This is a genomic window from Streptomyces sp. NPDC091292 (assembly GCF_044757265.1).
GTDB lineage: Bacteria > Actinomycetota > Actinomycetes > Streptomycetales > Streptomycetaceae > Streptomyces.
This window is the reverse complement of record NZ_JBIVUQ010000022.1, coordinates 1-57671: the sequence shown is the minus strand read 5'-3', so window position 1 is coordinate 57671 and position 57671 is coordinate 1. Positions and strand designations below refer to the sequence as shown.

Annotated in this window: 42 protein-coding genes, 1 tRNA gene and 1 pseudogene (1 of these 44 running past the window's edge); 17 read left to right on the top strand and 27 right to left on the bottom strand. The window is 68.8% G+C overall.

Going from position 1 to position 57671, the window contains the following annotated elements; translation table 11 throughout:
* The 3 genes from ACIQNU_RS36710 to ACIQNU_RS36700 form a co-directional block, all read left to right on the top strand.
* Nucleotides 1-570, top strand: partial view of an ABC transporter ATP-binding protein gene (locus ACIQNU_RS36710; protein WP_401374855.1) — the 3' portion only. 213 nt of this gene lie to the left of the window's left edge; only the last 570 of its 783 coding nucleotides appear in the window; the start codon falls outside the window, past its left edge; the stop codon is at nt 568-570.
* A gap of 69 nt (nt 571-639) precedes the next feature.
* Nucleotides 640-1395, top strand: a complete 756-nt coding sequence (locus tag ACIQNU_RS36705; protein ID WP_401375018.1) for an ABC transporter permease — start codon at nt 640-642, stop codon at nt 1393-1395.
* 47 nt (nt 1396-1442) lie between these two features.
* Nucleotides 1443-2015 (top strand): cob(I)yrinic acid a,c-diamide adenosyltransferase, encoded by a 573-nt coding sequence (locus tag ACIQNU_RS36700; protein ID WP_401374853.1) that lies wholly within the window; start codon nt 1443-1445, stop codon nt 2013-2015.
* Here ACIQNU_RS36700 and ACIQNU_RS36695 read toward each other — a convergent pair.
* The gene (locus ACIQNU_RS36695) at nt 2012-2602 is read right to left on the bottom strand and encodes a hypothetical protein (protein ID WP_401374851.1); all 591 of its coding nucleotides are present in this window, start codon (nt 2600-2602) and stop codon (nt 2012-2014) included. The genes ACIQNU_RS36700 and ACIQNU_RS36695 overlap by 4 nt on opposite strands.
* Before the next feature lie 152 nt (nt 2603-2754).
* Here ACIQNU_RS36695 and ACIQNU_RS36690 point away from each other — a divergent pair, with 152 nt between their 5' ends.
* From ACIQNU_RS36690 to ACIQNU_RS36680, 3 genes are all read left to right on the top strand, one after another.
* The gene (locus ACIQNU_RS36690) at nt 2755-3969 is read left to right on the top strand and encodes a sensor histidine kinase (protein WP_401374848.1); all 1215 of its coding nucleotides are present in this window, start codon (nt 2755-2757) and stop codon (nt 3967-3969) included.
* Nucleotides 3966-4631, top strand: a complete 666-nt coding sequence (locus ACIQNU_RS36685) for a response regulator (protein WP_401374845.1) — start codon at nt 3966-3968, stop codon at nt 4629-4631. Before ACIQNU_RS36690 ends, ACIQNU_RS36685 begins: the two co-directional genes overlap by 4 nt.
* Nucleotides 4632-4877: 246 nt before the next feature.
* Nucleotides 4878-6701: a glycosyl hydrolase family 18 protein gene (locus tag ACIQNU_RS36680; RefSeq protein ID WP_401374842.1), complete on the top strand. Its 1824-nt coding sequence runs from the start codon at nt 4878-4880 to the stop codon at nt 6699-6701.
* 146 nt (nt 6702-6847) lie between these two features.
* Here ACIQNU_RS36680 and ACIQNU_RS36675 read toward each other — a convergent pair whose 3' ends face one another.
* From ACIQNU_RS36675 to ACIQNU_RS36550, 26 genes are all read right to left on the bottom strand, one after another.
* On the bottom strand, nt 6848-7312 hold the full coding sequence (locus ACIQNU_RS36675; protein WP_401375016.1) for a DUF2550 domain-containing protein: 465 nt from the start codon (nt 7310-7312) through the stop codon (nt 6848-6850).
* A 129-nt stretch (nt 7313-7441) separates the two neighbouring features.
* On the bottom strand, nt 7442-7816 hold the full coding sequence (locus ACIQNU_RS36670; protein WP_401374840.1) for a F0F1 ATP synthase subunit epsilon: 375 nt from the start codon (nt 7814-7816) through the stop codon (nt 7442-7444).
* Between the two features lie 111 nt (nt 7817-7927).
* On the bottom strand, nt 7928-9370 hold the full coding sequence (atpD, locus tag ACIQNU_RS36665; protein WP_401374837.1) for a F0F1 ATP synthase subunit beta: 1443 nt from the start codon (nt 9368-9370) through the stop codon (nt 7928-7930).
* The gene (locus tag ACIQNU_RS36660) at nt 9370-10287 is read right to left on the bottom strand and encodes a F0F1 ATP synthase subunit gamma (RefSeq protein ID WP_401374834.1); all 918 of its coding nucleotides are present in this window, start codon (nt 10285-10287) and stop codon (nt 9370-9372) included. Before ACIQNU_RS36660 ends, atpD begins: the two co-directional genes overlap by 1 nt.
* 22 nt (nt 10288-10309) lie before the next feature.
* Nucleotides 10310-11902 carry a F0F1 ATP synthase subunit alpha gene (gene atpA, locus ACIQNU_RS36655; RefSeq protein ID WP_401374832.1) on the bottom strand — a complete coding sequence of 531 codons (1593 nt, stop codon included), beginning with the start codon at nt 11900-11902 and terminating at the stop codon, nt 10310-10312.
* A 138-nt stretch (nt 11903-12040) separates the two neighbouring features.
* Nucleotides 12041-12856 (bottom strand): F0F1 ATP synthase subunit delta, encoded by an 816-nt coding sequence (locus tag ACIQNU_RS36650; RefSeq protein WP_401375014.1) that lies wholly within the window; start codon nt 12854-12856, stop codon nt 12041-12043.
* A 14-nt stretch (nt 12857-12870) separates the two neighbouring features.
* Nucleotides 12871-13416 carry a F0F1 ATP synthase subunit B gene (locus ACIQNU_RS36645; protein WP_401374829.1) on the bottom strand — a complete coding sequence of 182 codons (546 nt, stop codon included), beginning with the start codon at nt 13414-13416 and terminating at the stop codon, nt 12871-12873.
* A gap of 41 nt (nt 13417-13457) precedes the next feature.
* On the bottom strand, nt 13458-13688 hold the full coding sequence (gene atpE / locus ACIQNU_RS36640) for an ATP synthase F0 subunit C (protein ID WP_028804225.1): 231 nt from the start codon (nt 13686-13688) through the stop codon (nt 13458-13460).
* Nucleotides 13689-13762: 74 nt separating this feature from the next.
* Entirely contained in the window at nt 13763-14599 is an 837-nt protein-coding gene (gene atpB, locus ACIQNU_RS36635; RefSeq protein WP_401375011.1) for a F0F1 ATP synthase subunit A, read from the bottom strand.
* A 210-nt stretch (nt 14600-14809) separates the two neighbouring features.
* Nucleotides 14810-15247 (bottom strand): hypothetical protein, encoded by a 438-nt coding sequence (locus ACIQNU_RS36630; protein WP_401374825.1) that lies wholly within the window; start codon nt 15245-15247, stop codon nt 14810-14812.
* 283 nt (nt 15248-15530) lie between these two features.
* Nucleotides 15531-16955, bottom strand: coding sequence for an MraY family glycosyltransferase (locus ACIQNU_RS36625; protein WP_401374822.1), 1425 nt, complete (start codon nt 16953-16955; stop codon nt 15531-15533).
* A 129-nt stretch (nt 16956-17084) separates the two neighbouring features.
* Nucleotides 17085-18314 carry a serine hydroxymethyltransferase gene (gene glyA, locus ACIQNU_RS36620; RefSeq protein ID WP_401374819.1) on the bottom strand — a complete coding sequence of 410 codons (1230 nt, stop codon included), beginning with the start codon at nt 18312-18314 and terminating at the stop codon, nt 17085-17087.
* Between the two features lie 65 nt (nt 18315-18379).
* Complete coding sequence (locus tag ACIQNU_RS36615; protein ID WP_401374817.1) at nt 18380-19051, bottom strand: protein-tyrosine-phosphatase; 672 nt, start codon at nt 19049-19051, stop codon at nt 18380-18382.
* The gene (locus ACIQNU_RS36610) at nt 19048-19695 is read right to left on the bottom strand and encodes an L-threonylcarbamoyladenylate synthase (protein WP_401374814.1); all 648 of its coding nucleotides are present in this window, start codon (nt 19693-19695) and stop codon (nt 19048-19050) included. The genes ACIQNU_RS36615 and ACIQNU_RS36610 overlap by 4 nt, the downstream gene beginning before the upstream one ends.
* 50 nt (nt 19696-19745) lie before the next feature.
* Entirely contained in the window at nt 19746-20627 is an 882-nt protein-coding gene (gene prmC, locus ACIQNU_RS36605) for a peptide chain release factor N(5)-glutamine methyltransferase (RefSeq protein WP_401374812.1), read from the bottom strand.
* 134 nt (nt 20628-20761) lie between these two features.
* Entirely contained in the window at nt 20762-21832 is a 1071-nt protein-coding gene (gene prfA, locus ACIQNU_RS36600) for a peptide chain release factor 1 (RefSeq protein WP_401374810.1), read from the bottom strand.
* Nucleotides 21833-21974: 142 nt separating this feature from the next.
* The gene (rpmE, locus tag ACIQNU_RS36595) at nt 21975-22199 is read right to left on the bottom strand and encodes a 50S ribosomal protein L31 (RefSeq protein ID WP_401374807.1); all 225 of its coding nucleotides are present in this window, start codon (nt 22197-22199) and stop codon (nt 21975-21977) included.
* Between the two features lie 181 nt (nt 22200-22380).
* The gene (locus ACIQNU_RS36590; protein WP_401374804.1) at nt 22381-23508 is read right to left on the bottom strand and encodes an LCP family protein; all 1128 of its coding nucleotides are present in this window, start codon (nt 23506-23508) and stop codon (nt 22381-22383) included.
* Nucleotides 23509-23714: 206 nt separating this feature from the next.
* The gene (locus ACIQNU_RS36585; protein WP_401374802.1) at nt 23715-25436 is read right to left on the bottom strand and encodes a trypsin-like serine protease; all 1722 of its coding nucleotides are present in this window, start codon (nt 25434-25436) and stop codon (nt 23715-23717) included.
* 203 nt (nt 25437-25639) lie between these two features.
* On the bottom strand, nt 25640-27736 hold the full coding sequence (gene rho, locus ACIQNU_RS36580; RefSeq protein ID WP_401374799.1) for a transcription termination factor Rho: 2097 nt from the start codon (nt 27734-27736) through the stop codon (nt 25640-25642).
* A gap of 386 nt (nt 27737-28122) precedes the next feature.
* Nucleotides 28123-29052: a homoserine kinase gene (gene thrB / locus ACIQNU_RS36575; protein ID WP_401374795.1), complete on the bottom strand. Its 930-nt coding sequence runs from the start codon at nt 29050-29052 to the stop codon at nt 28123-28125.
* A 279-nt stretch (nt 29053-29331) separates the two neighbouring features.
* The gene (gene thrC / locus ACIQNU_RS36570; RefSeq protein ID WP_401374793.1) at nt 29332-30390 is read right to left on the bottom strand and encodes a threonine synthase; all 1059 of its coding nucleotides are present in this window, start codon (nt 30388-30390) and stop codon (nt 29332-29334) included.
* A 6-nt stretch (nt 30391-30396) separates the two neighbouring features.
* Entirely contained in the window at nt 30397-31686 is a 1290-nt protein-coding gene (locus ACIQNU_RS36565) for a homoserine dehydrogenase (RefSeq protein ID WP_401375009.1), read from the bottom strand.
* A 98-nt stretch (nt 31687-31784) separates the two neighbouring features.
* On the bottom strand, nt 31785-33176 hold the full coding sequence (gene lysA, locus ACIQNU_RS36560; RefSeq protein WP_401374791.1) for a diaminopimelate decarboxylase: 1392 nt from the start codon (nt 33174-33176) through the stop codon (nt 31785-31787).
* A gap of 16 nt (nt 33177-33192) precedes the next feature.
* On the bottom strand, nt 33193-34164 hold the full coding sequence (nrtL, locus tag ACIQNU_RS36555) for an ArgS-related anticodon-binding protein NrtL (protein WP_401375006.1): 972 nt from the start codon (nt 34162-34164) through the stop codon (nt 33193-33195).
* A 76-nt stretch (nt 34165-34240) separates the two neighbouring features.
* The gene (locus ACIQNU_RS36550; protein WP_401374788.1) at nt 34241-34744 is read right to left on the bottom strand and encodes a response regulator; all 504 of its coding nucleotides are present in this window, start codon (nt 34742-34744) and stop codon (nt 34241-34243) included.
* Nucleotides 34745-35010: 266 nt separating this feature from the next.
* Here ACIQNU_RS36550 and ACIQNU_RS36545 point away from each other — a divergent pair.
* The 11 genes and pseudogenes from ACIQNU_RS36545 to ACIQNU_RS36495 all read left to right on the top strand — a co-directional run.
* Nucleotides 35011-35082 (top strand) — tRNA-Arg (locus ACIQNU_RS36545).
* Nucleotides 35083-35825: 743 nt separating this feature from the next.
* A complete protein-coding gene (locus ACIQNU_RS36540; RefSeq protein WP_401374786.1) occupies nt 35826-37952 on the top strand; it encodes an AIPR family protein in 2127 nt (708 codons plus the stop codon).
* A gap of 171 nt (nt 37953-38123) precedes the next feature.
* On the top strand, nt 38124-40274 hold the full coding sequence (locus tag ACIQNU_RS36535) for a restriction endonuclease subunit M (RefSeq protein ID WP_401374784.1): 2151 nt from the start codon (nt 38124-38126) through the stop codon (nt 40272-40274).
* Nucleotides 40271-41695, top strand: a complete 1425-nt coding sequence (locus tag ACIQNU_RS36530) for a restriction endonuclease subunit S (RefSeq protein ID WP_401374782.1) — start codon at nt 40271-40273, stop codon at nt 41693-41695. Before ACIQNU_RS36535 ends, ACIQNU_RS36530 begins: the two co-directional genes overlap by 4 nt.
* Entirely contained in the window at nt 41695-46029 is a 4335-nt protein-coding gene (locus ACIQNU_RS36525) for a protein kinase (protein WP_401374781.1), read from the top strand. Before ACIQNU_RS36530 ends, ACIQNU_RS36525 begins: the two co-directional genes overlap by 1 nt.
* On the top strand, nt 46020-47675 hold the full coding sequence (locus tag ACIQNU_RS36520; RefSeq protein ID WP_401374779.1) for a hypothetical protein: 1656 nt from the start codon (nt 46020-46022) through the stop codon (nt 47673-47675). Before ACIQNU_RS36525 ends, ACIQNU_RS36520 begins: the two co-directional genes overlap by 10 nt.
* Nucleotides 47672-53269, top strand: a complete 5598-nt coding sequence (locus tag ACIQNU_RS36515; RefSeq protein WP_401374778.1) for a hypothetical protein — start codon at nt 47672-47674, stop codon at nt 53267-53269. The genes ACIQNU_RS36520 and ACIQNU_RS36515 overlap by 4 nt, the downstream gene beginning before the upstream one ends.
* A 1489-nt stretch (nt 53270-54758) precedes the next feature.
* Nucleotides 54759-55022, top strand: a complete 264-nt coding sequence (locus ACIQNU_RS36510; RefSeq protein WP_401374775.1) for a CopG family transcriptional regulator — start codon at nt 54759-54761, stop codon at nt 55020-55022.
* Complete coding sequence (locus tag ACIQNU_RS36505; RefSeq protein WP_401374772.1) at nt 55019-55435, top strand: PIN domain-containing protein; 417 nt, start codon at nt 55019-55021, stop codon at nt 55433-55435. The genes ACIQNU_RS36510 and ACIQNU_RS36505 overlap by 4 nt, the downstream gene beginning before the upstream one ends.
* 116 nt (nt 55436-55551) lie before the next feature.
* A complete protein-coding gene (locus ACIQNU_RS36500) occupies nt 55552-56973 on the top strand; it encodes a hypothetical protein (protein WP_401374769.1) in 1422 nt (473 codons plus the stop codon).
* Nucleotides 56974-57465: 492 nt separating this feature from the next.
* Nucleotides 57466-57671 (top strand): annotated as a pseudogene (locus tag ACIQNU_RS36495) (DNA-directed RNA polymerase subunit alpha); the annotation flags it as partial.

Here is a 57671-nt window from a genome sequence, read left to right as displayed (position 1 = left end):
GCGACCGACCCGGCCGGGGTGCGCCGCAGAACGGGGTACGTGGCCCAGACCGGCGGGGTCGACCCGACGCTCACGGTGCGCGAGGAACTGATCACCCAGGGGCGGCTCTACCGCCTCGCCCGTACCGAAGCGGCCGACCGGGCACGTGAGTTGGCGGACGAGTTGGGGCTCACCGAGCTGATGGACCGGAAGACGGCCGCGCTGTCCGGCGGTCAACGGCGGCGCCTCGACCTCGCGATGGGGCTCCTGCACCGGCCCGATGTGCTCTTCCTGGACGAGCCCACCACCGGTCTCGACCCGGGCAGCCGCGCCGACCTGTGGGACCTGGTCCGCCGGATCCGCGACGAGCAGGGCACCACGGTCCTGCTCACCACGCACTACCTGGACGAGGCGGACGCGCTCGCCGACCGGCTGGTGATCGTGGACGAGGGCGTGGTCGTGGCCGACGGCACGGCCGGCGCGCTGAAGCTGCGGCACGCGGGGGCGATCGACGCGCCGCTCCAGGACGCGTTCCTCGCCGTCACGGGCCGGGGCCCGGCCGCCCGCGCCACCTCACCCCTCGCCGTCTAGCCAGGCCCCCGGCCCATGAAGGAGTCCATAACCGTGCCCTCGTCCCCCACGCCCCTCTCCCCCACCCCCCTGTCCGCCGTCCTCTCGGACACCGCGCTGATCTTCGGGCGCTACGCCCGCCAGACCCTCCGCTCCCGCTTCCAAATGCTCTTCGGCATCCTGATGCCGCTGCTCTACCTCTTCTTCTTCGGCCCTCTGCTGACCGGCCTCCCCCTGGGTTCGCGCGGCAGTTCCTGGCAGGTACTGGTACCCGGGCTGCTGCTCCAACTCGCCCTCTTCGGCGCCTCGTTCACCGGTTTCTCGATCATCATCGAGAAGAACAGCGGTGTGGTGGAGCGGATGCGGGTCACCCCGGTCAGCCGGCTCGCGTTGCTGCTCGGACGCGTCCTGCGGGACGCCTCGCTCTTCGTCTTCCAGGCGGTCCTGCTGGTACTCACCGCCCTGCTGATGGGTCTGCGGGCACCGCTAGCGGGCATCCTCATCGGCTTCGTGTTCGTGGCGCTCCTGACGGCCACGCTGGGCTCCCTGTCGTACGCGCTGGCGCTCAAGGCCCGCACCCCGCAGGAGTTCGGCCCCGCCGTCAACGCCTTCACGATGCCGTCCATGCTGCTGTCCGGCCTGATGCTCCCGATGGCCCTGGCCCCCGGCTGGCTGGACGCCCTCTCCCACTTCATGCCACTGAGGTATCTGGTGGACGCGATGCGGGACGCGTACGTGGGTGAGTACGCGACGGCGCGGATGCTGTACGGGGTGATCGCCGCCGTCGCCCTGACCGTGGCGGCGCTCGCCCTCGGCACCCGGGTGTTCCGGCGGGCCGGGGCCTGACCCCGGGGCGGGGGCGCTCAGGGCGGGGCCGTGGTTAGGCTGGCCGCATGGTCAATCTGACGCGTATCTATACGAGGACCGGCGACCAGGGCACCACGAACCTGGGCGACATGAGCCGCGTGGCCAAGACGGATCTGCGGATCTCGGCGTACGCCGACGCCAACGAGGCCAACGCCGTCCTCGGCACCGCCCTCGCCCTCGGGCAGCTCCCGCAGGACATCGTCGCGGTCGTCACCCGCGTACAGAACGATCTCTTCGACGTGGGCGCCGATCTGTCGACGCCGGTCGTGGCGGATCCGAAGTTCCCGCCGCTGCGGGTCGAGCAGTTCTACATCGACCGGCTGGAGGAGGACTGCGACCGCTACCTCGGCGAGGTGGAGAAGCTGCGCAGCTTCATCCTCCCCGGCGGTACGCCCGGCGCCGCCCTCCTCCACCAGGCGTGCACGGTGGTCCGCCGCGCGGAACGCTCCACCTGGGCGGCGCTTGAGGTGCACGCCGACACGATGAACCCGCTGACGGCGACCTATCTGAACCGCCTCTCGGACCTCCTGTTCATCCTGGCCCGCACGGCGAACAAGGCGGAGGGCGATGTCCTCTGGGTGCCCGGAGGGGAACGCTAACCACGGGTCGCGGGGTCCCGGTCCTCCGGGACCGGGGCCGGGTCCGGGTCAGGGGCTGGGGCCTTCCTCGGCCACACCAGGTACGTCAGGGCGATCAAGCCGTGGATCCCCATGACGCGGAGCGCCGTGAACTGCCAGCCGCGCAGGGACGACGCGTCGCCGCCGTCCCCCACGTACCAGACGGCGAGCTGGAGCAGCAGGCACGCGACCGCCGCGGCCAGCAGCGTACGCAGCCACAGCCGGCCCTCGAACCGCGCCCGCGCCATCCCGTACTTCGGCGGCTTCACCGGCGGCGGTCCGCCCGCGAACCGGTGGCGTACATGGCCGTCGATCCACCGGATCGTGTAGTGGCCGTACGCGACGGTGTACCCGAGGTACAGCGCCGCGACGCCGTGCTTCCAGTCGGGTGCCGCACCGTTCTTCAGGTCGATCGCGGTGGCGACGAGGAGCACGAGTTCCAGTACGGGTTCGCACAGCAGCACGGCGACGCTCGTCCGCGGCATCTTCAGGGCGTACCGCAGCAGCAGCCCCGCCGCCAGCAGCACCCAGAAGCCGACCTCGCAGATGATGATCAGCGTGACGATCACAGCTCGCTCCTCTCGGTCACGCTTCAAGGTTCCCGGCGCCCGGAGCCCGGATCGTCGTCTCAGGTGACGAACCGCGACTGCATCCTTCGATGTACTGGCGCCTCCGCCCGCGCGGGGAGGTCACCGCGCCCGGGGCCGTGTTGGATGGGGGCATGCCCGTGCCGTTTCTCCGCTCCCCGCGCCGCCAGGACGTGCTGATCGGCGTCGCCGGGCTGGTCGGCGGCGTGCTGCTGTGGGCGGCGGGGCTGCACACCCAGGGCGGGCGGCCCTTCGGCGGCGCCTGGATCCTCGTACCGCTGTGCGTGATGGCGGCGATGGAGCCGCTGCGCCGCACCCGGCCGCAGCTCGCCCTCCTCGTCGGCACCGCGGCCCTCGTCGCGGATCAGTTCACGCTCGGGAACATCGCGACCGTCGTCATGTTCACGGACCTGATGTACGCGGCGGTCCTGTACGGCACCCCGGCCGCCGCCCGCCGTATCCCGATCGTGACGCTCCTGATCACCGTGGCGGCCACCATTGGATTCGCGGCGTGGCTGCGCGTCCCGGAAGCGCTCCTGATCGGTGTGGTCACGGCCGTGGTCGCGTTCGCACCCGCGACCACGGGCGCCCTGGTGCGCAACCACCGGGACGCGGCGGAGGCCGCCGGGCTACGGGCCGAACAGACGGCGCTGCTCGCCGAGATGGACCGCACGCAGGCCGTCACCGCCGAGCGCGCGCGGATGGCGAGGGAGCTGCACGACATGGTCGCGAACCATCTCTCGGCGATCGCGATCCACTCCACGGCCGCGCTCTCCCTCGACGACCCGCGCACCACGCGCGACGCGCTGGGCGTGATCCGCGAGAACAGTGTCGAGGGCCTGGCCGAGATGCGCCGCCTCATCGGCATCCTGCGCGCATCGGGCGACGACGGCGAACCGGCCGCCGCGCCGACCCTGGACGGCCTGGGCGCGCTGGTCACGGCCGCCCGCACCAACGGCCTGGACGTCACCCTGGAGGCAGTGCACGGCGCGGTGCCGGCGCCGGTGGAACTCGCCGCGTACCGCATCGTGCAGGAGTCCCTGACGAACGCGCTCAAGCACGCCTCGCCCGGCCTGGTCACGGTCGCCGTCGCGCAGCGGGACGGCGCGCTCACGGTCCGGGTGGTCAGCCCGTACGGCGACCGCGACGGCCCGCGCGCACCCGGCTCGGGCGCCGGTCTCATCGGCATGCGGGAGCGTGCGGCGCTGCTGCACGGCACCTTCGAGGCGGGCCCCGAGCCCGCGCCGGACGGCGGCAAGGTGTGGCGCGTCGCCGCCGCCCTGCCCGTCGACCCGGCCGACCCCACGAGGAACCGCACCCCCACCCCCGGTCAAGGAGGCCCCGCATGAGCCGCATGATCCGCGTGCTCGTCGCCGAGGACCAGTCCGCCGTCCGTGCGGGCCTGGTGCTCATCCTGCGCAGCGCGCCGGACATCGAGGTCGTCGGGGAGGCCGCCGACGGTGAGCAGGCCGTGGCGCTGGCCCGTGAACTCCGGCCGGATCTGGTCCTGATGGACGTCCAGATGCCCCGCCTTGACGGTGTCTCGGCGACCCGTCAGGTGGTCGCCGAGAACCTGGCGGACGTGCTGGTCCTGACGACCTTCGACCTCGACGCGTACGTGTTCGGGGCGCTGCGCGCGGGAGCCTCCGGGTTCCTGCTGAAGAACACCGAGGCGAAGGACCTCCTCACGGCGGTCCGCACGGTCGCGCGCGGCGAGGGCCTGATCGCCCCGGCGGTCACGCGCCGCCTGATCGCGGAGTTCGCCGCGAAGTCCGTACGCTCCCCCGGCGCACCCGACCCCTCGGTCCTGGACGCGCTGACCCGCCGGGAGCGCGAGGTGCTGTCCTGCCTCGGTGAGGGCCTGTCGAACGCGGAGATCGCGCGCCGTCTCGACATGGCGGAGGCGACGGTGAAGACGCATGTCAGCAGGCTGCTCGGCAAGCTGGAGCTGCGCAGCCGGGTTCAAGCGGCCGTCCTGGCACAGGAGTTGGGGCCCGACCTGAGAGCGTGATCCACCGGCCCGCACGGGGACGGGGCCGAGACCCCCTCTGGTCCAGACCTCTTGACCGATGGTCCAGACCTTTCTATTCTCACCGCACTGCGGTGAGTGTGTCATGACAAGTGGACGGCGGCGGGTCACCTGGTGTGCCCCGCCGCCGGATCACGGTCACGACGCGTGCTCACGGGCGGCGCAGGGCTGGTTCCACCCCCCCATTACGACCGGACCCCTCACCACCTCACCTCAAGGAGGCGCAGTATGCGCTTCAGACACAGAGCCGTCGCAGGGCTCGTCACCCTGCTGCTCCCGCTGGCGGCCATGGTCGGGCTCGCGAGCCCGGCAGCAGCAGCCGACGCCACCGCCACCTATGCCAAGACGCAGGACTGGGGCACAGGCTTCGAAGGCAAGTGGACCGTCAAGAACACCGGCACCACCTCGCTCAGCGCCTGGACCGTCGAGTGGGACTTCCCCGCAGGGACGGCCGTGACCTCCGCGTGGGACGCGGACGTCACCAGCTCCGGCACCCACTGGACCGCCAAGAACAAGTCCTACAACGGCACGCTCGCCCCCGGCGCGTCCATCTCCTTCGGCTTCAACGGCTCCGGCTCCGGCGCCCCCAGCAACTGCAAGCTCAACGGCGCCTCCTGCGACGGCGGCCCGAGCGTCCCCGGCGACAACCCGCCGTCGGCCCCCGGCACCCCCACCGCGTCCGACATCACCAACACCTCGGTGAAGCTGTCGTGGACCGCGGCCACCGACGACAAGGGCATCAAGAACTACGACGTGCTGCGCGACGGCGCCAAGGTCGCCACCGTCACCGGCACCACCTACACCGACTCCGGCCTCACCGCCGGCACCGACTACACGTACACCGTGCAGGCCCGCGACACCGCCGACCAGACCGGACCGGTCAGCGGCTCGGTCAAGGCCCGCACCACCGGCGGCGGCACCGACCCGGGCCCCGGCGGCAGCCAGATCAAGATGGGCTATTTCACAGAGTGGGGCGTCTACGGCCGCAACTACCACGTGAAGAACCTCGTGACCTCCGGCTCCGCGTCGAAGATCACCCACATCAACTACGCCTTCGGCAACGTCACCGGCGGCAAGTGCGCCATCGGCGACGCCTACGCCGACTACGACAAGGCGTACACCGCCGACCAGTCCGTGGACGGCGTCGCGGACAGCTGGGACCAGCCCCTGCGCGGCAACTTCAACCAGCTGCGCAAGCTGAAGGCCAAGTACCCGAACATCAAGATCCTGTGGTCGTTCGGCGGCTGGACCTGGTCCGGCGGCTTCACCCAGGCCGCGCAGAACCCGGCCGCGTTCGCACAGTCCTGCTACGACCTGGTCGAGGACCCGCGCTGGGCCGATGTGTTCGACGGCATCGACCTGGACTGGGAGTACCCGAACGCCTGTGGTCTGACGTGTGACACCAGTGGCCCCGCGGCCTTCAAGAACCTGATGTCCGCGGTCCGCGCCAAGTTCGGCACGAACAACCTCGTCACCGCGGCCGTCACCGCCGACGGCTCGTCCGGCGGCAAGATCGACGCGGCCGACTACGGCGGCGCCGCGCAGTACCTCGACTGGTACAACGTCATGACGTACGACTTCTTCGGCGCATGGGCGGCGCAGGGTCCCACGGCCCCGCACTCCCCGCTCACCTCCTACAGCGGCATCCCCACCCAGGGCTTCACCACGGCGGACGCCATCGCCAAGTTCAAGGCGAAGGGCGTCCCGGCGAAGAAACTGCTGGTCGGCATCGGCTTCTACGGCCGCGGCTGGACGGGCGTCACCCAGGACGCACCGGGCGGCACGGCCACCGGCCCGGCCGCCGGCACCTATGAACAGGGCATCGAGGACTACAAGGTCCTCAAGAACAGCTGCCCCGCGACCGGCACCGTCGCGGGCACCGCGTACGCCAAGTGCGGCAGCAACTGGTGGAGCTACGACACTCCGGCCACCATCGGCTCCAAGATGGCGTGGGCCAAGGGCCAGAGCCTGGGAGGCGCCTTCTTCTGGGAGTTCAGCGGCGATACCGCCAACGGCGAACTGGTCAGCGCGATCAATTCCGGCCTCGGATAACCCCCACCGGGCGGGCCCCTGAAACGAGGCCGGCCTGAAACGAAGCCGGGGAGACAGGAACGCCCCCTGTCTCCCCGGCTTCTCCGTGTGCTCCGGCGGCAGCCCCGGGCATCCCCAGGGAACTTGCTCGTGTCACATGACAAGCGTCAGGCGACGTTCACCCTTTGACCGGGCGGCGCCGCCTCCAGCCAGGCCAGGAAACCGGTCAGGGCGTCCTCGCTCATCGCCAGCTCAAGCCGCGTGCCTTGGTGCAGACAGGCCAGGACAGTCGCGTCGGAGAGCAGCGCCAGCTCCTCCTCGCCCTCGGGGGGCCGGCGCCCGGCGACCTCGATGGAGGAGCGCTCCAGGACGCGGCGCGGCCGTGGCGCGTACGAGAAGACGCGGAACCACTCGATCCGGTCACCGTTGTAGCGGGCGATGCCGTACCCCCAGCCCTTGCCCGCGGTGTCCCCGCCGTCCCGCCCGGGGTGCTCGGGCGCGTTCCAGCGCAGGGAGCAGTCGAAGGTGCCCCCGGACCGCTGGATCAGCCGCCGGCGCAGCCCGAAGACAAAGAGCCCGACCACAACCAGCGCGACTACCGCGATACCGCAGACAAGCAGGGCGAGGATCATCGGCACGACCTCCTCGCTCAATTCGGTAACGGAACAGCAAAACTGGATCCCGCATCACCTCAGCCGCGGCCCGGTCTGGAGGTTATCCAGTCCGGGCCGCGGCTGAGTCAGTACTTCACTGCGCCAGATTCAGCGCGCCGCCACCGAACGCAGCCGGACATCGGCGCGCCGCTCGGCGGAGGCGTCGGCCGCCGCCTGGGCACGCTCAAGGGCCCGCTCCGCACGCTGGACGTCGATCTCGTCCGACAGTTCGGCGATCTCGGCCAGCAACGACAGCTTGTTGTCGGCGAACGAGATGAAACCGCCGTGCGCCGCGACGACCACGGTCTCACCGTCACTCGTACGAATGGTCACCGGGCCCGACTCCAGCACACCGAGCAGCGGCTGGTGACCGGGCATGACGCCGATGTCGCCGGACGTGGTGCGCGCGACGACCAGGGTGGCCTCGCCGGACCAGACCTTACGGTCGGCGGCGACCAGCTCGACGTGCAGCTCAGCAGCCAAGGGTGGCTCCTCGGGTCACCACCCGGCACGGAAGCCGGGTGTTGGGTCAAATTCTAATGGGCGTACATGAGGGGGCGGGACACGCCCCACCCCCTCATGGTGAGCACGGGGTCAGGAGACGCCCAGCTCCTTGGCGTTGGCCTTCAGGTCCTCGATGCCACCGCACATGAAGAACGCCTGCTCGGGGAAGTGGTCGTACTCTCCGTCGCAGATGGCGTTGAACGCGGCGATGGACTCGTCCAGCGGTACGTCCGAACCGTCCACACCGGTGAACTGCTTCGCCGCGTGGGTGTTCTGGGACAGGAACCGCTCGACGCGCCGGGCACGCTGGACGACGAGCTTGTCCTCCTCGCCCAGTTCGTCGATACCGAGGATCGCGATGATGTCCTGGAGGTCCTTGTACTTCTGCAGGATCGTCTTGACGCGCATGGCGGCGTCGTAGTGGTCCTGCGCGATGTAGCGGGGGTCCAGGATGCGGGACGTGGAGTCCAGCGGGTCCACGGCCGGGTAGATGCCCTTCTCCGAGATCGGCCGGGAGAGCACCGTCGTCGCGTCGAGGTGGGCGAAGGTGGTGGCCGGGGCCGGGTCGGTCAGGTCGTCCGCGGGGACGTAGATCGCCTGCATCGAGGTGATCGAGTGACCACGGGTCGAGGTGATGCGCTCCTGGAGGAGACCCATCTCGTCGGCCAGGTTCGGCTGGTAACCCACCGCGGAGGGCATCCGGCCGAGCAGCGTCGAGACCTCGGAACCGGCCTGCGTGAAGCGGAAGATGTTGTCGATGAAGAACAGCACGTCCTGCTTCTGCACATCGCGGAAGTACTCCGCCATGGTCAGACCGGCGAGGGCGACGCGGAGACGGGTGCCCGGGGGCTCGTCCATCTGACCGAAGACCAGCGCCGTCTTGTCGAGGACGCCGGACTCCTCCATCTCGTCGATGAGGTCGTTGCCCTCACGCGTACGCTCGCCGACGCCCGCGAAGACGGAGACGCCCTCGTGGAGGTTGGCGACACGCATGATCATTTCCTGGATCAGCACGGTCTTGCCGACACCGGCACCACCGAACAGACCGATCTTGCCGCCCTTGACGTACGGGGTCAGCAGGTCGACGACCTTCAGACCCGTCTCGAACATCTCGGTCTTCGACTCAAGCTGGTCGAAGGCCGGGGCCTGGCGGTGGATCGGCCAGCGCTCACCGACGTTGGCGTTCTCCTCGGGGTGGTTCAGCACCTCACCGAGGGTGTTGAACACCTTGCCCTTGGTGAAGTCACCGACAGGCACCGAGATGCCCGCGCCGGTGTCCGTGACCGGGGCCTGGCGGACCAGACCGTCGGTGGGCTGCATCGAGATGGAGCGGACGATGCCGTCGCCGAGGTGCTGGGCGACCTCAAGCGTCAGCGTCTTCTTGGCACCCTCGTTCGCCGGGTCGGCGACCTCGACATGAAGGGCGTTGTAGATCTCCGGCATCGCGTCGACGGGGAACTCCACGTCGACGACCGGGCCGATGACCCGGGCGACGCGGCCCGTGGCAACGGCCGTCTCAACTGTCGTCGTCATTACCTGTCACTCCCCGCGGTCGCGTCGGCCAGGGCTGCGGTGCCGCCGACGATCTCGCTGATTTCCTGGGTGATTTCGGCCTGTCGGGCCGCGTTGGCAAGTCGGGAGAGCGTGTTGATCAGCTCACCCGCGTTGTCGGTGGCCGACTTCATCGCGCGGCGCGTGGCGGCGTGCTTGGAAGCGGCCGACTGGAGCATCGCGTTGTAGATACGGCTCTCGACGTACCGCGGCAGCAGGGCGTCGAGGACGTCCTCGGCCGACGGCTCGAAGTCGTAGAGCGGAAGGATCTCGCCCTTGGCGGGCGCCTCCTCCGCGACCTCGTCGATACGCAGGGGAAGCAGCCGGCTGCCGACCGCGTTCTGCGTCATCATCGACACGAACTCGGTGTAGACGATGTGGAGTTCGTCCACGCCGCCCTCCGCCGTCTCCTGCTCGATCGCCGCGATCAGGGGATCCGCGACCACCTTCGCGTCCGCGTAGGTGGGCTCGTCGGTGAAGCCCGTCCACTGCTCCGCGATCTTGCGCTCACGGAAGTTGTAGTGGGCGACACCACGGCGGCCGACGATGTAGACGACGACCTCCTTGCCCTCCGCCTCAAGGCGCGCGGTGAGCTGCTCCGCCGCCTTGATCGCGTTGGAGTTGAAGGCGCCGGCCAGTCCGCGGTCGCTCGTCAGGAGCAGCACCGCGGACCGGGTGGCCGTCTCGGCCTCCGTGGTCAGCGGGTGCTTGGTGTTCGAGCCGGTCCCCACCGCCGTGACCGCGCGTGTCAGCTCGGTCGCGTAGGGCGTGGAGGCCACCACCTTGCGCTGCGCCTTGACGACGCGCGAGGCGGCGATCATCTCCATCGCCTTGGTGATCTTCTTGGTCGCGGTGACGGATCGGATGCGACGCTTGTAGACCCGGAGCTGGGCTCCCATGAGTCAGGTCCCTTCCTCTACGTCACTTGGCCGCGGCGGCCGGAGTGTCCTCGCCCAGAAGCTTGCCGTCCGAGGTCTCGAACTGCTTCTTGAACTCCGCGATGGCGTCGGCGATGGCGGTGAGCGTGTCGTCCGACATCTTGGCGCCCTCCTTGATGGAGGTCATGAGGCCCTGCTCCTTGCGGTGCAGGTACTCAAGCAGCTCCCTCTCGAAGCGGCGGATGTCGTTGACCGGCACCTCGTCCATCTTGCCGGTGGTACCGGCCCAGACGGAGACGACCTGGTCCTCGGTCGGCATCGGCTGGTACTGGGGCTGCTTCAGCAGCTCCACCATCCGCTGACCGCGCTCAAGCTGCGCCTTGGACGCGGCGTCCAGGTCGGAACCGAAGGCGGCGAACGCCTCCAGCTCACGGAACTGGGCGAGGTCCACCCGCAGACGGCCGGAGACCTGGCGCATCGCCTTGTGCTGGGCGGAGCCACCGACGCGGGAGACCGAGATACCGACGTTCAGGGCCGGACGCTGGCCGGCGTTGAACAGGTCGGACTCCAGGAAGCACTGGCCGTCGGTGATGGAGATGACGTTGGTCGGGATGAACGCCGACACGTCGTTCGCCTTGGTCTCGACGATCGGGAGGCCCGTCATCGAGCCCTTGCCCATCTCGTCGGAGAGCTTGGCGCAGCGCTCCAGGAGCCGGGAGTGCAGGTAGAAGACGTCACCGGGGTACGCCTCGCGCCCCGGCGGGCGGCGCAGCAGCAGGGACACGGCGCGGTAGGCGTCGGCCTGCTTCGAGAGGTCGTCGAAGATGATGAGGACGTGCTTGCCGTCGTACATCCACTCCTGGCCGATGGCCGAACCGGTGTACGGCGCCAGGTACTTGAAGCCGGCCGGGTCGGACGCCGGGGCGGCGACGATGGTCGTGTACTCCAGCGCGCCGGCCTCTTCCAGGGCGCCGCGTACGGACGCGATGGTCGAGCCCTTCTGGCCGATGGCGACGTAGATGCAGCGGACCTGCTTGTTCACGTCGCCCGAGCGCCAGTTGTCGCGCTGGTTGATGATCGTGTCGACGGCCAGGGCGGTCTTGCCGGTCTGGCGGTCACCGATGATCAGCTGGCGCTGACCGCGGCCGATCGGGGTCATCGCGTCGACGGCCTTGTAGCCCGTCTCCATGGGCTCGTGCACGGACTTGCGCTGCATGACCGTGGGGGCCTGCAGTTCAAGGGCGCGGCGGCCGGTGGTCTCGATCTCGCCGAGGCCGTCGATCGGGGTGCCGAGCGGGTCGACGACGCGACCGAGGTAGCCGTCGCCCACCGCGACGGAGAGGACCTCTCCGGTACGGCTGACCGGCTGGCCCTCCTCGATGCCGCTGAACTCGCCGAGGACGATGGCACCGATCTCGCGCTCTTCGAGGTTGAGCGCGAGGCCGAGGGTGCCGTCCTCGAACTTCAGCAGTTCGTTGGCCATGGCCGAGGGAAGGCCCTCGACCTTCGCGATGCCGTCGCCGGCAAGGGTGACCGTACCGACCTCCTCGCGCGAGGCCGCGTCCGGCTTGTACGACTGGACAAAGTTCTCCAGCGCGTCCCGGATCTCCTCCGGCCGGATCGTGAGCTCCGCCATCTGGGTTCCCTGCTCTCCTTGTTGGGCCCGAAGTTTCTTTGGGGGTCTGGGGTCAGCCCCCAGAAATCTTCTTGTACGGCCCAACCAGGGCCGTCGGTCGTGCGTATTGAGTTGCTTGGGCAGCCGGCTTGAAGTTGTTCAGCCGGCCAGCCGGCGGCTCGCGTCCTCGATGCGGTCCGCGATGCTGCCGTTGATGATCTCGTCGCCGACCTGTACCCGGATCCCGCCGAGGACCTCGGGGTCCACGTCGAGGTTGAGGTGCATGGGCCGGCCGTAGAGCTTCGCCAGGGCGGCGCCCAGACGCTGCTTGTGCTGATCACTCAGCGGTACCGCCGAGGTGACGACAGCGACCATCCGGTCGCGGCGCTCCGCGGCGAGCTTGGACAGGGACTCCAGTCCCCCCTCCAGGCTACGTCCTCGGGGCTGGGTCACGAGGCGGACGACGAGCCGGGTGGTCACGTCCTGTGCGCGGCCACCGAGCAGCGTGCGCAGCAGCTCGGTCTTGGCGGCGGCGGTCGCGGCGCGATCGGTGAGCGCGGCGCGCAGCCCGGTGTCCGACGAGACGATCCGGCCGAAGCGGAACAGTTCGTCCTCGACGTCGTCGAGCTTGCCCGCCTGCTGTGCCGCGGTCAGGTCGGCGATGTCCGCCAGCTCTTCCAGGGTGTCCACGAGGTCACGCGAGCGCGACCAGCGGGCGCGGACCATGCCGGAGACCAGGTCGACGGCCGGGCCGCCCACCTGACCGCCGAACAGCCGGGCCGCGAGGTCCGCCTTGGCGTCGCCGGACTGCGCCGGGTCGGTCAGGACCCGACGCAGAGAGACCTCGCGGTTGAGCAGCGCGGTGACGGCGGCCAGTTCCCCGGCCAGCGTCGCGCTGTCCACGGACGTGCTGTCCGTGAGCGCGTCGAGACGTTCCTTCGCCGCTGCCTGGGCCTCACGGCTCGCGCCGTGCACCGTTGTGTCGGACGTCACCGGGCCGCCTCGGCCTTCACGTCAAGCTCGTCGAGGAACCGGTCGATGGTGCGGCTCTGCCGGGCGTGGTCCTCAAGGGACTCGCCGACGAGCTTGCCGGCCAGTTCGGTGGCCAGCTGGCCCACGTCCTGGCGCAGCGCCTGGGCCGCGGCCTTGCGGTCGGCCTCGATCTGGGTGTGACCGGCGGCGACGATCTCGTCACGCTGCCGCTGGCCTTCCGCGCGCATCTCGGCGATGAGCGCGGCGCCCTGCTCCTGCGCGTCCTGACGCAGGCGCGCGGCCTCGTGCCGGGCCTCGGCGAGCTGAGCCTTGTACTGCTCAAGCACGCTCTGCGCCTCGGTCTTGGCCGCCTCGGCCGTCTCCATCCCGCCCTCGATGGCCTCGCGACGCTCGTCCAGAACCTTGTTGATGTTCGGGAGGAGCTTCTTGGCGAGGAGGCCGAAGACGATGACGAAGGCGAGCAGGCCGATGACAAGCTCGGGAATCGGCGGAACGAGGGGGTTTTCCATCTCCCCGGCCGCGATCGTGAGCAGCTGGCTCATATCAGTGCCTTTCGTCTAGTGGGCTGTTCGTGAATCAGTGATCACGTGCCGTAGACGAACGGCATGACCAGGCCGATGAGGGCGAGCGCCTCACAGAAGGCGAAGCCGAGAATCTGGTTGGCGCGGATCAGACCGGCGGCCTCGGGCTGCCGGGCGAGGGCCTGGGTGCCGTTACCGAAGATGATGCCGACGCCGACGCCGGGGCCGATGGCAGCGAGGCCGTAACCGATGGAGCCGAGCGAGCCGGAGACAGCGGCAAGGGTCTGGGACATGCCAGTTCTTCCTTTTCTTTACGGACCGATGGGGGTTGGCCACCGGACGACTGCGGGGTCGTGATTCGGGGGGCTCAGTGCTGCTCGGCGAGGGCACCCTGGATGAAGGTGCAGGTCAGGAGCACGAACACATAAGCCTGAAGCGCCTGGATGAACAGCTCGAACGCGGTCATCACGAGCACCATGACGAAGGAGACACCGGCGTAGGCGATGCCGAGGCCGTTCAGCAGGTACCAGCTGGCGATCGTGAAGAGCAGCAGCAGGGTGTGACCGGCGAACATGTTCGCGAAGAGTCGGACGGCGTGGGTGAAGGGCCGCACGAGCAGGGTCGAGAAGAACTCGATCAGCATGGCGAGCGGCAGGACCGCGCCGAGTGACTTGTCGTAGCCGGTGAAGTTCTTGAACGCGCCCACGAAACCGTGCCGCTTGAAGGTGAGGGACACCCACAGCACGTAGACGATCAGGGCGAGGACGATCGGGTACGCGATGATCGACGTCACCGGGAACTGGGCCACCGGGATGATCGACCAAACGTTCATCATCCAGACGAAGAAGAAGAGGGAGACGACGAGCGGAACGTACTTCTCGCCTTCCTTCTTGCCGATGGTCTCGTAGACGATGCCGCGCCGGACGAAGTCGTAGCCCGCCTCGGCGACCATCTGGAGCTTGCCCGGGACGACCTTGGGCTTGCGGAACGCGGCCCAGAAGAACCCGACGATGATGATCGAGCCGAGCAGCGCGAGGAGCATCGGCTTGTTGAAGTACAGGTTGCTGTCCGGGTCGCCCCAGAGGGGTTCGAACAGGAACGAGTGCAGGCCGGGAGCCGGGAAGCCACAGCCGTCGAAGATGTGGCAGTCGGTCTCGAAGGCGAGCACCTGCGTCGGGTCAGCACTCACCGCGGGCTCCTTCAGCGTGGCGCATGGGTACGGCAACCTCGTTGTGTCGGCGCGGCGCGCAGCCGCGGTTCGGCACTGGACTGGTGTTACGGATGTGAGGGCGGCGGCTGGGCATCGAGCCTCGCGCTGGGGCAGGCGTCAGCTCGGATGCCCGCGCCCGCAGTGCCGCAGTTGGAACCGGACGATAGCAGGGTCCCGAACGTGCCTTTATCCCGGCCCTACCTCTCACGACGAGGACCCCGTCTTCTGGGGCTGCTCGCCCTTCGAGGACTCGGGTTCGACATAGAGGATCTTGGCCTTGAGATGGGCACGGGTCTGGGCCGCGATCCAGGCGAGGGTCGCGGCGACCAGGGTGAGCGCGAACGTCTTGCCGCTGAACAGCGTGGTGTCCTTGAACATGGCCACGAAGACGAAGAGCAGCAGGATCTGGGTGGCGTAGAGCATCAGACCCATGGCCTGGAAAAGGTGCGGGAGGGACTTGGCGGTACGTTCCAGCACGACAAGTCCGATGCCCATGAACAGCACCACGATCACCGTCGCGACGACGGCTCCGAGCGCTCCTTTGCCGCCGGCGGCCACGGCGCTGATGACGGCGGCGATGGCGCCGACAGCGGCTGTGGGCACAGCGGCCTGAAGAAGTGTCCGGGCGTCATTGGACGGCATGGCGGCAACTCCGCTTGCTGGATGGGGGCAGGGTGTCGTCATGGACGAGCGTAGACCCGGGGAGTGAGCGGCCCTGATGCCAATGGACCGTCGTACTAGGGTCCTTCGGCTCTCTCCTGGGATCTCGTGAACGGTATCACAAACTATTTGATGAGGTCTTTACCTGTGAAGTGTGCTGACTGTCACACGTGAGAGTTAATGCGCCCGTCTGTGCAGTACGGGGGCCAACTTGTCTGGTATTGGAGCCGTTTCTCCCCCGGCTCACGCCGTGACCGAACCGAGATCAACGTGAGCTGCCGGCCCTACGGCGATCGAGGAACCTCGAACGGGAACCGATCGCGGTAGCGCCGTTGACGCCGTTCGCCCGGACACCGTTCACGGGCGCGGAGCCGTTCGTACCCGATCCGTTCATCGAACCGTTCACCGCACCGGCGCCGTTGGCCGCCGTGGCGCCGACGCCCGCCGTGACCGGTGTCGGCCGCTCGGCGGCCTCTTCGCCCGACTCCCCGTCGGCGGGGGCGAGTTCGGGCTCCAGGGCGCCGCTGCGCCGGTAGCGCGGCGGCACCAGGCGGTCGGCCCAGCGGGGTGCGCGCGGGGTGAAGCGGGGCAGCAGGAGCAGCACCAGGCCGACCGCGCTGAGGGCGACGACCGCGAGCACGATCCACATGGACGCCGAGTTCACCGAGTACGCGAGGGCGCCGAAGGCGATCAGCGCGGACCAGAAGTACATGATCAGGACGGCCCGGCTGTGCGAGTGGCCGATCTCCAGGAGCCGGTGGTGCAGGTGGCCCCGGTCGGCCGCGAACGGCGACTGACCGCGCCAGGTGCGCCGCACGATCGCCAGGATCAGGTCGGCGGCCGGGACCGCGATGATCGTCAGCGGCAGGATCAGCGGGATGTAGACGGGCACCGTCTGGTGCACACCCTCCCGCACCGACCCGGCGAACAGCGACATCGCGTCGGGGTCGACCTGGCCGGTGATCGAGATGGCACCGGCGGCCAGCACCAGACCGATGAGCATGGAGCCCGAGTCGCCCATGAAGATCCGCGCGGGATGCATGTTGTGCGGCAGGAACCCCAGGCACATGCCCATCAGGATCGCCGCGAAGAGGGTCGCGGGGGCGGCGGCCTCCAGGCCGTAGCCGTACCAGATGCGGTACGCGTACATGAAGAACGCCGTCGCCGCGATGCACACCATGCCCGCGGCGAGGCCGTCGAGGCCGTCCACGAAGTTCACGGCGTTGATGGTGATCAGCACGAGCGCGACCGTGAGCAGGGTGCCCTGCCAGGAGGTCAGCGCCACATTGCCGACACCGGGGATGGGCAGCCACAGGATCGTCAGGCCCTGCATGACCATGACGCCCGCGGCGATCATCTGGCCGCCGAGCTTGATCAGCGCGTCGATCTCGAACTTGTCGTCGAGCACCCCGATCAGCCAGATCAGGGCGGCGCCGGAGAGCAGCGCCCGGGGCTCGTTCGACGTCTCGAAGACCTCGTTGAGGTTGGTCAGGTGGTCGGCGACCAGCAGACCGGCGCACAGACCGAAGAACATGGCGATACCGCCGAGCCTCGGCGTCGGCTCGCGGTGCACGTCGCGCGCTCTGATCTCGGGCATCGCGCCGGCCACGATCGCGAACTTCCGCACCGGCCCGGTCAGCAGATAGGTCACCGCGGCCGTGACGCACAGCGTCAGCAGATATTCACGCACGGGCTTCCCCACAGGTCTCGCTGGCCATCTCAGCCCCACAGCCTAGCTTCGCGTGCATATGGTTGGGGACTTCCGGGTAGCGAGCATGGTTGCACGGGAAGCTGTCCGGCTTCGCGCGGCGGACCCGTCTTATCCGGGATACGGGGGAAATCTCACCGTGAGATCCCACACTTCGGAACGGGCCGTTCCACTCTCCGTCTCCTTGCGCAGCACCGCCCCGAGCAGCACCGCGATCCGTGCCATCTCCGCCTCGCCCATGCCCTGGGTGGTGACGGCGGCGGTACCGAGCCGCAGTCCGAGCGGGGCTCCGGGGGCCGGGGTGACGTACGGCAGCCCGCAGGTGTCCAGCACCAGCCCGGCCGCGCCCAGCCGCTCCCGCGCCGCCCTGCCGTCCACGCCGAGCGGCGCCGGGTCCACGGTCAGCAGATGCGTGTCCGTACCGCCGGTGATCACGTCCAGTCCCTCGGCGGCCAGCCCGGCGGCGAGCACGCGCGCGTTGGCGACCACCTGATGGGCGTACGCGGCGAACGCGGGGGTCGCCGCCTCGCCGAACGCGATGGCCTTCGCGGCGATGGTGTGCATCTGCGCACCACCCTGCGTGAACGGGAAAACGGCCCGGTCGACCCGTTCCGCCAGCTCCCCCCGGCACAGCAGCATCCCGCCGCGCGGCCCGCGCAGCACCTTGTGCGTGGTCGCGCAGACGACATCGGCGTACGGGACGGGGTTGGGCGCCGCTCCCCCGGCGACCAGGCCGATGGGGTGGGCGGCGTCCGCGATCAGATGGGCGCCGGCCTCGTCGGCGACGGCGCGGAACGCTTCGTAGTCGATATGGCGGGGGTAGGAGATGGAGCCGCACACCACGGCCTTCGGGCGGTGGGCGGCGGCCAGCTCGCGGACCTCGTCGTAGTCGATGAGCCCCGTCTTCGGGTCGACGCCGTAGCCGACGAAGTCGAACCAGCGCCCGGAGAAGTTCGCGGGCGAGCCGTGCGTGAGGTGACCGCCGTACGGCAGGCCCATCGCGAGGACGGTGTCCCCGGGCCGCAGCAGCGCCGCGTACGCCGCGAGGACGGCGGAGGATCCGGAGTGCGGCTGGACATTGGCGTGCTCGGCGCCGAACAGGGCCTTGGCGCGGTCGACGGCGATCCGCTCGGCGGCGTCGACGATCTCGCAGCCGCCGTGGTGCCGGGCGCCGGGATAGCCCTCGGCGTACTTGTTGGCCAGCGGCGATCCGAGGGCGGCGAGCACGGCGGGCGAGACGAAGTTCTCCGCGGCGATCAACTGAAGCGAGGTCGCCTGCCGCTCGGCCTCCCCGGCGAGAACCGCGGCCATCTCGGGGTCTTCCCGCAGCACCACGTCCATATTGTCCAATGTATCCCGATATGGACGTTCACCTGTCGGCAACGGAAAACCCGGGCCCTGGACGGTCACGTACGCGCAGGTACACCCGTCAGCGCGGTGACAACGGGATCCAGCGCCTCATGGATCTCGTCCCCCACCGACCGGAAAAAGGTGAGCGGCGCCCCGTACGGGTCGTACACCTCGTCCGCTTCGACACTGGGTGCCAGCAGCCACCCGCGCAACGCGGCAGCGGCCCGCACCAGGGCCCGCGCCCGCTCCACCACCCCGTCCCCGAGGGGATCCGGCAGCGTCGCGGGATCTATGGCCCGCACCAGCCGCGTGAACTCCTTGAGCGTGAACGTCCGCAACCCGGCCGAATGCCCCATCGAGATGACCTGCGCCCGGTGGTCCCGCGTCGCGGTCAGCACGAGGTCGGCCCTGATCACATGCTCGTCCAGCAGCTCACGCCCCACGAACCCGGCGGCATCCGCACCGAAGTCCGCGAGGACCGCCTCCGCGTTGGCCTCCATGGGCGCCCCTTCGTGCCCCCAGGTCCCGGCGCTCTCCACGACGACGCCACCGCCCGTCGGATCACCGAGCCGGTCCGCCAGGGCATGACGGGTCAGCCGCTCGGTGATCGGCGAGCGGCATACGTTGCCGGTGCTGACGTGGAGGATCCGGAAGGTGTTTCCGTGCCCGGTGTACTCGGTGTACCTACTGCCCCCGGTGCCTATGCCACGCCCCTGGGGCGCCGTCAATTGGCCACCTCAAGGTCGGGTACCACCTTGCGCAGCTCGTCCGCGTCGAGCGCCCCTGCGCGCAGCAGCACCGGCACCTTCCCGGTGACGTCGACGATGGACGAGGGCACGATGCCCGGCGTCGGACCGCCGTCCAGGTACACGGAGACGGAGTCGCCGAGCATGCCCTGCGCGGCGTCGCAGTCCTCGGGCGACGGGTGCCCGGTGAGGTTCGCCGACGAGACGGCCATCGGGCCGACCTCGGTGAGGAGTTCGATGGCGACGGGGTGCAGCGGCATCCGGATGGCGACGGTGCCGCGGGTGTCGCCGAGGTCCCACTGGAGGGACGGCTGGTGCCGGGCGACGATGGTGAGGGCGCCGGGCCAGAACGCGTCGACCAGTTCCCAGGCCATCTCGGAGAAGTCGGTGACCAGTCCGTGCAGCGTGTTCGGGGAGCCGATGAGGACGGGCGTGGGCATGGAGCGGCCCCGGCCCTTGGCGTCCAGGAGATCGGCGACGGCCTCGGAGCTGAACGCGTCGGCCCCGATGCCGTAGACGGTGTCCGTGGGCAGCACGACCAGTTCGCCGCGGCGGACGGCGGACGCGGCTTCACGCAGACCGGTGGTGCGGTCGGTCGCGTCGTTGGTGTCGTATCGCCGTGCCATCTAGCGGTCCTCCTCGTGCGCGTACGGGGTCGGGGTGTGTGGCCGGGGCGTCACGGGAGCGCCTTGCGCGCGGTCGCGAAGCGGGGCCGGTTGTTGAGGTCGGGGTGATCGGCCGCGTCGGCCCAGCCCGCCTCCTCGTTGAAGATCCACGGCACCTGGCCGCCCTGGGTGTCGGCGTGTTCGACCACGACGATGCCACCGGGGCGGAGCAGGCGGTGTGCGGTGCGTTCGAGACCGCGGATGGTGTCGAGGCCGTCCTCGCCGGAGAACAGGGCGAGTTCGGGATCGTGGTCGCGGGCCTCGGGGGCGACGTACTCCCACTCGGTGAGCGGGATGTACGGCGGGTTGGAGATCACCAGGTCGACCTGGCCCGTGAGTTCGGGCAGGGCGCTCAGCGCGTCACCCTGGTGCACGGTGACCCGGGAGCCCGCGGCGTTCTTACGGGTCCATACGAGCGCGTCCTCGGACAGCTCGACGGCGTGCACCCGGGAGCGGGGCACCTCCTGGGCCATGGCGAGCGCGATGGCGCCGGAGCCGGTGCACAGGTCCACGATGAGCGGTTCCACGACGTCCATGGCGCGCACGGCATCTATGGCCCAGCCGACCACGGACTCGGTCTCCGGCCGGGGCACGAACACTCCGGGCCCGACCTGGAGTTCCAGATACCGGAAGAACGCGCGCCCGGTGATGTGCTGGAGCGGTTCGCGGGCCTCGCGACGGGCGATCGTCTCCCAGTACCGGGCGTCGAAGTCCGCGTCCTTGACGGTGTGCAGCTCGCCCCGCTTGACGCCGTGCACGAACGCGGCGAGTTCCTCGGCGTCGTTGCGCGGCGAGGGCACACCGGCATCCGCGAGCCGCTGGGTGGCCTGAGCCACTTCAGCGAGCAGCACACTGCGGGGGTTTTGGGGCCGCCCCCCAAATTGTTGCTGCACGCCTGGTCCTCCGGGACTGAGCTGGTTTCTTTTGTCGTGTACTACAGGGCGCCCCGCGCCCCTCCAGGGGCGCGGGGAACTGCGCGACCAGCCACACACGGCCGGCAGTCAGTCACCGGCCGACCACTGTTGCGCTACGCGAGCTTCGCAGCGGAGTCCGCATCCACGCACGCCTGGATGACCGCGTCGAGGTCACCGTCGAGCACCTGGTCCAAGTTGTACGCCTTGAATCCGACGCGGTGGTCCGAGATGCGGTTCTCCGGGAAGTTGTACGTACGGATCTTCTCGGACCGGTCGACCGTGCGGACCTGGCTGCGCCGGGCGTCCGCCGCCTCCTTCTCCGCCTCTTCCTGGGCCGCCGCGAGGAGCCTGGAGCGCAGGATACGCATCGCCTGCTCCTTGTTCTGCAACTGGCTCTTCTCGTTCTGGCAGGAAGCGACGACTCCGGTGGGAATGTGTGTGATGCGTACGGCGGAGTCCGTGGTGTTGACGGACTGCCCGCCGGGCCCCGACGACCGGTAGACGTCGATCCGCAGATCGTTGGGGTTGATCTCGACGTCGATCTCCTCGGCCTCCGGCGTCACCAGGACTCCGGCCGCGGAGGTGTGGATACGGCCCTGGGACTCGGTCGCGGGCACCCGCTGCACGCGGTGCACCCCGCCCTCGTACTTCAGGCGGGCCCAGACGCCCTGTCCCGGCTCCGTGGCACCCTGGCCGCCCTTGGTCTTCACGGCGACCTGGACGTCCTTGTAGCCGCCCAGCTCGGACTCGGTGGCGTCGATGATCTCGGTCTTCCAGCCGACGCGCTCGGCGTACCGCAGGTACATGCGCAGCAGGTCGCCGGCGAACAGCGCCGACTCGTCGCCGCCCGCGCCCGCCTTGACCTCCAGGATGACGTCCTTGTCGTCGCTGGGGTCGCGCGGGACGAGCAGCAGCCGGAGCCTGTCGGTTAGGTCGTCGCGCTGCCGTTCCAGGTCCTTGACCTCGGCGGCGAAGTCCGGGTCGCTCGCGGCGAACTCGCGGGCCGTCACGATGTCCTCGCCGGTCCGCTTCCAGGAGCGGTACGCGGTGACGATCGGGGTCAGCTCCGCGTAGCGCTTGTTCAGCTTGCGGGCGTTGGCCTGGTCGGCGTGGACCGCGGGGTCGGCGAGCTTTTTCTCCAGGTCGGCGTGTTCGCCGATGAGTTCCTCGACCGCCTCGAACATCTCCGGGCTCCTGATCTGCGTACGAAAGGGCTGGTGCGGTACGGGGGTGGGTCCCCGGCCCCCGGGGTGCGGGGGGAGCGACCAAAAACGCCGGTCCCGGGTCCGCCCGGTGAGGGCGGCCGAGGACCGGCGCAGGGGCTCGCTACTTCTTGGAGCCGGCAGCAGCCTTGCCGAAGCGGGCCTCGAAGCGGGCCACACGGCCACCGGTGTCGAGGATCTTCTGCTTGCCCGTGTAGAACGGGTGGCACTCGGAGCAGACCTCGGCGCGGATGGAACCGGCCTCGATCGTGCTGCGGGTGGTGAACGAGGCGCCACAGGTGCAGCTCACCTGGGTCTCGAAGTACTGGGGGTGGATGTCGCGCTTCAAGGGTGTCTCCTAGGTTCGGGAGGGCGCCGGGTCGCCGCCGCGGGATGCGGGACGTGAACCGGGGCCGACGGACCAGTCTGCCAGGACTGGCCGTATCCCCAAAACCGGGGGGCGGGCGATTGTATTCCCGGGTGGTTCCGCGTGCGCCGGTGTGCGCCGCCACGCGCGGGTCAGGCGCGGGTCAGGCGCCGGTCACCACCTGGCCCGCGGTGCCCTTGTCGCCCGCGGAGCCCTGCGTGGCGGAGGCGGGGATGGGCTGGTCGGCCCGCAGGGCGTCCCAGACCTGTGCGTCCTGCTTCTCCAGCGGGACGACGCGGTTGGGGTCGACCGTGTCGTACTGCACCGGCATCGTGATCATGGTCATGTCCTGCGAGTCGATCTTCGACAGGCCGCCGGCGAAGCCCACGAGCTGGTTGACCGAGTCGAGGTCGGAGTCGGTGGTGACGGTGCTCGTGGCGGTGTCGGCGAGGTCGTAGAGCTTCTTCGGGCTGGTGAAGACGCCGACGTCCTTGATCTGCTTGATCAGGGCCTTGATGAACGCCTGCTGGAGCTGGATGCGGCCGAGGTCGCTGCCGTCGCCGACGCCGTGCCGGGTGCGGACCAGGCCGAGCGCTTCCTCGCCGTTGAGCGTGTGGGTGCCGGGCTTGAGGTCGAGGTGGCTCTTCGGGTCGTTGATGGCCTGACTCGTGGTGATGTCGACGCCACCGAGCGTGTCGATGAGCTTCTTGAAGCCCGTGAAGTCGACCTCGATGTAGTGGTCCATGCGGATGCCGGACATCTCCTCGACGGTCTTGACCGCGCAGGCGGGGCCGCCGACCTCGTACGCCGTGTTGAACATCTCGCGGGTCCCGCCCGGCACGTCGTTGCCCTTGTCGTCGGTGCAGTCGGGCCGGGTGACGAGGGTGTCGCGCGGTATGGAGACGACGCTGGCCTTCTTGTGGCCCTTGTAGACGTGGATCACCATCGCGGTGTCGGAGCGGGCGCCGCCGCCCTGGTCGCTGCCGTACTCGGCGTTGGCGCCGGAGCGGGAGTCGGAGCCGAGGACCAGGATGTCCATGGAGCCGTTGTTCACGTTCTTCGGCCGGTGGGTGCCCAGGGCCGCGTTGATGTCGATGCCCTTGATGTTGCCGTTGAGCTTGACGTACACGTACCCGAGGCCCGAGCCGCCGAGGACGACGACGGCTGCCGCGGTCCAGGCCGTGATCAGCAGGGCCTTGCGGCGCTTGCTGCGCGGCTTGCGGCGCCTGCCCCTGCCCCGGGGTGCGGGATCGGGTGTGACGCCTGGCGTGGTCTCGTCGGACTCCGACATGGGCTCCTCGGTCCTCGTGCGGTCGGCTGCCCTGCTCTCTTCAGGGTCGGGCTTGCGGTGCGACATCGCTTCCGGACAGTGGTTCGTCCTTGGGTCAGACGCACGCGCGACCAGCAGAGTTCCATGACGCACTGTGACCATCCTGGTGAAGGGATGGTCACAGTGCGTTGCCACTCACCGCGAGGGCAGGGCCCTCACCTGCGGTTTCAGCCGAAGATGTTGTACTGCTGGTAACCGGTGCCGATCTTTATCCGTGTGGCGAAGATCTCTCCCGACGCCTTTCCGGTGCCCGGGTACAGATACAGCGTTCCGCCGGGCGTACGGGCCACGAAGTCGGCCTTTCCGTCGCCGGTGACGTCACCCGGGGCCGCGAAGGCGTTGTACCCGTCCCAGGTGCGGACCTGGAGCCCCTTCTCGAAGAGCGCGGACGCCTTGCCGGTGCCCTTGAGCAGGTAGACCTTGCCGCCGCTGCCACGGGCGATCAGATCGGTGCGGCCGTCCCCGGTGAAGTCTCCGTGGCCGCGCAGCGAGTTGTAGACCTGGTAGCCCTTTCCGGCGGTGATCCGGGCGCCGAAGGTGCCGTCACCGTTGCCCGGGTACACGTACAGCGTGCCGCCGGAGGTCACGGAGAGCAGATCGGGGAAGCGGTCCCCGGTGACATCGCCGGGCGCCACGGTGAACTTCCGCGTCGACCAGTCACTCGCGATCTTCGTGTCCTTGTACGTCGCGCTCGACGCGGTCCGGTGCCGCCAGAAGACCGCGCCGTCGGACCGCCGCCGGATGATGAAGTCCTGGTACCCGTCACGGTTGAGATCCGTCTGCAGCACGAGGTTGTACGCGCTCCAGGAACCCGTCATCGACTTCCGGGCGGCGAATCCGTTCCCGGTCGACTCCTTGACGTACCCCTTGCCGCCGGAGGCCGCGCGGACGAAGAGGTCGGCCTTGCCGTTGCGGCTGAGGTCGGTGTCGTCGATCCGGGGGCGGACCTTGGACTCGTAGGAGGAGACCTTCGTGAACGCCTCGTAGGTGCCCGCGACGTTGCACACCTGCTTGCCCATGCTGATGCCCCAGGACACCACGCCGACGACCTTGTTGTTGACGACGAGCGGGCCGCCCGAGTCGCCGGGGCAGGTGGTCTTCCCGGTGCTGTCGTCGCCGGTGCCGAGCTGTCCGGCGCAGATCATCGAGCCGCCGGGCGTGAAGAAGGGGTCCAGGTTCTCGGCGCAGGCCGCGTCCGAGTTCAGCGGCAGCGTCACCTTCTGGAGCTGCGCCGCGATCTCGGCGGTGTCCTCGTCCGAGCTGGTCAGACCCCAGCCGTACGCGGTGGCCTTGGTGCCGGCCGCGTACAGCGCGCTGTCGCTCGGCCGGGCCAGCTCCAGCGTCGTCTGCGCGACGGGCTTGGCGAGGGTCAGCAGCGCGATGTCGTTGGTGAAGGTGTCCGGGTCGTAGGTGTCGCGGACCCAGCTACGGGTGACGTCGACGAACGTCCCGGAGTGCTCCTGGGTGACGCTGACACTGGTGCCGACGGCGACGCGGCCGTACCGGCCCCAGTCCTGCCGGTTGCCGAACTCGTCGTGCAGGCAGTGCGCGGCGGTGAGGACCTTGTTGGGCGCGACCAGGGTGCCGCCGCAGACGAAGTACGAGCCGTACTCCGGGTCGTCGTAGACGAGCTGGACCATCCAGGAGGCGGCGCTGTTGGAGCCGCCGATGATGCGCGGTGAGGCGCTGGGTCCCTCGGTGCCGGTGGCGGTGGTCGCGCCGGGCGGCGGCTTGACGACCTCGCCGGTGGGTGTGTCGGTGCCGGTCTCACCGGCGTACGAGGTGACGGCGAAGAAGCCGCCGCCGAGCAGCGCCAGTACGGCAGCGGCGGCCGGGACGATCCGGTTGAACCGGCGTCTGTGCCGGCCTCCGGACTCTGTTGTTCGCATGCAATTCCCCCCACGTCCATGGTGTGTTCGAAGAGCCGCGATCGTACAGCGCGGCACGGACACCCCGTCGCCCAGCCCCGTCGCCCAGCCCCGTAGCCACTCCCCGGGCACGGCACAGGGCCGCCCCCGTCACCGGAGTGAGCGGGGGCGGCCCTGTGCCGTACTTACTGTGCCGTGCTTAGCGCGAAACGCACGCCAAGGCGTCAGTCGTTGCCGTTGCCCGGCATCGGCGTCGTCTTCTGGATCTGGAGCAGGAACTCGGCGTTCGACTTGGTCTGCTTCATCTTGTCCAGGAGCAGTTCGATCGCCTGCTGCTGGTCGAGGGCGTGCAGCACTCGGCGCAGCTTCCAGGTGATGGCGAGTTCGTCGCTGCCGAGCAGGATCTCTTCCTTACGCGTACCGGACGCGTCGACGTCCACCGCCGGGAAGATCCGCTTGTCGGCGAGCTTCCGGTCGAGCTTCAGCTCGGCGTTGCCGGTGCCCTTGAACTCCTCGAAGATGACCTCGTCCATGCGCGAGCCGGTCTCGACGAGCGCGGTGGCCAGGATGGTCAGCGAGCCGCCGTCCTCGATGTTGCGCGCGGCACCGAAGAAGCGCTTCGGCGGGTACAGCGCGGTCGAGTCGACACCACCGGACAGGATGCGTCCGGAGGCGGGCGCCGCCAGGTTGTAGGCGCGGCCCAGACGGGTGATGGAGTCCAGCAGGACGACCACGTCGTGACCCAGCTCGACCAGGCGCTTGGCGCGCTCGATGGCCAGTTCGGCGACCGTGGTGTGGTCCTCGGCGGGGCGGTCGAAGGTCGAGGAGATGACCTCGCCCTTCACCGACCGCTGCATGTCGGTGACCTCTTCCGGACGCTCGTCGACGAGGACGACCATCAGGTGGCACTCGGGGTTGTTGTGCGTGATCGCGTTCGCGATCGCCTGCATGATCATGGTCTTACCGGTCTTCGGCGGGGCCACGATCAGACCGCGCTGGCCCTTGCCGATCGGCGACACGAGGTCGATGATCCGCGTGGTCAGCACGCCCGGGTCGGTCTCCAGACGGAGCCGGTCCTGCGGGTAGAGCGGGGTCAGCTTGTTGAACTCCGGGCGCCCGCGCCCGGATTCGGCCGCCATGCCGTTCGCGGAGTCCAGGCGGACGAGCGCGTTGAACTTCTCGCGCCGCTCGCCTTCCTTGGGCTGGCGGACCGCGCCGGTGACGTGGTCGCCCTTGCGCAGGCCGTTCTTGCGGACCTGGGCGAGGGACACGTACACGTCGTTGGGGCCCGGGAGGTAGCCCGAGGTCCGGATGAACGCGTAGTTGTCGAGGATGTCCAGGATGCCCGCGACGGGGATCAGGACGTCGTCGTCGGTGACCTGCGGCTCGCTGACGTCCTCACGGCCGCGCCGGCCGCGCCGGTCCCGGTAGCGCCCGCGACGGCCGCGACGGCTGCCGTCGTCGTCGAAGTCGTCCTGGGGGCCCGTGTTGCGGTCCTGGCGGTCCTGACGGCCGCCGCCCTGCTGCTGGCGCTGCTGGCTGCCGCCGCCCTGCTGGCCCTGCTGGTCGTCGCCCTTGCCCCGGCGGTCCCGGTCACGGCCGCGCTCGCCCCGGTCGCCGCGCTCGCCACGGTCCCTGCGGTCACGGCGGTCCCGGCGGCCCTCCGCATTGCCGTCGGAGCCGTCGCCCCTGCCGTCGGACCCGTCGCGAGCGGCGTCCTTCGCCTCGGCGGTCACCGTCTCGGGGCTGCCCGCGTCGGCGGTGGCCCGGCGCCGGCGGCGCTCGCCCGCGGGGGCGTCGTCGCTGGCGGGCTGGCCGGGGATGTCGATCTGCTGCTGGGCGACGGCCTGGGCGGCGCCGTCGGACGGGGCCGCGCCGTTGTCGCTCGTGGTGGCCTTGGCGGCGCCGTCGGCCTGCGCGGTGTCCGCCTTGGTGGCCCTGGCGGCCTTGGTGGCAGCGGACTTGTCGGTCGCGGCGGCGTCGTCGCCGGTACGGGCCTTCGAGGTGGCCCGGCGCTTGGGCTTGGCCTCGGCGGGGGCGTCGGCGCTCTTCGCCGGGGCGGAGCCGGAGCCCGCCTGCGCCTCCTTGATGACCTCGATCAGCTGGCTCTTGCGCATCCGCGCGGTGCCCCTGATCCCGAGGCCCGATGCGACCTGCTGCAGCTCGGCCAGCACCATGCCGTCGAGGCCGGTTCCGCGGCGCCGCCGGGTTCCGGCCGAAGCACCGGTGGCAGGCGCGGCAGTGGCGTCCGTGGCGGGCGCGGCAGCGGTATCGACCGTGCTGTCGGCAGTCACGCCCATCAGATCGGTGGTGTCGCTCACGAAGGGTCCTTCCCTGGAGCGGACGTCGGCCTGTCTGGCTCGGCGACCGGTTGTGCTGTCCGGCTTCGGTCCTTGTGGTGTGGACCGCACCGGGGCGGTGGTCCGCCAACGGCGGAAGACATATCTGGTGATGGCGATTCCCGGAGCCGTGCCACGGGTTTATGTGTCACGCGGCTCGGTCTCGCCGGTTCCGGAGCGTGCTCGACAGACCGCTCAATGCCACACGAGTAGCGGTTTGGGAGGCTCCCGGAAGGATGGTCGTCCCGGACGGGGACACGAAGCACCTCGCCATGGTGGGGTCGGGTGCAGACTTGAGGTTAACACTACCGGATCCAACAAACATTCCCCCTCTCGAAATCCGGCAACCGCATGTATCCAGTGGCCGTCTACTGGACGCTGAAGGGCGCGAGCGGCAGCACGCTCGCTCCCGCGGCGTCGAGGGCCAGCCGGTTCGCCGCCCACCCCTCGCCCGCCAGTCGGGCGACCTTGTCGGCCGCGTGGTCGTCGACGAGGGCGAGGACCGTGGGGCCCGCGCCGGAGATCACCGCGGGGACACCGTCCGCGCGCAGCCGCTCCACCAGGGCGGCGCTCTCCGGCATGGCGGGAGCGCGGTAGTCCTGGTGCAGTCGGTCCTCGGTGGCGGGCAGCAGCAGCTCGGGGCGCCTGGTCAGGGCCTCGACGAGCAGGGCGGCCCGGCCCGCGTTGGCGGCGGCGTCCACATGCGGGACGGTACGCGGCAGCAGTCCGCGGGCGGTTTCGGTGAGTACGGGTCTGCCCGGTACGAAAACCACCGGAACGATGGATTCGGCGGCCTCCATCCTGATCGCGCGGGCCGCGCCGCCCTCCATCCAGGAGAGCGTGAATCCGCCGAGCAGACAGGCCGCGACATTGTCGGGGTGGCCCTCGATCTCGGTGGCGAGTTCCAGCAGGGCACTGTCGTCGAGCCTGCTGTCGCCGCCTATGGTCACGGCGCGCGCGGCGACGATGCCGGCGCAGATCGCGGCCGACGAGGAGCCGAGGCCCCGGCCGTGCGGGATGCGGTTGGCGCAGACGACCTCCAGGCCGCGCGGCTGTCCGCCGAGCAGGTCGAAGGCGGTGCGCAGGGACCGTACGAGCAGGTGGTTCTCGTCGCGCGGGAGGGTGTCGCCACCCTCGCCGGCGATGTCGACGTGCAGCCCGGAGTCGGCCACCCGCACGACGACGTCGTCGTAGAGCCCCAGGGACAGGCCGAGGGCGTCGAAGCCCGGTCCGAGGTTGGCGCTGGTGGCGGGGGTGCGCACTCGGACGGCGGCGGCGCGGAACGCGGGACCGGCCATCGCTCGATGACTCTCCTTGAGCTGCGTGATTTTCTTCAGACTTGCACCACGTACGGAATACCCGGAGGCCGCAAGCAGGCGGCACCGCGGCATATGCGGCGGGCGGGTTCGGTACAGCCTATCGAAGGAAGGTTCTGTGGCGACATAGGGCGCACAGGAGGCGCACGATGCGTGTCGTAAGCCCCCCGTGCACCCCCGGTGTGGAGATGTGCACGTATACCCGATTGGCCCGGCTCGCACCGGGCCGGCGGTCGTGCCGTGCCCTTCCGTGGCTCCTGGCTACGCGAGGCCCAGCCGCTCGGCCGCCGCGACCGCGTCGACCGGTACCGTCACCGGCGGCGGCGCTCCGGCGACCGCCCACTCGGGGTCCTTGAGGCCGTTTCCGGTCACTGTGCAGACGATGCGCTGGCCCGGGTCGACCTTGCCCTGTTCGGCTGCCTTCAGCAGACCGGCGACGGACGCGGCGGACGCCGGCTCGACGAAAACACCCTCCTGGGACGCCAACAGCTTGTAGGCGCGCAGGATCTCACGGTCCGTCACCTCGTCGATGAAGCCGCCCGACTCCGCCTGCGCGGCGAGGGCGAGCTGCCAGGACGCGGGGTTGCCGATCCGGATCGCGGTGGCGATGGTCGACGGATCCTTGACGATCTCGCCACGCACGATGGGCGCCGAACCGGAAGCCTGGAATCCCCACATGCGCGGGGTCCGGGTCGCCGGGCCGTCGGCCGCGTACTCGCGGTAGCCCTTCCAGTACGCGGTGATGTTGCCCGCGTTGCCGACCGGCAGGACATGGATGTCGGGGGCGTCGCCGAGCGCGTCGACGATCTCGAACGCGGCCGTCTTCTGGCCCTCGATCCGTACCGGGTTGACCGAATTGACCAGCGCCACCGGGTAGTTGTCGGAGAGACTGCGGGCCAGCGTGAGGCAGTCGTCGAAGTTGCCGCTGACCTGGAGGAGCTTGGCGCCGTGCACCAGCGCCTGGCCCATCTTGCCGAGCGCGATCTTGCCGTCGGGCACCAGGACGGCGCAGACCATGCCGGCGCGCACCGCGTAGGCGGCGGCCGACGCGGACGTGTTGCCGGTGGAGGCGCAGATGACGGCCTGCGCGCCCTCCTCCTTGGCCCGCGTGATGGCCATCGTCATCCCGCGGTCCTTGAAGGACCCGGTCGGGTTGGCGCCCTCCACCTTGAGGTGGACCTCACAGCCGGTGCGCTCGGAGAGCACCTGCGCGGGCACGAGCGGCGTACCGCCCTCGCGGAGCGTCACGACCCGCGTACTGTCGGTGACCGGCAGCCGGTCCCGGTACTCCTCGATGATTCCGCGCCACTGGTGGGTCATTGCTGGTTACTCTCCTTCAACCCGCATGATGCTGGCGACACCCCGCACGGTGTCGAGTCGGCGCAGCGCTTCGACGGTGCCGCCGAGGGCGGCGTCGGGCGCGCGGTGGGTGACGACGACGAGCGACGCCTCCCCGTCCTTGCCCTGCTGGCGCACGGTGTCGATCGATACGCCGTGCTCGGCGAAGACCGTCGCGACCTGGGCGAGCACGCCCGGCTTGTCGGCCACGTCGAGGCTGATGTGGTACCGCGTGACGACCTCGCCCATCGAGGAGACGGGCAGGCGCGTGTACGCGGACTCGCCGGGGCCCGTGGCCTCGCCGAGCTTGTTGCGGCAGACCGCGACGAGGTCGCCGAGTACGGCGGACGCGGTGGGCGAGCCGCCCGCGCCGGGGCCGTAGAACATGAGCTGCCCGGCGGCGTCGGCCTCGATGAACACGGCGTTGTACGCGCCGCGCACGGAGGCCAGCGGGTGGCTGAGCGGGATCATCGCGGGGTGCACGCGCGCGGTGACGGAGCCGCCGTCGGCGGCCCGCTCGCAGATGGCGAGCAGTTTGATGGTGCAGCCCATGCGCTTGGCCGACGCGAAGTCGGCGGCGGTGACCTCGGTCATGCCCTCGCGGTAGACGTCGTCGAGACGCACGCGCGTGTGGAAGGCGATTCCGGCGAGGATGGCGGCCTTGGCTGCGGCGTCGAAGCCCTCGACGTCGGCGGTCGGATCGGCCTCCGCGTACCCGAGCGCGGTGGCCTCGTCCAGGGCCTCCTGGTAGCCGGCGCCGGTGGAGTCCATCTTGTCGAGGATGAAGTTGGTGGTGCCGTTCACGATGCCGAGCACCCGGTTGACCTTGTCGCCCGCGAGGGATTCGCGCAGCGGCCGGATCAGCGGAATGGCACCGGCGACGGCGGCCTCGTAGTACAGATCACGCCCGTGCTCCTCGGCGGCGGCGTGCAGCGCGGCGCCGTCCCGCGCGAGGAGCGCCTTGTTGGCGGAGACGACGGAGGCGCCGTGCGCGAAGGCGGTGGTGATGAGCGTACGAGCGGGCTCGATCCCCCCGATCACCTCGACGACGACGTCAATGTCGCCGCGTTTGACGAGGGCGGTCGCGTCGGTGGTGATCAGCGCGGGGTCGACACCGTCGCGCACCTTGGCCGGGCGGCGCACCGCGACCCCCGCCAGCTCCACCGGGGCGCCGATGCGGGCGGCGAGGTCGGCGGCGTGCGTCGTCATGATGCGCGCCACCTCTGAGCCGACTACCCCACAGCCCAGCAGCGCCACTTTCAGCGGACGCGTACGCATCATCCGACCTCACTTCTCGTACTTCTACGGTGGGACCAGTCTCACTCACCGGACGGGAGTTTCTATCCCCCGTCCGGATCCTGAGATATCTATTTCATTTATCCGACATCGAGGCGCAGGAGATCTTCCTCCGTCTCCCGCCGCACGATCACACGCGCCGCGCCGTCGCGCACGGCGACGACGGGCGGGCGGAGCGCGTGGTTGTAGTTGCTCGCCATGGACCGGCAGTAGGCACCGGTCGCGGGTACGGCGATGAGGTCGCCGGGCGCCAGATCGGCGGGCAGGAAGGCGTCCCGTACGACGATGTCGCCGCTCTCGCAGTGCTTGCCGACGACGCGGACGAGCATGGGTTCGGCGTCGGACGCGCGGGAGACGAGGGAGACGCTGTACTCGGCGTCGTACAACGCCGTCCGGATGTTGTCCGACATCCCCCCGTCGACGGACACATAGGTCCGCAGCCCGTCCAGAGGCTTGATCGTCCCGACCTCGTAGAGGGTGAAAGCAGTCGGACCCACAACAGCCCGCCCCGGCTCCACGGAAATCCGTGGCGTCCGCAACCCGGCGGCCTCGCACTCCCTCCCCACGATCTCGCCGAGCGCCTTGGCGATCTCGTGCGGGTCGCGGGGGTCGTCGTCCGAGGTGTACGCGATACCGAGGCCGCCGCCGAGGTCGATCTCGGAGAGTTCCACGCCGTGTTCGTCGCGGATCCGGGCGAGCAGTCCGACCACGCGCCGGGCCGCCACCTCGAAGCCGGCCATGTCGAAGATCTGCGAGCCGATGTGCGAGTGGATGCCGACGACGTCGAGTCCGTCGAGTTTGAGGGCGCGCCGCACGGCCTCGGCGGCCTGTCCGCCGGCCAGCGCGATCCCGAACTTCTGGTCCTCGTGGGCGGTGGCGATGAACTCGTGCGTGTGCGCCTCGACGCCGACGGTCACCCGGATCTGTACGCGCTGCCGCTTACCGAGCCGTTCGGCGATGTGCGCGACCCGCACGATTTCCTGAAAGGAATCGAGCACGATCCGCCCGACGCCACTGGAAACGGCACGCTCGATTTCCTCGGACGACTTGTTGTTCCCATGAAAGGCAATGCGCTCGGCGGGCATTCCGGCACCGAGGGCCGTGACGAGTTCTCCCCCGGAGCACACATCGAGATTGAGCCCTTCCTCCTCCAGCCACCGCACGACGGCGCGGCTGAGGAAGGCCTTCCCGGCGTAGAAGACGTCGGCGCCGGTGCCGAAGGCGGTACGCCAGGCCCGCGCCCGCGCGCGGAAGTCCTGCTCGTCCATGAAGTAGGCGGGTGTCCCGAACTCCTCGGCGAGCCGGGTGACCGGGACCCCGCCGACGGTGACGACACCGTCGGCACCACGGCGTACGGTCTGCGCCCAGACCTTGGGGTCGAGTGCGTTGAGATCGGCGGGCGGGGCGCTGTAGTGCCCTTCCGGCAGGACGTCCCCGTGACGGGGCCCGGCGGGGTGTGCGGATCGGCTCATGTCGTCGTGCGCTCTCTCAGAGATGTTCGGGTGCGTGCATGCCGAGCAGATCGAGGCCACCGGCGAGCACCGCCCCGGCGGCTTCGGCGAGCGCGAGCCGGGCACGGTGGGCGGCCAGGGGTTTCTCGTCCCCGACGGGCAGCACGGACACCTCGGCGTGGAACCGCAGAAACGCGTCGGCGACCAGGACGAGGTGCCGGGCGAGGCGGTCGGGTGAGTGATGCCGGGCGGCGGCCTGAAGGACGAGGGGGTACTCGGCAAGGACCTGGAGAAGGCCGCTACCGGCGGGCTCGGTGCTGTCCGGAGTGCTGGTGAAACCGAGGCGTGCGGCTTCGCGGGTGAGGGCGCGGGTACGGGAGTGGGCGTACCGGACGCGGAAGAGGGGGTTGCTCTCCCGCTGCACGAGGAGGTCCGCGAGGGGGTGGGGGCGGTCGTGCGGTGCGGGGTGGAGCAGGGACCAGAGGAGGACCTCGTCGCCGTCGCCGTCTCCGTCACCGGGGAGTTCGTGGAGGCTGCCGCTCTGGCCGCTCTGGCTGGCGATGATCCTGCTCAGGGCGTCGGCGATGACTTGGGCACGGGTTCCGTGCGGGTGCGGGGCGGGCAGCGCGCCGACCTGACCGCCGCCGGCCTGACCGTCGAGGGTGTCCCCGTACCCGTACCGCGTGCCCTGCCGCAGGATCTCGGCGACGAGGCCGGTGGTGGCGGTGGGGTCGAGGGTGAGATTGAGGAATCCGGGGCCGGTGATGTCGACGCCGGCGAGTCCCGGGGTGCCGATGAGCCGGTGCCGGAGGATCTCGGCGACCTGACGGGCGGGTCGGCCGGCGGGACGGGCGAGCTGAAGGGCGACATTGGTCGCGTAGTCCCCGCGCCCCCCGGGCCGCGTCCGCTCCACCAGAACCCGCACGGGCACGGCCACGGCCAGCTCCCCCCCGTCCACGGCACGGCGCACGGCTTGGCACACGGTGCGGGAGAGGTCGACGGGGGTCACGGTCACGGGACAAGCGTAGGCGAGGAAGGGGGTGGGGGCGGTAACGGGTTTCGGGGCGGGCCTGGGCGTACGGCTGTCAGGGTCGCCCGGCGCGCTCGGGGGTCTCATCGGCGCCGGCGTCGGTTCCGGTTGCGGGGTCGGCGGCGCCGTACGCGCGCCCGTGCTCCATCAACTGCCGGACGATGCCGATGAGTTCGCCGGGCTCGAAGGGTTTGGCGAGGAAGGCGTCGACCCCGACATCGAGGCCGCTCTCGACCTCGTACTGGGTGCAGGCGCTGACGATCATCAGCGGCAGATGCCGCGTACGGGGATCGGAGCGCAGACGCGCGGACGTACGCAGCCCGTCGAGGCGGGGCATCACGACGTCGAGTGTGACGACATCGGGCCGGACCTGGTGAACGACCTCAAGGGCTTCGGCACCATCGGCCGCGGTCACGACCTCGAAGCCCTCTAGTTCGAGATTGACCCTGATCAGCTGCCGGATGACCTTGTTGTCGTCCACAACAAGCACCCGACCGGTCGCGCCTGGCACAACTTGAGAGTAGGTCCGCACCGGCGACCGCGTCCGGGTTTTCCCCACTTCTGACCCGTGCGGGGGATGCGAAGCGGCGTGGGGTGCGGGTGGGCGGGCGAGTCCGCGTGGCGGGACGGAGGGGGTGAAGCGGCGGGGCCGAGAAGGTGAACAGGAGGCGCCGGAGCCGACGCACCGCACGCCGGCAACAGGTCGCGGATCCCCCACCCCTGAGCGCCGCCCACCTGCTCCGGGACCCGCCAAATACCTGTTCATGAGGACCCCCGAAGAGCTGGTAGTCTTCAACCCGTCGCCGCGCCAGCCGCGAACGACACGCCCCCGTAGCTCAGGGGATAGAGCAACGGCCTCCGGAGCCGTGTGCGCAGGTTCGAATCCTGCCGGGGGCACCGGAAATCAAGGCCCTGACCAGCGGAGACGCCGGTCAGGGTCTTTTTGCGCATGCCAAAACGCATACGGCTACGTGGCCGTGACCACTCGACTCCCCCACAACCCTGATCAGGGGATATCCATGGCCGGGCAGACGGAATCCCAATTGTCCGATCCCGCAAAATCGACTCCTGCGGGACATACGTGGGCCAGAAAGCCGCAAGGTGAATCCCCCACCCGCGGGAGGCCGCTTTGGACCTGCATGTTTACCAAGCGGGACAGCCAGAAGGCACATGGAGACGCAGGCCGTTGCACTTTCCCGGATCGGATTCGGCACGGTCTCGCGAAGGCCCTCCACCAACCCGGACGCCAACAAAAAGCCTGACCAAGCCCACTGACCGTAGAAAACAGAAGCACCACCGACCGCCGAGACAACGTCCCAGACTTCAGTGCGCCCCCGCCATCACCGGAGCGTACTGCCGACCGTGCACGGCGACTTCACCAACTACACACGCAGCTTCGTAGGTGAGCACTTGGCAGCGATCTCCAGGGGTGGCCGCAGTAGCCGGGAGAGTGCGCACGCAGGCACAGCCTCGCGGATGAGGGGCCGCGCGGGCAGCCGCCGCCACCTCCAGGCCGCGCACCCTACGGGTTTGCCACGGAACCACTTCCTGCTGGCAGAAAGTCGAGGGAGAGCCCTGCGGGGCCAATCTTCGCCTTATACCCTCCTTCCACCAGTGAGTTCCGGGGGCAAAGGCAGGCCATGAGCAAGCTGCACATCGAGTACGTCCGCAACGCCATCGACGAGCGGTACGCCGGACTGCTGAATCTGTCAGACCTACCGAAATCGACGTCCGAGCACAATCGTCGGCAGGCGTTCCTCAGTCGTGGGATCGCGGCCCTCGCCGTGCAGAACGAGCACCAGGTCGGCCCGCGGGCCGCCGCCGCGTGCGTCTTCGACGGCGCGGACGACCGCGGTGTGGACGCGATTTCGGTGGAGCTCAGCGCTCCGCAGCCACGCATCTGTCTGGTGCAGGCCAAGTGGAGCGATACCGGCAAGGGCGGGTTCAATGAGGAGGCGGTGCACAAGCTGTTCCGCGGCCTTGACCTGCTCTTCGACCGGGCCTACACGAAGTTCAACAGCCGCTTCCAGCCTCTCGTGCCAGATCTCCAGCAGGCGTTCGACCTGGGTCTGCCGAAGGTGACCATCGTCCTGGCGCTGATGCGGACCGCGCCTCTCGACCCCAAGGTACGGGAGCTCCTTGAGGAGAAGGTCGCGGCGCAGAACGAGGTCGACGAGATCGTCGACTACAAGGTTCTCGATCTTCGTGACTTCCACCGGGCGATTCTCGGTGACGCGGCGACACCGAAGATCGATGCCACGGTCAGGCTCGATGGCTTCGCGCAGGAGTCAACCCCGTACAAGGCGCTCTACGGCACCATGACCGTCCCGGACCTCGCGGACCTGTACGGCGAACACAGGCGAGGGCTCTTCGCCCGCAACATCCGCGGCTCTCTCGACCTGACCGAAGTCAACATCAAGATCCAGAACACGCTGCTGGAACAGCCCGAGCACTTCTGGTACTTCAGCAACGGCATCACCATGCTCTGCGAGACGATCAAGCCGGTCGGGCGGGCCGTCCCCGGAAAGGTCGGCGACTTCAAGCTGACCGGCATCAGCGTGGTCAACGGCGCGCAGACCGTAAGCGCCCTGCACCGGGCCTTCGTCAAGGACCCCGACGCCGCGCAGATCGGCCGGGTCACGGTGCGGCTGATCTCGCTGGAGGACTGCCCGGAGGGCTTCGGGGACCAGGTCACCACCACCACGAACACGCAGAACCCCATCGAGGAGCGCGACTTCAAGTCCCTCGATCAGGGGCAGATCCAACTCCGCGACGACTTCGCTCTGTTGTTGCACCGCAGCTATGTCATCAAGCGCGGCGAGCGTCTCCCGGACCCTCAGCACGGCTGCTCCATGACGGAGGCTGCCGAGGCCCTGGCTGCTGTCCACCCCAACGCCCAGCTCGCGGCGGTGGCCAAGCGTGACCAGAACCTCGCGGGGCTGTGGGAGGACAGCGTCTACGACCAGCTCTTCGGGACCACACCAAACGTGTACCGGGTCTGGCGCTCGGTCGAACTGCTCCGCGCGGTCCGCGCGGAGCTCCAGGCGCTCCGCGACGGCCTGCTCTGGCGCGCCGATGCCGCCGCCTCGCACGGCGATCTCCTCGTCACTCACATCGTCTTCCGGCGTCTGAGTACCACTGCCATCGGGAGCCCGGACTTCAACTGGACGGGCGAGCTCGCCAAGGTGCCACAGCTGGTGCAGGACACATTCTCTTGGGTACTGCGCGCGATCGACGACGAGTACGGCAAGAGCAGTCACATCATCGCCGCGGTCCGCAACGCGGAACGTATGCAGCGGGTGGTGCGCGCCGCCCTGCGCGGCCTCGACTCCGGCACGACCGCTCCCGCCCTCCAGGAGGACTATCAGGTCGCCGGAAGCGAGCAGCGCGGGCGGCAGGTCAACGCCGTCGCCACCCTCCTCACGGCCGGCCGCATCCCTGAGGGCACGGAGCTGGAGTTCCGCCCCTTCTCGCGGCCGGAGCGGCGGGAGATGACGGACTGGCTCGCCGCGAACCCGGACCGCACCCGCGCGACCTGGTCCAACGAGAGCGGCACCAGGAACACTCTGCGCTGGGCCGCGGACGGAAAGTGGTACTCACCCAGCGGCCTGGCCCGGAAGATGCGCGTCGAGGCATCAGGGGTGGACACCTCGACGCAGGGCACGATCCGGTGGTTCGTGCCCAACCAGGGCTCACTCGAAGAGCTGGCGTACGAGGTACGGCAGAGCGAGGGCACCGATACCGACACCGGCCCGACGGAGCAGTGACGAGCGAAGGTCGGCGGACGGCCACCGACCACCGACCACCGGGATCCGGCGATTGTCGGTGCTTGCCGGTAGGGTCGACGCGCTCGCGCGACAGAGCCTCCGGACCACCCCACGGCCCCAGGCGGCGGGCATCGCACGCACCACTGAGCACAGGGAAGAAGCAGCACGCCGATGGAGGAACTGACCTTGGACCTGGACATCCCGCGGCAGCCCGAGGACGGTGTCGGTCGGGCGGCGACAGCGGAAGAGACCCAGCCCCAGGTCACGGCCCTGGAAGAGGGGCAGATCGTCGACTACATCACTGGTGAGGCGATCAAGGAGACCGAGAAGGAGAAGGTCCGGCAGCGGATCGCCCGCGCCCTCGTCCACGAGCATGGGATCGACCCCGCCGACATGGCACGCGACTTCCGTGTCACGGTAAGTGAAGAGGGGGCCAAGCGGAAGCGGACCAAGTCGGCCGACATCGCGGTCTTCGATTCCGGCGCCCCGCATACCACCGCCAACCTCTGCCGCGTCGTGATCTGCAAGCCCGAGCCCAAAGGCAAGGGCAAGAACGTCGTCAAGCTGCGGGAGCCCGGCCAGGCGCGGGATGACCTCGAAGCCCTCCAAGAGCTGATGGGCAACGAGGACCGCCCTCTGTGCGTGGACGGCATGTGGACAGACGGAGTCGACTTCTTCTTCCTCAAGAAGGTGGTCAGCGACTTCGGCGCAGACTTTGAGGACCGAAGTGACTGGGCCGTCGCCGACGGGACCACCGGCAGCCGTACCGTCGCTTCACACCAGCGACTGCGCCGAGCCGAACCTGAACGCCTCAAGACCGCTTTCCGCCGCTGCCACAACTACATCCACGGCAACGAGGGCATGCCGAAGGACGCCGCCTTCTGGCAGTTCCTCTACCTGCTCTTCTCCAAGATGTACGACGAACGAGTCAGCCGGGGCACCGGCCACGGCCGCTTCCGCACCGGCCTGAAGGAAATGTTCGAGGCGGACGGCCGGGCGGCGATCAGCGCCCGCGTCCGGGAGCTCTTCGAGGACGTCAAACGCGAGTACAAGGACGTCTTCAAGCCCACCGACGAGATCACCCTCTCCGACCGGGCGCTCGCCTTCATTGTCAGCGAGATCGCTCCGTACGACCTCAGCGGCACCGACGTCGACGCCAAGGGCATCGCCTACCAGGAGCTCGTCGGCACCAATCTGCGCGGCGATCGGGGCCAGTACTTCACCCCGCGCGGGGCGGTCAATCTGATGGTCGAGATCCTCGACCCGCAGGAGGACGAGACCGTCCTCGACCCGACCTGCGGCACCGGCGGCTTCCTCCAGGCCACGCTCAAGCACCTGCACGACACCTGGAAGAAGCAGGCCGGCACCTTCGGTTTCCCGGACACCGACGAGGAGCGGGAGCGCTATCGGGACCGGCTCAAGGAGTACGCGGACAAGCATCTGATGGGTGCGGACTTCGACCCCTTCCTGGTCCGTGCCACCACCATGGCGATCATGACGCTCGCGGAGACCACCGGGAACGTCTTCCACATGGACTCTCTCGGCTTCCCGCGCGGACATCTTCCGGGCGTCGAGAAGGCGAAGGAGAAGATCCCGCTGGGCAAGAAGGTGCACGTCCTGCTGACCAACCCGCCCTTCGGGGCGGACATCCCGGTCAGCGACGAGTCGGTCCTGGGCTCCTTCCGTGACGGCATCGCCAAGTCCTGGGGCCGCAACAAGGAGACCGGCGAGATCGAGGAGAGCCTGATCAGCAAGCCGGGCAGCATGGCTCCCGAGCAGCTGTTCATCCAGCGCGCCATTGAGTGGGTCAAGCCCAGTGGCCGCATCGGCATCGTCCTGCCCAACGGCATCCTGTCGAACCCGGGCCCGTCCGACGAAGCGATCCGTCGTTACATCCTGGAGCACTGCTGGGTCCTCGGCAGTATCGAGCTCCCGGTGGAGACGTTCGTCGTCGACGCCAACGTCAACATCCTCACCACGCTCCTCTTCCTCAAGCGCAAGACCGACCAGGAGGTCCGCAACCACCGGCTCGGGACCGAGAAGGAGTACCCGGTCTTCATGGCAGTCGCCGAGAAGGTCGGCTTCGACCGTCGCGGGAACGACCTCTACAAGCGTGAGCCCGACGGGAAGATCGTGGTGGAAACCTCGGTCGAGCAGGAGCGGCTGCGTATCCGCGGCAAGCAGGTCGTCCGGCCACTGCGCCGCAGCAAGCCGGTCATCGACAACGACCTGCCAGTGATCGCGGAGAAGTACCGGGAGTTCCGGACCAAGTACCCGGAGCCGGGCGCCGACCCGCGCAAGGGCACGGAGGCGAGCGCGTGAAGATCGCCAGCCTGTCGAACCCGGTGACGTCTGCCTGGTTCCGGGACCAGGGGCTCCGGCTCGACGCCTCACCGTACGTTTCAGGCGCGCTGAAGGTGAAGAAGCTGCTGGAAGGGCTACCGGAGACGGTGCCGTTGGCGAGCCTGACGACCGGGCACAACGGGGGGATCTTCAACGGCCCCATGTTCCGCCGGGTATATCTCACCGACCCCGAGCACAGCGTGCCGTTCCTCGGGACGAAGGACATGATGGCCGCCGACCTGACAGGGCTGCCCCGGCTACGGAAAGCCGACGCCCACTCGGCGGCGCTGTCGTACCTGGAGCTCAAGGCGGGTATGACCCTGATCTCATGCTCAGGGTTCAACGCCGGCAGGCGGGCATACGTCCGACCTGACATGGACGGCATCTGGTCATCCCAGGACACACTCAAGGTCCAGCCCGACCTGAAGAAGATCAAATCGGGATATCTCGTCGCCTTCCTACTCAGCCGGTTCGGCGAGGCACTCGTTCGCGGGTCGGTGTACGGCTCGGCCGTCAAGCACATCGAACCGCACCACATCGCCAGCCTTCCGGTGCCGCGCTTCGAGGAGCAGGTGGAGTCGAAGATCCATGCATTGGTGGAGGAGAGCGCGACGCTACGTGCTCGGCACCAGGCTGAGCTCGTTGCCGCGACGAAGGACTTCTTCGACAGCAATGGGCTGTCCGAACTGAACAAGCTGCGCTGGCATCAGCAGGAACGGGATCTCGGGTTCGAGGTCCCGAGTGTGGGGGCGACCTCGCTGCGGGCATTGAACTTCGCGCCCAGAGCCCGGCAGTTGATCGAGAAGCTAGGGTCGGTGCCTTGCCGAAAGCTCGGGGATATCTGCTCGGGCGGTCACCTGGGGTCGGGAGTCCGATTCAAACGGGTCGACAGCGATCCGGAGCACGGCGTCCAGCTCGTGGGCCAGAGGCAGGGGTTCTGGCTGCGTCCCGAGGGGCGATGGATCAGTCCTGCCCACGCACCGCGCGGCATCTTCGCAGAAGATGAGACCGTCATGATCGCAGCACAAGGAACTCTCGGTGAGAACGAGGTGTTCTGTCGGCCGATCTTCGTCACTGGTGAGTGGCTGAACTACGCGTACACGCAGCACTTCCTCCGCGTCGTCAGCGGCACCCCCGACGTCTCCGGCGCCTACCTCTTCGCCTTCTTCCGTTCCGAGGCCGCGTTCCGAGTCCTGCGATCACTCAGCGTCGGCGGCAAGCAGCAGGACATCCACGAATCCTTGCGCGCAGAGGTCCCGGTCCCGATCGCACCCCCCGCCGACCGCACCCGCATCGCCGCCACCGTCCGCTCCGCCTACCAATGCCGCGACCGCGCCGACGTTCTGGAAGACAAGGCACTCGCGCTGCTCACCACCGCCGTCGAGGAGGCCGCTGGCTGATGGGTGCCAGGATCGTTGCTGTTGGGGAGGCCGTCAACGATGCCGAGCGACGCGTGATCGCGCACCTGCGAGATCACGCGCCGGAGGACTGGACGGTCTTGCACTCCGTCGAAATCCCGTACGGGAACCGCCTGTTCGAGGTTGACCTCGTCGTGGTCACCGGGCACGCGGTGTACGTCATCGACGTCAAGGGCACCCGAGGCCGCATCGACGTCGACGGCAGCCGCTGGTATCCGGCGCGGCGGGCCCCGTTCCGCAGCCCCGTGCCCAAACTGCAGAGCCACGCCAAGCAGCTCAAGACGATCCTGGAGACCGCACATCTGCCGCTGTCCCGGCTCTGGACCGACGCCCTGGTGGTCCTCCCGGCCCCGGACGCGGTCCTGCTGGACAACACGCCCGCACAGCGTGACGCGAATGCGACGGTCGCCCTGCCCGACCTGATCGGGCGGCTGGCGGACCCCACCCGGGTGCCCGTGTCGTCCGGGCGGTTCGCCACGGACATCTCCGCGCACCACAAAGCGATCGTGGACACGGTGCGAGGCACCTCGCGCGCCCCGTCGCAGCAGTTGAGGTTCGGCAGTTGGGAGGTGATCGACCGGCTCAGCGAATCGCAGTACGCCGAGGGCGCCGACGTCCTGGACGAGTACCGGGCGAAGAACGCCTTGGCCGTGCAGGGCTCGGGCACGGTCCGGCTCCAGGTCCGTCAGGCCGATCCCTACGCGCCAGAGGCCGAGCGACTGCGACAGCAGAAGCGGATCGGAATCGCCTACGAGGCGTTGGGCAAACTGCCCGCGCATCCGAACATCGTCGGGGTGCGGGACTTCTTCGCCGACGAGGACCGAGGAGTGTACGTCACCGTCTTCGACGACGTCCCCGGGCATGCGATGAAGCTGCACCTGACCGGGGCCGCCGACCCGCTAACCGCCGACGCCAAGCTGCGCACCATCCGGCATGTCCTCCAGGGGCTCGCACACGCCCACAGCCGGCGGATCGCGCACCGCGAGCTGAACCCGTCGACGATTTTGATCTCGCAGGACGGCCGGGCGATGCTGACCGGCTTCGAGTACGCCAAGACCGCACAGCAGCGCGGGCACACAGTGCTGAAGGAGGCGCGGCAGGTCGCCGACCCGGCGTACCTTGCTCCCGAGTGTCACGCCGACCCCGCCGCCATGGGGATGGCATCGGACGTGTACGCGGTCGGTGTCATCGGCTATCAGCTGCTCACCGGAGAGCTGCCGTTCGGTTCGGTGACCGAACAGGCAGGGGCGGGCGGCCGGCTGCCGGCCGAAGGGCTGGACAGCGCCGGCGTCCGGGGAGAGCTGGCGCACTGGCTGCGGACACTGTGCGCGACGGATCCCGGCGCACGGCCGAGCGCCCTGGAAGCCTTGCGCCGACTGGACCTGGCGATGGGCGCGCGCCGGACCCCGGCCAAGCGGATCGGCTCCTCGGCCGTGCGACCGGCGCAGCAGCCCGCGGCCGAACAGCCCGGCGGACCGGACGCAGCGCGCGGGGCGGACTTCTTCAAGAACCTACCCGCCGATTTCCAGCTCGGCACCAAGTACCTGGTACGCCACCGGCTGGGCCGACCCGGCGGTTTCGGCGTGGCCTACCGGGTGTACGACACCATCAGGAGCATCGACCGGGCGGTGAAGCTGGTCCTCAGGGACCGTGACTCCGTCCTTGAACGGCTCAAGCGCGAAGCTGATGTGCTGCAGCGGCTGCAAAGCGCACCGCACCCCAACGTAGTGTCCATGGTGGACGCGGACCGGCTGCCCGCCCCGGACCCGTACCCGTACCTGGTCTTCGAGTTCGTTGACGGCAAGGACGTCGCCGAGGTGATCCGCGGCGGACGGATGGGCGCGGCGGACGTGCTGCGATTGGCCGTCGACACCGCGCGCGGGCTACGGCACATCCACGACCTCGGGGTGTGGCACTGCGACATCAAGCCGAGCAATCTGCTGTGGACCGACGACGGCGTCAAGTTGCTCGACTTCGGGATCGCCAAAACCGCGGATTCCTCCGAGGGCCACACCTACACCAGCGCCCGCTACAGCCCGCCCGACCTGGACCAGGTGCCGGCCAACGCCACCGGATACGTCGACCGTGACCTGTTCGGGCTCGGGGTCACGCTGTACGAGGCATTGACCGGTGGGCAGTACCCGTGGGACGCGAACTCACCGCTACCCGGTGTCGCGCCGACCGACCCCCGAGTCGCGTACAGCGGCTTCAGCGATCTCGCCCCCGGTTTCGCCGAGATCCTGCTCCGATCGATCTCCCCGAGCCGCGGCGAGCGGTTCACCACGGCCGAGGAACTGCTCCGGGCGCTCCAGACGTTGGAGTCGGCACGGGATGTCCCGCCACCCGCTCCTACGCCCGAGCGCCAGGAATTGCCGCCCTCCCCGCTATCCAGCGATGGCCCCGCCAAACTGTCCGTCCCCGAAGCCAACACCAACCCGTTCGTCGCCCACCTGCAGACCCTGTACAGCCAGAGCCGGCGCAGCAACCGCGGCACACGGGGCCTCGACTCGCACGCCATGTCCGTCTACGTCGAGACCGCCCTGGACCGCGAACTCGTCCCCGCGCTGCGGCAGGGCAAGCATGCGCTCGTCGTCGTCACCGGGAACGCGGGCGACGGAAAGACCGCGTTCCTGGAGAGCTTCGAGCGCCAGGCCGGGAAGCTGGGTGCCGACTTCGGGCCCCGGCGGCCCAACGGCAACGACTTCACGTTGGACGGCCGCCGGTTCCGCACCAACCACGACGGCAGCCAGGACGAAGGCGAGGTCGGCGGGGACGACGTCCTGGAGGAGTTCTTCGCGCCATTCGCCGGAGAGGACGAGTCCGGCTGGGACGGCACCGAGGGTGAGACGCGGCTGATCGCAGTCAACGAGGGACGGCTGATCGACTTCCTGAGCCACCATCATGACCGCTATCCGTACCTCACCAAACTCGTCAACCTGGGCCTGGCCGGGCGGGAAACGGGGCAGACGGTCGCCGTCGTCAACCTGAACGCCCGTGACGTGGCGGCCCGCCCGGCAGGCACGGACGGCGTTCCGCTGGACGGTGAGTCGCTGTTGGAGCGGATGCTCACGCGGATGACGCACGAGCGGTTCTGGGAGGACTGCGCGACCTGCGACCTGGCGGCCACCTGCTATGCCCGGCACAACGCGCAGACCTTCCAGCATCCCTCCGCCGGTCCACAGGCGATGCGGCGGCTGCGCCGCATCTACGAACTGACACAACTGCGCGGCAAGTTGCACATCACACTGCGCGATCTGCGCTCGGCGCTGGCTTTCACCCTCACCTCGGGCCGCGACTGCGCGGAGATCCACCAGCTGCACACGGCCGGTGACGCCCAAGCTGTCCTGGACAGCTTCTACTTCACCGCGCACCAGGGCGCTCCCCCGGCCGATGACGGCAGCCCGAGGGAGCGCGACCGGCTGCTGTCCCTGCTGCGGGAGGCCGACGTCGCCGCCGTGCCGCAGCCGCGCCTCGACCGCCGCCTCGACTATGCCGGGCTGCTGGAGGACGGTGCCCTGGTCACTGTGGACGGGCGTGGAACTCGGGATCGAGTGCTGCTGGCGCAGCAGTTCGCCGAACTCGGCCGGTCGAACCTCAACGGTCGAGGCCACGCGGGCCAGGCAGCCAACCACCGCCGCTACCTCGACGCGGCACGTCGTCTGCTCTATTTCGAACTCCACGATGAAGAGCGGGCACAGCGGATGCTGCCCTACCCTTCGGTGCTGCACTTCATGGAGCTGTTGGACACCGATGCCTCCATCGATGAAGCACGCGACATGGTGCTGCGCGCCCTCAACCGGGGAGAAGGTCTGACCGCTCCAGACCGAATCGGGAGGGCGCTGGCACTGCAGGTCCGCGAGGTGTCGGGCGGTCTCGTCCGTAGTTACCGCCGCTTCCCCGCCGAAGGATTCCGCCTGGAGCCTGGGGCCCCGGCTGCCTCCGGCTACATCGAATCCGGTCGCACGGCGCTGCGTCTGGCCTACCAGGACCCCGCAGGCCGACAGAGTGGGACCGCGGAGCTCGACATCCGGCTCGACCTGTTCGAGCTGTTGCAGCGGTTCGGGCAGGGATACCGGCCCTCGGTGGCCGACCTCCAGGGTCAACAGCTCGCCTTGGCCGTGTTCAAGAACCGGCTCGCCGCTGTCCCCTACCAGGAAGTGCTCCTCACCACCCACGGACACGATCTACGCCGCGTCCACCGCTCCGAGGACGGTGTCCTGCACATGGAAGACCTGACAGCCGCCTCGCGAGACACGGCCCGCGACCTGGACGACGACCAACACACCGACGGGGCGGAGGAGACGGCATGGCGCTGACGGGATCTCTCGGCACATTCCACCACCCCGGTGTCAGCCGGATCGACTACAAGCCCCTGGACATGGACCGGGTGCTCACCGCGCTGCTTGCGCGGCTGTGGCACCAAGGCATGCCCAGCAAGATCAGCCGTACAGCGATGCTCGACGTCGATGTGTTCGTCAAGCTGTTCCTGGAGCACCCCGAGGTGTTCGACGGCTTCGACCGGGAGACCACCACCCGCTGGACCGTCACCCATCTCATGGACATGGTCAATCGCGGCCGGGCCGATGAAGCCGTGGCTGCTCCCAGGCCGCTGCACGGCTTCACCTACCGATTCCGCAACAGCCGCAAATCCCGCCCGTACGGGGCCGACGAGCAGCTGTACGAGATGCTCCGTGCGGACGAGGGCGCCCTGAAGGGACTGCGCGAGTTCTTCTTCTCCGACGTCGACCGGGCCACCGGCGCCATCAGCCCTGGCCCGGACACCGACGTGGAGACGCAGGCACTGTTGCACCTGGTCAAGCTGGCGGGCGGGAGGATGCGGGACCAGGCGGACACGAGCAAGCCCCGCACTCCCTATCCGCCGCTGTGCGCCGAACCGGCACAACTGCTCTGCCAGGACGTCATGCGGCTCCTGTACCACCAGGACCACATGCCGCGCACCGTACTGGTGGACTACCTCAAGACACTGTTCGCCTTCCACCTGGCGCTGTACCACCTGCGGATGATGAAGTTGCTGCCCGCGACCGTCACAACCGGCACGGTGCCGGACGCCTGCCGCAAGGGACACAGCTCGCAGGCCGCGGCGGACCGCTGCCGGTACCAAGTGCGCCTCTTCCTCGACGCGGACGGGACCCCCGGCACCTCGCCCGCCGTCCTCGCCGAGCACAGCGCGGACATCTGGTACCGGCGTGTCCCCCGTTTCATCCAGGCGACCTACCAGGTGAAGAAGCTTGATGACTTCGCCGAGTTCCTGGCCAAAGCCGGAACGCTGAGCCGGCCTGCCGGCCGGAACTACTTCACCCCTGAAGAGGCACTGCGGCTCCTGGACAAGAAGCGCCGCAAGGACCGCGACGCCTTCTTCCTCCAACGCGTCAACCGGGTACGGGATGAGGAGGAGGACCTCCCACCCGAACTCAAGCAGATTATCCAGCTCGGACTCGACCCGTTCGACGAGTACACCGAAATGCTCATGCACTATCGCGGCCGTTACTACCGGAGCCAGTTCGTGAAGTGCCTCGACTCCATGTTGTTGAAGCACCGTCCTGGCGCTCTCCTGGCCCAACCGCGCGGTGGCGGTGCGGACTCCGCGCGTCGGTTCATTCTGGACGGGCGTCTCCTCGAAGTCCTCCTCCAGGTGTCATTGCTACGCGAGAGCGCCGACGGCAGCGGTGATCTGGCCACCGCCCCGATGCGGGTGGACACGTTTCTCGCCCTGCTGCGCTCCCGGTATGGGCTCTATATCGACCGCCTCCCCGACGGCGACGGCTTCGCCGGCGCCCACCTCGACGACCAGGCGGCGCTGCGCGCCAACTCCGCCGCCTTTCTCAACCGCCTACGTGAGATCGGCTACTACCAGGACATGTCCGACGCCTACCTGACGCAGACCATCACCCCCAGGTATGCCATCGGCACCGCCGCACGAACGGGGGCCAGCGCCCGATGACCAGCACCCCGACCGGCACGACGGGCCTGGCCGAGGCCACCGCGAAGGACCTGCGCGAGGCCCTCGAAGGCGTTCTCGTGCCCCGATTGGCCAAGCTCATCGGCGAGCGCAGCGCAGGGCATTGCATGCGTGTCACCGAAGTCGACCCCGAACTCGCCGCCTCCCTGGTGCGCCGGCTGCGTGGTGCAATCGCCCCCGATGCCATGGTCTGCCTGCTCTGCGCCGCCGAGGACCTCGCCCCGGACAGATCACTGCATGACGTGGGCGTCAGCAGCACCAAGCTGGTCGAACTACGAAACCGCAGTGAGGGTGAAGGCGTGCTGCCCGGCCCGCTCCTGGTCTTCGTGCCGCCCGGCATCCGTGTCAGCGCCGAGGACTCCTTCGGTATCGCGACGTTCGAGGAAGTTCCGCTCGGTGACGCATACGTCCATCTCGCCGATCATCTCCTCGACCAGGTGCCGCAGCGGCTGCGTCCCGCCGTTGACGAACTGCTGGCTGCCGTCCGCACCCGCCCGGACGGACGGCGAGCAGGCGACCGCGCCGTCGCTCAGTACCTCCTCACCCTCCAGATCAACGGCTACCGTGACCAGGTCGCCGGGGCGGCGGTCTACCACTTCGGCCTCGTACCGGATTTCGATCTGTTCGCCGACCCCGCCCAGGTACGGGACCGACTCGGCAAGAACCACGGTCTGGTGCAGAAGCTCACCGACTCGCCACGCTCCGAACGGCAACGCGTCCTGGATCTCGGCTTGAGCGACAGCGACTTCGCGACCCGTCTCGCCACCTTCGCCACCCGCTGTGGCCTGGAAGAGCCCAACACTTGGACTCGCCGTATTGTCGTCGACCGGGAGAACTGGGGCCTGTCTTTCGGCAACTGGCGCATCGATGAGCGACACCGTGCCACCGTCTCCATCGACGTTCGCGAACTCGGTCTGCCTTCAGCAGGCGACAACTCCCAGCACCTGACGGACTACCCGGCACTGGCCTCCATGGCGGGCCAGCCGTACCTCCTCACCGGCGAGAAGGGTGTCCGCGACATCACCGTGCGCTTCGCCGTGCGGCCCGACCCACGCAAGGTGGAAGGGCTGGAGCGATTCCGCGTGGAGATCGTCTCCGAGAACGGTGGCCCGATCGGCAGGGCCTCCCATCTCAGCAAGGGGAAGACGGCCAAGCCCGAGTACAAGAAGGCACTGAGCCGCCTCAACAAAATCGACTGGGAGGAGGGATGGCACTACATCCGCGTCGTCCCCCTGGATGCGGAGGACGAGCTACTCCACGTCGCCCCTGGCGCCCACGATCTGCCCGGCGGAGAGAGCGAGCGCTTCTACGTCGTCCCCAACGCCGAGGCCGAGGAACCGCCGGAGCGCAGCGCGGGACGCTTCCCCGGCCTCACCCAGGCCCTGCGCTCTCTCCAGCTGGACGCACTCGCCGCTGGAGAGGACCCAGCCCAGGTCACCGCCACAGACATCCGCTGGAAGGCGTTCAGCGCCCGGAGCCCGCACCGCACCCTCAGTGCGAAAATTCACGCCGCGGGCAGCGGCGAAATCCGGCTGTCCCCGGTGCTCGTCCAGGCCCAGCAGCATCTTCTCGCTAACCCCGACGACACCAGTCTGCGCCGACTGCTCCTGCACCCGGACGGCACCGCCCAGCTGCCCGACGGCGACGGCGGAGACCTCGGGCACGCCCTTGGCAGCCGGGCAGCCGAGGCGTACGACACGTTCGTCGCCGCCCGGCGGACTTATTTCACCGCGATCACAGGCGATACCGCGGACGCCGTCGAAACCGCCGAACTCCTGGTCAGCGAGGCGGTCGACTTCGAGCAGGTGCGCGACGAACTCGCCGCGTACGCGGAGGCGTACGCCGAGCTTGTCGACGCAGCTGCGCTCCAGATCGAAAAGTCCACCGACACCAGTCGGGGCGGCGCCCTGGAGGCGCTCGCCCGCGTCCAGCAGATCGACTGCGTGGCTGCGACGCTCACCGACGGAACGGGCCGACGAGACACCGTCCTTCTCGTCGCCCCCACCCACCCGCTGCGGGCACTGTGGCTGGCCACCTGGTCGGCGCTCGGCCTGGACTGGGCGAGCCGCCTCACCTCCGGGGACAAGAAGGCAGTCCTACCCGTACGGGACTCGTTGCTGGCTTCCCTGGCACCACTCGGCTTCCCATTCGCCGTCCCGCGTCAGGACGGACGATTGATGGCCGCGGCCGACAATCTCACCCCGTACTGGGGCGCGTATCTGCCGAGCGAGACCGCCGACCCCCGCGGGGTGATCGGCCGGCTCGCCACGGTCCTGAACCTCCCTCCCGAGAACGCCGGCGCCACCACGAACGGCGTCGGCGCGCTGTCCGGGATGGCTCTGGCCGACCGCATCGAGCGTTACGTCCGCCTGCACCCGTACGTCAGCACCCTCGTGATGAACGTTGTCAACGCGGGCCGGGCCGAGATCGTTGCCGACGCCCTCCTCGAACTGCAGCGCCGCGGGGCGACCCACGACCTCACCTACGACATCCGTCTATGCGTCATCGACCCCGAGGCTCCCGAGACCGGCGCCGCCCTGATGGAGTTGCAAAGCGCCCAGAGCCAGATCTCCTCCGCCGAGGCCGAAGCCTTCCTCCATACCACTGGCCCTGCCCGGGTCGCCAAGCTCGTCCACTCCGTACGCTCGGTGCACGAGTTCACCCGGCAGCCGACGGAGTTCGACGCCCATCTCACCATCCTCATCGATGCTTTCGGCGGCGAACAACATGCCTCCACCGCGCGCCAGGACATCACTCACGCGCCCGTCCACGGCCTGGTGCAGGCAACCGCCTCCGCCTACGAGGACAACGACCAGCAGATTGTCTGGCGCACCGCCCCACGCCATGGCACAGCCCTCGCCATAGAGGACGCCGAAGACCTCACCACGCTGATGGGCCGCCTCCCCGCCTTGCTCGCCACTGCCGCGGCCTGCGTAGCCACCGCCGGCCAGGCACTGCGCAATGTCCCGTGCACAGTCTTGTCGCTCGACACCGATGCCCGCGATCTCCTTTACCAGGCACACCAGTCCGGCGACTGGGTCGTCACCATCGACCGCACACTGGGCCTGGAGTACTTCGACAACGCCGGCCGACATGGCAGGCCCGAGTACGTCATCGACTACGCGCCCGCCCAGGGCAGCGGACTCGGGCACCAGATCATGGTCAGCTCCAACTCGGTCGACGAGCTGCGCACCCTCCTCCGCCCGACAGCCGAACAGCACGGACTCACCGTCGAAGAACGCCACCTCAACACGTTCTTCGACCAGCTCCGGCTGTTGTCGGGCAACCTGGCCTTCAAGCTCGCGTCCACCGCACCCAACCAGCGCACCGAGGTCCTCGGCCTCTCCCTGGCCCGCCTCTACCTGGACTACCAGGACGTCCTGCACAACCAGATCGTCGTGCCCCTCGACGCCCACCCCGAGCTGTACGCCGAGGCCCGCCGCCAAGCTCGCGAGTTCGGCGACGCTCTTTCCTTCCAGCGCAGCGACCTCGCGCTGTTCCAACTCGACGCACGGCAGCTGACCATCACCTGCCGTCTCGTCGAGGTGAAGTGCTACACCGCGCTCGACGACGTCGGCGCCTACCAACGGCTCAAGACCAAGGTCGCCCAGCAGCTGGAACGCAGCCAGACCGTACTCGCCGAGTCCTTCGACCCGGACCTCACCACCCCCGACCGTGTCGACCGCCCCGTCAAGAACCTCACCCTCGCCTCCATGCTCCGCTTCTACCTGGAGCGCGCGACGCGCCACGGCACCCTGAACCAGACCACCCGCACAGCAGCCCATCACCTACTGGACAGCCTCGACGACGGCTACCAACTCCGCTTCACCCGGAGCGGCCTGATCTTCGACCTCGCCCGTACTGGCACCGACCAGGAAACCGACGGCGAGGTGGAGTTCCACCGCATCGGCCAAGACCTCATCACCGAACTCGTCGAGGCGATCCCGACAGTGCGACCAGGTGTGACGGATCTGCGGGAGGACGCCGAGCCAGTGGCGAACGACGAAGACACTCCGACGCCGAACGGTGCCGCGACCGCGCCGACTCTGGCCCTGCTCCCGCTCTCGGTCCCGCGTCTCGCAGAGGCAGCCTTCCGCGCGGACAGCGCTGTGGTGGCGGAGCCGCCGAGGGCGGTGCCGGAGGAGGTACCGGAGTCACGTGCGGAAGAGGCTTCAGCAGCACCGCAGCCAGCACCTGATCAGTCTGGCAGCGAAGAAAGGAAATCCGACCTGCCCCCACTGCCAGTTGCTACGGAGCCGACTCCGTCCGACGCACCATCCTCCGAGACCGCTACAGGCGACCCGCAGACCATCCATGACACCCTGACCCTGGACGCCCCGAGCCCCGCCGCCCCGCCCCCTGGTCCGACCGCCCCCGGCACCAAGCCAGACATCTACCTCGGTGTCACTCGTCCCTCACCCCAGCACGGCGTTCTGGGGGAAGTCGCCGGCCGCACCGTCTCCCTCGACCTCAACGAGACCCATACGATCAGCCTTTTCGGCGTCCAGGGCGGCGGCAAGAGCTACACCCTCGGGACCATCATCGAAGCGGCCTCGCTCCCGGCCCCACCCGTCAACGTCCTGCCGCACCCGCTGGCCACGGTGGTCTTCCACTACAGCAAGGCCCAGGACTACGCGCCCGAGTTCACCTCTATGGTGCACCCCAACGACGACAGCGCTCAGATCGCCGCCCTCAAAGAACGCTACGGCGCCGAGCCGCGAGCCCTGACCGACGTCCTCCTCCTCGCGCCGGAGGCCCAGGTCGACGAACGCCGCGCGCAATACCCGGGGATCGAAGTGCACCCCCTGTCATTCTCCTCCGCCGAACTCAAGGCTGAGCACTGGAAGTTCTTGCTCGGCGCTGTAGGGAACCGATCCACGTACATCAAGCAAATCGCCAAGGCCATCCGTAAACACCGTAACAACCTGACCCTCGACACGATCCGCCAGGAACTGGCCGACTCCCGGATGCCGGACCACATCAAGGACCTCGCCGAGGACCGCCTCGACCTGGCCGCGGAGTACATCGACGACAACGTCCGGCTCACCAGTCTGATCCGTCCCGGCCGCCTCATCATCGTCGACCTGCGCGACGATCTCATCGAAAAGGACGACGCCCTCGGCCTGTTCGTCGTCCTGATGCAGCTATTCGCCGATGCCCACGACGGCGATCGCCGTTTCAGCAAGCTGGTCGTCTTCGACGAAGCTCATAAGTACATTGACAGTCCCGACCTCGTGGTCGGCCTGGTCGAGTCCGTCCGCGAAATGCGTCACAAGGGTATGAGCATCCTGGTCGCGAGCCAGGACCCGCCATCCGTACCAGTACAGCTGATTGAGCTCTCCAACCACGTCATCCTCCACAAATTCACCTCCCCGGCCTGGCTCAAGCACCTACAGAAAGCGAATTCCGCCCTGTCCGGCCTCACAGCCGAGAAACTCGCTCAACTCCGTCCGGGCGAGGCGTACATCTGGTCAAGCAAGGCGACCGACCCGGCCTTCACCTACGGCGCTGTACGCATCCGGTGCCGTCCCCGGGTAACGCAGCACGGCGGAGACACGAAAACGGCATCCGGCTAAGACATACGGCAACTCACGCCCAGACACGGTTAGCCTCGACGCTGTTACCGGCGCGCTCGGCCACCTCGGTCGGGTCGACGCCGGCGTTGAGCCAGGTGGACAGTGCCGAGTGGCGCAGATCGTACGGGCGGGCTGCGAGCAGCGAGCACACCAGTTCCGGTGGGAGTCCGATTTCACGGGCCTCGTGTCAGGCACGGTCGTAGGTACTGGATCCGACGATGCCGCCACGCTCGTTGAAGCACAGCCGCCCGTCGTCCGCGGTGCCGAAGGTGTCGATGCTCTCTCGCCAGAGGCCACCAGTTCTGGCGGCAGAGGTAAAGGTCGGGTGTCGTCGGCTGGACGGCCCTTGAGACCGCGTTCGTCGTGGGCTCTTCCCGTGTCGGTCCACCGCATGCCCGCCTGCGGCAGTGTGCGGTGCACAGTCACCTGGCCCCAGCCCTCCTTGGGCAGCACGCAATTGGGCAGAGACACCCCGACCGCTTCGGCGGGGCGCAGCCCGGCGTAGTACATCCCGGCGAACAGCCCGACTAACCGCCGTCCACGTGCCCGCCGGTAACCGCCGACGTAGGAGACCGCGCACAGCAGGGAACGCGCCTGGCTCGGGTTGGCGACCACCCGCGGGTCGACTTGGTCAGCAGTCTCAGCCACGCTCCACTTGATGGGAGCAAGCGGGTCGGCGGGCAACCTGTGCTGTTCGACGGCGTGCCGCACGGCGTTGACCATGACCTTGTGCTTGTGCCGCTGCGTCTCGGCCGCCGCGACCGCGCCATCCTGCTTGAGCCGCAGGGCTGTCAGCACGGACCGCATCACGGCCGAATCCATCAGATCTGCCGGCGGGCGTGAGGCTCCGGCCACCCAGCGCAGAGCCAACCGGACATCGGCCGGCATCTCACGCGGCTCCGGCCGCGGGACGACGAACGCCCAGCCTCGCATTGCCCGTCGCAGCAGCTCATCGCTCGGATGACCCCGCACATCGCGGAGCATCGCCTGGGTGATCGCACACAGTGCGTCATTGATCTCGTCCCGGGTCTTCGCCGCAATCAGGGGCCACCTCATCTCCACGTACTCCAGAGCAAAGGCGTACCAGCTGACCCCGGCCGCGCGCCCTCGCGGCGAACCATGGCTGGTCCTCGCAGGCGGCCTTTCCTCAGAGCCTTGCCGAGCAACGCGGAGGAGCACGGCACCAAGGTCATCGGCCAGCGCCCTGACGTCCGTAGCACCCCCGGAGCGTAGGCCGGCCGAGGTCCTTCGGCCGCGCCTCCTCCCGGGGACGCCGCGCGCCTGAGATTTCGAGTTCCTCGTGACGTCCACCGCCTTTCTGTTCAGATGAACGTCCTGGATGCCCCCATCAAGCCCCGGCGGCGGCGACGGCGCTGCGGTCCCCTCTGCGGACCCCAGACAAGGAGGGAGCCATCCGCAACGAGCGACGCGACAGTTCCCTGCGCCAGCCCCACTCGACGCAGGGATGATCAGAGGTAGGATGGGTAGCATGAGTGACCCTACCGGCAAGTACTCGATCACCATGCCTCGCGACATCGCCGAAGCCGCCAAGGCCCGCAGCGGCCCCTCAGGCCTGTCTGCCTATGTCGCCGCCGCCGTCGCGCGCCAGATCGAGCGGGACAGTCTCAACGAGCTCATCCAGGTCGCCGAGGCGGAGCACGGGCCCATCACCGACGAAGAGATCCAGGCCCTACGCGACCAGCTCCACCAGGCCCGCCAGCAGCAAACTCAAGGCGGGGCGAACGCCGCGTGACCCGCTCCTCTGCCGCCACCCCCGGCGGCACCCTGGTCCTCGACAGCGAAGGGCTGGCCAAGGCCGTCCTTCGCGACCGCACCGTCACCGGCTGGCTCGCCCTCGCCCGCGCCGACGACCTGCGGGTGATCACTTCCGCGGCAACCCTCGTGGAAGTGGTCCACCCCCGGATCAACCGCCCGGCCCTGAAGTGGACCCTCTCCCGCCTCGTCATCGAACCGGTAACCGAGCCCATCGCCCGCCACGCAGCCGCCCTCCTCGCCGACGCCGGGCTGCACGGCCACAAGTACGCCATCGACGCCATGCTCGGCGCCACCGCCCTCGCCGCCCCCGGTCCGGCGACGGTTCTCACCTCAGACCCCGAGGATCTGACCGCCCTGTGCGGCTCTCGCATCACCGTCATCAAGATCTAAGCATCAGCTCTCGCCTGCGGTGCCAATCCCCTTCGCCGCTCCCCACCACAGGGCCGCCAACCGCGAAGTCATTCCGATCTGAACCATGGCCGTAGCCACCGGGATAAGGTCCGAGCGTGGCCTTTATAGTGACTCTGAGCTCGAACGAACTCGACGCCAACCAGGACAAGTTCAGAATTGAGCAGCGCCTGACCAAGTCCCGCCCCAAGAGCCTGAATATCGACGCAGCTCTCGACGGACTGCCCATCGTGCTCTTGATTGGTGAGGCCCCCGCCCAGTCCGGCCGCGACCGGTCACGTTGGCTCGCGTGGATAGGTATCGTGGCTCGTCACGGCACCGTGGGGGCCGTCGACAAGAGCATTACCGTCGATCCACTCCGCGAGTGCCTGGAGACCGTTCCGATCGACGGTCCCGACGGCATACTCAGCGGCATGTCCGCGCCTCTGCGACAAGAGTTCGAACGCGCTTCACTCCTGGGAACTGTCGGTGCATGCGGCGACGCTGTATGGCAATCGTTGGAGAGCGCGCTCCGCGCGGGGTGGCCCAGGCTTGGCCCTCTTCTTGACTGGCTGATAGCCCAAGCCCACCCGCCTGTCTTCGGAAACAGCCCTGCCGACCGGTCATGGCAAGAGCAGCGCGACGCGACAGGTAGCCTGCTGCGCATCGCGGACTTCCCGCTCTCCGCACTTGCCGCTTGGCAGCGTCCGCCGTCAGAAGACGCCCCGTACACCGCCGGACTCATTCCGCAGCCCGTGGAGCACAGCCTCATCGACTACGACGTCCGCGTCGCGGGCGAGGCGTTCGGAATGTTCAGCGAATGGCAGCAGGGCAACACGGTCCGCTGCGACATTCACGTACTCCACGATGCATCAGGACGGCGGCTTGAGGTCGTCAATGTCAATGCCACGCCTGTGGAATCGCGCCTCGGCACTGACATGCTCTACTACCACGAGCCGACCAAGAGCTTCGTTTTCGTCCAGTACAAGCGACTCGATCCGGACACTCGCTCGATCTACGTGGACGCACGTCTGAGAAGCCAACTCGACCGCCTCGAAGAAACAGCCAAGCTGAGCACTCCTCCGGCACAGCCGAGCGAATGGCGTCTCGGAAATGACCCGTGCTTTGTGAAACTTGCCTATTGGCCGCAGAGCGCTGACAGGCATCCGGTTCAAGGGCTGGCCCCAGGCATGTATCTGCCTGTCTCGTACATCCGACTCCTGCTCGATGACGACTGCACGCGCGGGAAACGAGCGGGTAGCACCGCGCGGATCCTCGGATACGACCAGGTCGAACGTCACCTCACTGGAACCCAGTTCATTGACTTGGTCAAGCACGGGCTCGCCGGAACCGTCGGAACCACCAGGGAGCAGCTGCACGCCTTGGTCAAGCGGCGTGTCGGCGCCGGCCACAGTGTTGTCGTGGCTGCGGAATCCAGCGAAGAGTCAGTGCGCGCCCGCCAGGCACGTACACGCGATCGGGGCGCCAAACGCCGGACGTACCTTCACCACACCTACAAGCAAGACCCGCCGAACAGCTGACAGCCAGCCGCACCACTCCCGCACCGGACGTCGAGGCAGCGAGGCAGCGACCAAGGAACGAAGGCGCGGCGGCACGTCCCGAAGGCATACCAGTGGAACATTTAGCACCATATAGGGCATTTCATCTTCGAGGGACATGCGCGGGACCACGAGGCTGGCCAACTGTCAGTTAGTTGCGTGACCTGCACAAACGCCTGGGACTGCCGCGTCCTCCGGAGCCGTGTGCGCAGGTTCGAATCCTGCCGGGGGCACTCCGGAAAACCACTCCCGACCTGCAGAGATACAGGTCGGGAGTTTTTGCGTTTCGCGTCGGAGCACACGAGGAACGGAAGCGGTCAGAGGACGGTGGGTCGGAGAGGGGGCCGAAGCCTCCTTGCCGGTCGGGCCGGGCGGTTCGGCATGCGCGGAGGGCGTGTCGTCCGTATCGCCCGTACCCTTCGTGGTGTCTACGGCGTCACATAGCGGGCGCCACATCACTGGAGGCAACACCAAGTGCTGATCGCTCAGCGTCCGTCCCTGACCGAAGAAGTCGTCGACGAGTTCCGCTCCCGGTTCGTCATCGAGCCGCTGGAGCCGGGCTTCGGTTACACCCTCGGCAACTCCCTGCGGCGTACGCTCCTCTCCTCGATCCCGGGTGCGGCGGTCACGTCCATCCGTGTCGACGGTGTCCTGCACGAGTTCACGACCGTGCCGGGCGT

Excerpts from the sequence above, each read along its gene's own strand:
- ACIQNU_RS36515 (WP_401374778.1), top strand. The coding sequence starts at position 47,672 with ATGACCAGCACCCCGACCGGCACGACGGGCCTGGCCGAGGCCACCGCG.
- ACIQNU_RS36660 (WP_401374834.1), bottom strand. The coding sequence starts at position 10,287 with ATGGGAGCCCAGCTCCGGGTCTACAAGCGTCGCATCCGATCCGTCACC.
- ACIQNU_RS36630 (WP_401374825.1), bottom strand. The coding sequence starts at position 15,247 with ATGCCGTCCAATGACGCCCGGACACTTCTTCAGGCCGCTGTGCCCACA.
- ACIQNU_RS36685 (WP_401374845.1), top strand. The coding sequence starts at position 3,966 with ATGAGCCGCATGATCCGCGTGCTCGTCGCCGAGGACCAGTCCGCCGTC.
- ACIQNU_RS36590 (WP_401374804.1), bottom strand. The coding sequence starts at position 23,508 with ATGTCGGAGTCCGACGAGACCACGCCAGGCGTCACACCCGATCCCGCA.
- glyA (WP_401374819.1), bottom strand. The coding sequence starts at position 18,314 with ATGGACGTGGTGCTGCGGGAAGACCCCGAGATGGCCGCGGTTCTCGCC.
- ACIQNU_RS36675 (WP_401375016.1), bottom strand. The coding sequence starts at position 7,312 with ATGATCCTCGCCCTGCTTGTCTGCGGTATCGCGGTAGTCGCGCTGGTT.
- ACIQNU_RS36610 (WP_401374814.1), bottom strand. The coding sequence starts at position 19,695 with ATGGCACGGCGATACGACACCAACGACGCGACCGACCGCACCACCGGT.
- thrB (WP_401374795.1), bottom strand. The coding sequence starts at position 29,052 with ATGGCCGGTCCCGCGTTCCGCGCCGCCGCCGTCCGAGTGCGCACCCCC.
- lysA (WP_401374791.1), bottom strand. The coding sequence starts at position 33,176 with ATGAGCCGATCCGCACACCCCGCCGGGCCCCGTCACGGGGACGTCCTG.
- ACIQNU_RS36585 (WP_401374802.1), bottom strand. The coding sequence starts at position 25,436 with ATGCGAACAACAGAGTCCGGAGGCCGGCACAGACGCCGGTTCAACCGG.
- thrC (WP_401374793.1), bottom strand. The coding sequence starts at position 30,390 with ATGACCCACCAGTGGCGCGGAATCATCGAGGAGTACCGGGACCGGCTG.
- ACIQNU_RS36645 (WP_401374829.1), bottom strand. The coding sequence starts at position 13,416 with ATGAGCCAGCTGCTCACGATCGCGGCCGGGGAGATGGAAAACCCCCTC.
- ACIQNU_RS36535 (WP_401374784.1), top strand. The coding sequence starts at position 38,124 with ATGGAGGAACTGACCTTGGACCTGGACATCCCGCGGCAGCCCGAGGAC.
- ACIQNU_RS36540 (WP_401374786.1), top strand. The coding sequence starts at position 35,826 with ATGAGCAAGCTGCACATCGAGTACGTCCGCAACGCCATCGACGAGCGG.
- ACIQNU_RS36520 (WP_401374779.1), top strand. The coding sequence starts at position 46,020 with ATGGCGCTGACGGGATCTCTCGGCACATTCCACCACCCCGGTGTCAGC.
- ACIQNU_RS36700 (WP_401374853.1), top strand. The coding sequence starts at position 1,443 with ATGGTCAATCTGACGCGTATCTATACGAGGACCGGCGACCAGGGCACC.
- ACIQNU_RS36510 (WP_401374775.1), top strand. The coding sequence starts at position 54,759 with ATGAGTGACCCTACCGGCAAGTACTCGATCACCATGCCTCGCGACATC.
- ACIQNU_RS36680 (WP_401374842.1), top strand. The coding sequence starts at position 4,878 with ATGCGCTTCAGACACAGAGCCGTCGCAGGGCTCGTCACCCTGCTGCTC.
- prfA (WP_401374810.1), bottom strand. The coding sequence starts at position 21,832 with ATGTTCGAGGCGGTCGAGGAACTCATCGGCGAACACGCCGACCTGGAG.
- ACIQNU_RS36565 (WP_401375009.1), bottom strand. The coding sequence starts at position 31,686 with ATGCGTACGCGTCCGCTGAAAGTGGCGCTGCTGGGCTGTGGGGTAGTC.
- atpD (WP_401374837.1), bottom strand. The coding sequence starts at position 9,370 with ATGACGACGACAGTTGAGACGGCCGTTGCCACGGGCCGCGTCGCCCGG.
- atpE (WP_028804225.1), bottom strand. The coding sequence starts at position 13,688 with ATGTCCCAGACCCTTGCCGCTGTCTCCGGCTCGCTCGGCTCCATCGGT.
- ACIQNU_RS36690 (WP_401374848.1), top strand. The coding sequence starts at position 2,755 with ATGCCCGTGCCGTTTCTCCGCTCCCCGCGCCGCCAGGACGTGCTGATC.
- ACIQNU_RS36525 (WP_401374781.1), top strand. The coding sequence starts at position 41,695 with ATGGGTGCCAGGATCGTTGCTGTTGGGGAGGCCGTCAACGATGCCGAG.
- atpA (WP_401374832.1), bottom strand. The coding sequence starts at position 11,902 with ATGGCGGAGCTCACGATCCGGCCGGAGGAGATCCGGGACGCGCTGGAG.